Genomic DNA, 43,845 nt, shown 5'->3' on the forward strand with positions numbered 1-43,845 from the left:
TTAGGCGAGGTCGATCGGCAATACGGCCGAGTAATGCACCGCGTCGCCAACCGCCTCCTCCATGATTCCAGTCGTGCCGATGACATTGTGCAGGAAGCCCTGATAAGGCTATGGCGGAAACCGATAATGCTCGACCAACCCGCGCTGTCACTGTGGCCATGGCTGCACACCGTGACCCGCAACCTCGCCTACGACGAGCTCCGATCCGCCCGACAACGCCACGAATTCCCCACCGACAACGACACGGCCCTGAACCGCCACATCGACGATCCTTGTACACGTGTCGTCGACGCGTGGATCATGCAGCGCGCGTTGGCAACTCTCAGTTATCAACAGCGTGAGATCATCGTGCACGCCTATTACCGCCGCGCCACCACTCGAGAAATCGCCACCGACCTCGCCATACCACCAGGTACTGTCAAGTCTCGACTGCACTACGCAATGCGCGCCCTGCGCGACGCCTACACAACTGATTGCTCGCTACCGTGACGACCAGGTGCTCAGCTGGGTCGTCTCGTTGAGCTGAAGCATTCTGGGATTTGTCTCGAGCAGTTGAGGTCTTTGGCTCCGGCGTCCATGCTCGCTTGTCGTCAGGCTTGTCGCCGCTGGGCAGCGCCTCGGCGCCGACGGTTCACGGGCAGGCGCTGCAGGCAGGGCTAGCGCTTGTCGATGACGATGTCGCCGTTGAGGATCGTCATGCTGAGCTGGCGAAGGTTGCTGATGTCCTGGGTGGGATCGGCGGTTAGCACGATCAGGTCGGCGCGTTTGCCGGGTGCGACCGTGCCGAGGTCGGGGCGGGCGCAGTGGCGCGCTGCTTCGCTGGTGCCTGCGGCCAGCGATTGGACGGGTGTCATCCCCGCTGCGACCATCAACTCGGTCTCTTCCAGTGTGTTCGCCCCGAATATGCCTCGGCCGGAGAAGGTGTCGCTGCCCAGGGCGATGCGCACGCCGGCATCGGCGATCTTCTCGAGGTTGCCTCGCGTATCCGGATGGACGGCGTCGTGAATCCACAGTGTCGGTGTGTAGGTGATGTCGTGCTCGAGCATCAGGTCGATGAGCGAGTGATCGGTGAGCGGCTCGACCGTGACACCGTGCTCGAGGCCGTCCGCGCCGGCCTCGATCGCTTCGCGTGCCGCGGCCTGCTGGGTGGTGTGGACGGTCACTCTGAGGCCGCGCTCGTGCCCGGTTTCGATGCCCGCCCGGAGCAGATCGGGCGGCAGTCGGACAAGCTCGACTTCACCCGGAAAGGCGGCATTGCGCCAGACGTAGTTCGGTGCGCTGTGGCATGCGCACGCACCCTCGGACAGGAGCTTGATCGCGTCCACCTTCCGGTCGGCCAGATGATGCACCAGATCACGCATCTGCTGCACGCTGCCGACCTCGCCGGTGAACCGTGCGCGTGCCCAGGGATTGCCGCCGAAGATTGTGGCCGCGGGATGCCCGTCGCGTCCGGTAATGCCACAGCCGGTCGCCAGCAGGCGCGGGCCTCGTAGCGTGCCCGCCGCGATCGCGGTCCGCGTCCGCAGTATTCCCTCGGTCGGGTCGCCCACCGACTTGATGGTGGTGATCCCGTGCTGAAGGAACAACTCGAGCCGTCCGGGAAGCTCGTTCTCCTCGAACGTCTGCATCGATTTCGGATCGGACACCGCGAACACGTCGTAGAAGTGCAGGTGGGTGTCGATCAGGCCCGGCATCACCCAGCCTTCGGCCGCGTCGACCTCCTGTCTGCCCCTCAGCGGGTCCGCCGAGACCGCGGCGATTTCTCCACCATTGACCGCGACGTCGTGTAGCCCGGCATGCGCGGTGTGACCGTCGAAGACATGCGTACGGCGGATGACGAGGTCGTACATTGCGGGATCGCGAGCCTCGGTTCTCGTGATGACGTCGCGTTCGATGGTCATTGCTCTCACTCCCGATCGGGCGGTATCTGATGCGAGTCGGCGCCGAGTATCCGGGCCGCTCCCTCGCCCGGGCTTGGTTCCGTTTCGCAACTAGATTACTTTTTACTACCAGATATGCAAATGTGCCCGAGCCCGTATCCTGAAGGATGTGACCGAGACTCAGCTGCCACTGAACATCTGTTCGTACACCGAGCAGGTCTTCGGCTTGCTCGGCAAGCGCTGGACAGGACTGCTCATCGACCTGCTTCTCCAACGCCCGGCCCGATTCAACGAATTGCACGCCGCGCTACCTGCCCTGTCCAAGCGCATCTTGAGCGAGCGACTCACCGAACTCCAGAGCGCCGGCTTGGTCGAGCGCCACGTGGACCCCGGGCCGCCGATCACCGCGACCTATCGGCTCACCGACCGGGGCCAAGGACTCGCCCCGGCGATGGACGCGCTGCGAGTATGGGCCGGCGCCCCGGTCGACGACGAGGGCCGACCGATCCCACCGGGCACGAGCGCACGCCAGACGACCAACATGTCCTGACCCGGCATGGTCGGCGTACACCGGCACAGGGCAACGCATGCGGTGACACCCAAGACGGCCGCCGGTCCGGGCGCCCGAGGGACATGTCCACGCCACTCCGACGATTTCGCCTCATGCTCAATGAGACGAACCCGTCATTCGCTATCTCGGTGCGTTGAGGCATCGCAGGTCAACGCCAGTGGAGTGCCGCAACTTCGATGAGACAGGACACCTGACCAGGAAATATCAGGGCGCTCGCATGTGGCCAATTGTTGCGGTGGATGCAATTCCGCCTATTTGTTGCTGCGCAGATAAGTGCTGTTCTGTTTCGCCCAGACCAACGAGGCAACCCCCGGCATACCATCGTCGAGCTGAGCCAGCGAAGGAGAGTACTCCCTCGCGGCGACCGCGTGTTCAGCAATCTCGAGGACCTCACTCAACGGGAAGAACAAGTCGATCGATCCCACGGCTGTTGACTCCTTGTCAGTTTGGAGGTTTCGGACACACCAAAGCCCGCACGAGCCAACGATGGGGTGTGGTGAGGAACGGCATCGGCGGTGAACGGACCGGACATCTGTGGCCCGGTGATAGACGAGAGGTACGGCGCCGAGACCGAATGCGTCAGGGCAGCAACCATTTCGAGCCAGCGCGGGTGGACGCTCAGTAACTTTTTAGGTGAATTGGCAGTATGAGCCGTGGTGCCCACTACACGTGACGGTGCTCAGCATTCGGTTGGGGATTGCCGGTGCGTGGAGCAGCAGCGAAGCGGTAAGGTGGTACCGCGAGAGGTGGATCGGTCTTGCACTCGTCAGGAGTCCGTAATGACCGACAATCGGCGTTCTAGGTCGACGCGAAACCGTAGGCAGTCATCACCGGAAGTTGTTGCGCGCTTGCAAAGGTCGCGGCGCAGAGCGTTGGATCGCCGCGCCGCTATGCGCGAACGGAAACGGACTGTCACAGCAGCGGTTCGCGACTTTATCAGCGCATGGCACGCGACCAAGCTCGTGCAGGAACGACGTGAGAAGGACATCGCAGATCTGCGGCAACGTATTGATGCAGTCGCCTCCCAGGCCGAGGGGGAGATTGCTGTCAATTGCTGGGCATGAGGAGGCTCAGGCGGAGGCGGCAGCAGCGATCTCTGCCGAGGGGTACAGCGATGATGAGATCGCCGATGTGCTCGAGACGAGCCCCCGGCGAGTTCGGCAATTGATTGCGCGGCATCGCAAGAGCGAACGTAGTGGTGATGCTTCGTCCGGAAGCGGACTTCAGGAGCAGTCCGGTGAAGTAGCGGAGAAGCCACCGGGTGAGACGGATGTCGTCGATAAAGGCCTCACCGTGCCGCCGGAAATCGCCGGGAATCGTAGCCCGGAGGTGTAGTCGGGCCGCGAAGTCGGGGTGCGACATAGGCAGGCTTGATACCGGCCCAAGCTCACGTGCGCAGTGTTCGCTCTGGCTGTGTTCAGCTACGGACAGCGGGATCAGCCCACAGCGTATCCGCCGATGTGCCACACAATGTTGCGGAACTGGTTGGTCGACAACGGCTGCCGAACGGGAACACGGGAGTCGTATGCTGTCGGCCAGTAGCAGCAGCCACAGCGGTGGCAGTAGAACCCGGTGCGCCATAAGGCATACGCTGCAACGCGGCCCCGAGAGATTCGATTGTTTCGTCTAACTCTGCTGGCGAGCACGGCGAAAGCGCCAATCGCCGGTATAGCCGCGAAAAATAGGAACGCAATACTCATAACGGCATTCACTGCCAGGGATATGGGCGTGTTCTCGACGCCAGGGTGGGTGACTGCATTGTCGATACACGGATAGAGCAGAGCTAACACTGGCATCATTAGAACAGCGCCAAGGACAATGGGGCCGGACGTCGAGGCGAGAGGAGGTGTGTACGCGGTCTGATCGGCGAGTTGTGTGGCTTCGGCCCGTTCGGTAACTGCCGTGCCGAAGGTAGGAACGAGACCTTCTGCGGCGATACCGAACCCGGTGTAGGACGTGACGTCGGAGGAGGTGGACAAACCCGCAGACTGTACGGCGGCAACGTTCTGGACGCCGTCGAGCTGGCTACAGCTCGGACACGATATGTCCTGGTCCATGGTCTGACCTCTGCTGGCTAGCAACCGTAGAGTGGTGTTGTCGGACAAGAGATTCGCCCCTCTCATACAACATCGTGGACAATGATTTGTCGAGCGCGGTGCGGATGATCCAGGTCGTTATCCTTGCACCGAGGCGACGGATCCCTCTCTGAGACAGTCAATTCACGTTCGGAGGAGGAGGGCGGGCAGATCACTCGCTGCGTGAATCTGAGGGGCGTAGTGCCGGTGGAGAAGTGCGGCGAACCACACCGAATGGGGAACGGTTGTGCATCTTGCTAGTCGGAGGGCTCGGTTGTGTTCTGTGGCGTTGCGTTGTCCCGAGAGGTGCTGGCGCTGAGTGGGGCTGGGGCTGGAAGATCGAGCTCCGCTGCTTGCTCGATGATCCTGCTGATCGTGGAGCGACTTCGGGGAGACATACGTGCGATTTCCGTGGGAGTGAGCCCATCCTCGTGATGCCAGGTGAGAATCTGAACGATGTCCTCAGGACTGCGGCGGTGGACTGGGTCGCGACTGCAGAGTGCCATAGCAATCCGGGCCCATCGCCGATCTCGGCTGTGGCTGTACATCGGTTCCGCGGTATTGCCGTCGGACGGTAGCGGCCGCGGTGAGCTGTCGTCACCGAATGCTGAATCGGCGGCTGGTGGTTCATATGCCGGGGCCTGCTGCGCACGAGTGAGCGCGATGAGCGCGACAGTGGCCTGGGTGGCGGAACCCTCGATGATCAGTGGCCATAGCCACGTCTGCTGATAGGGGATACCAGCCAGTTGCGCGAGCGCCCGCAGCGCCGTGAAGGACAGCCAGAATGCCGCAGCTGCAATGAACACGGTCATGGTGATCGCGATTCGGTGTACAGAACGGCTTTGGGATCCTGCCCGTAAGAGGACGGTTACACCGTGCACGGCCGTCAGTAATGCGATCGGGGGAACGACGGCGACCCCGGCCGCGAGCACCGGAACGGCGTGTGCGTGCAGAACTGCGTGCAAAGCGTTCCCGGCGACGCTTACCAGCGCCGACACGGCGAGCACAGCCCAGAAAAACATGTGCGCACGCGGCGGTGCTGCGGGCGCGGCATCCGGGCGGAGAACGCACGCGTGCCCAGCGGCCGAGTCGGTGTGCGCAGACACAGTTTCCTCCTTCCTGGGATTAGGTAGCTGGTGGTGACGTGTGAAGAAGCGGTTCGGATTACCAGACCACAAGGTTGGGGTTCGCCGATCTTCTCAGTGATCCCCCCGAGCCAGAGTGCGCGGCGAGGATGGCGAGAAGGATGCCGTGCCGGAGTTGGACATGATGCTCGCCCACTCGTCGGTGACCTGGCCGTGCACTGGCTCGACTAGGCGGACTGGCCTGGATCGAGAAGTACGCTGGATCCGCAGATCCAGCGCTTGAGTACTGTTCCGGCAGAATGTCGGGGTAGGGCCGACGGCTGCGACGAATCGTGCGCCGTGGGAAGAGCACGACGGTGCGGTGGTGTCGCACGGATTTCATCGTGGCATCGTGTCGAGGCTTCCGAGATCGGCCGACAGGTTCGGCACCGTCCACGGACTGAACACTTCAGCGGTGTATTTGGTCGATCCTTACCGACACGCGCACGCCGGAGCGGACAGTGGCTTTGTCCGCTCCGGCGAATGTGTTGGCCTTATGGTTGCAGCCATTCCGGTGGTGTGTAGTGTTCGGCGCCGGCGAAGCTGCCTGGTGATGGAATCTGGCTCTCCAGCATCTTTATCTGCCTGGCCTCGTATTGGTCGGCCTTGCTATAGGTTGTTGCTGCTTCCACGATCGCGTTTGCAGAGTCGGTGAGGTCACCGCGGACTGCGGTGAGCAGTCCGCCGAGGGTTCGCGCCGCCTCGTTGAATTTCCCAACCGCCCTCGGGAACTGCTTCTGCATGCCGTCGATGTGGGCCCCAGTGCAGATCTCGGCCCCGCCGTCGTACCATTCTGCTGCTCCGGGGAGGATACGATATCCGGTGTAATACAGCTGGACAATACTGACCACGACCGCGTCTTTGGCGTCATGGAGTCCTTTGAACTCCAGCTGACGATACGCCTTAGGTTCGAGGTGTGGGCTCTTGATCCGCGCGAACGGACTGCCGAAGGGGCCGGACGAACCGAGGTCGGTTTCGAGTCCACGATCGATCTGCTCGTCGAGCTCCGCAATATTCATATCGAGCCGGTCCAGCGACAGCCAGGCGTTGTGTACGAGAGAACTCGCCGAATCTCCCGCTGCGGGGGCGACGCCGATGGGCTCCTCATGTGCGGGCGACTTCGATTCGGCGATCAGGCCCCCACTCACCCCGAGGGCGGCCAGGCCCACCTCGATCGCTGAACCTTCGGGTCCGGTCAGCGCTCGGAGCAATTCGACCGCGTCGGCAAGAATCGCGGCGAATCCGCCAATTTCTTTGACCCCTTCTTTTTCCTCACCGGGCAGCGGTCCGGGATCAGTACCGCCGCCGAGGCGCGAGATGAGATCCTTGCAGATCCAGACGACGCACTCCTTGGCTCGTTCGGCTCCGTCGGCGAGCGACTTGGCACCGATTGCCATTTCTCGCGCACACCCGCCATGTATCTCCGCAGCTTTCCTGAACGGGTCAAGGAAATTGTGATAGAAGGAGTCAGCTCCGTCGCCGTGCCACTGACCGAGGTGGATCATTTTCTCCACCTCGTCGACGCCGTCAGCAGCCCGTGCGATTGCGCAGTAGACAGAACTCCCCGACGGAGACTCCCATCGATCCGATTGGCCTGCGAACTGATCGACCAACGGGTCCATGTCGTGCCCGTCCAACGAATAGTATCCGCGGAACCGTGTAATCAAAGTCGACAGATCATTATTGAAAATATTCAGAGCTCGTTGTGCTTGCTGCACTTCACTCGGGTTCGTCGGGTCGTAATTCTCTTGACCTTTGAACGTATTATCGGCTACCTGTCCGAGCCTGGTGAGAAGCGGCTCCAACTCGCCCTGCAGTGACATTCCCATCGCAGATCCTTACATATTCTCTGCAACGGCTGGGCGGGCCCGTTAATCAACCGCTGCTGCCTCTCCGCCGGTCTTGGCCAGCGCCGGTGCCACAGCGACACCGAGAGCCATAGCGGCACCGGTGAAGCGGGCCCCGGGTTTCTGTCGTGATCTTTTTCTTGCTTTTTGCCGTTGGTGCTTGCGGGCGCGGGCTGCCCAAGCCGAACGCTCCTCGCCGGGGCAAAGACTCTGCGGCACCTCGGTTCCGTCGAACCGACAATCGATGCCGATCACGGCGACGCGTTGCATCCCTTACCGACTATGACGCGACTTCGGCTGCGAAAGTTGACGGTTCCTGCCGGTTGTTGTCGATGCGCGCCCTGCGTCAGGAGCGGTGTCGATAGTCCCTGGGGCTGATGCCATACGCCGCCCGAAACAGCCTGCTGAAGTGGGATTTGTCGGTGAAGCCCCAACGGCTCGCGATGATATGCACCGGACAAGCTCCGAAGGCTGGGTCGGTCAGGTCGTGTCGGCACCGCTCGAGTCTGCGCTGCCGGATCCAGCCAGCTATGGTCTTGCCCTGCTGCTGGAACAACCGATCCAGGTGGCGTGTAGAGATATGGTGGGCGGTGGCTACGAGGTCGGGCGAGAGCTCCGGGTCGGCAAGATGCGACCCGGTCGGGTGAGAAAGGCAGGGCCCGCCGCGGAAACTGGGCCATGACCATCTCGCAGTGATCCGACGCCGTCCAACTGTCGAACGGACGGGATGAGTCGTAGAGCATCAGATCGCCCGGGCCGATCTCGACCTCTCGATCTGCCTGGCTGAACCGGTACCGGCCGCTCACCGGGACCGCGAGCTGAAACTGCTCGGGATCGGACTTCCTGATCTGCTTCGTCGTCCGGAACGACCGCAGCTCCGGCAGGCTCATCGTCGTGATCTGTGCGGTGGAGAAGTCCGCCATACGCATCACTGCGACGAAGTCGTCGGACCCGTTACCGACGCACTCGGTCGGTACCAGCGCCTTCGATGTCACCTCGCGCCACTGTGCCAACCGTTCTGCGGCGGGCAAGTCCAAGGTCTGAAAGACAATCTCGAGCATCCGCCCCCCTGCAGTTGACTGATTTACCCAGGGTAGTCAAATGACCTGGGGCGTAAGACATTGCGGGACAAGGTGCTCGATCAGGGGATCGGCGCCGCTGCCGCTTAAAGGACGACCTTGGGTGCGAACGAGGAGTCTGTGTAACGACGCACGCTGATTTCGCCCGCGCTGATCTCGGTGATCACCATCCTCGATCGAGTTCCATTGCAGGAGTTGGGCGTTCGAGCCGTGTTTCTCGTAGCCGACATGCGTGGTCATCTCCGCCTCGCGGCGGTTTCGAGCACCGTGTTGGTCAATGGGTTGAGCAGGCCCAACGCCCCGGACCTTGGCTTGAGCCAGCAACTGCTCGGCCAGATCGGACCGGAATCAACATCCGCCGCTGTTCGGACACACCCACACCCGAACTCCAACGGCCGGAGCGTCACTCAAAATAGCGGCCATATTCCCGTCCCGGTCTCGCTTGCGCGAGAAGATCACGAGCTCCGAGAGGTCACCGGGCCGTACAGTTCAAGCCGGCAATCGCAAGAAGCGTTGCTGGTCAGCAGCGATTTGAGTGTGCCAATAGTGTGCCAAGACAGACCGATACAGGACGGACGCGGCGATATCGCCGGTACGTTAAAGACACTCTGACCTGGATCAAACGGTACCTGGTGGACCATCCAGCACATCGCGGAGTTCCCTGGGGGTCAGGTGGTCGCAGGTTCAAATCCTGTCAGCCCGACAAGAAACCCCTTCCGACCAAGGTCGGAAGGGGTTTCTCTTTCCTGGAGAAGCTCCGCGATTCGAACGATCTCACAAAAATCTCACATTTTCGCCCCCGGTCCGCGCGCCCAGGCCTCCAGCACGGCTCGATTGTCGGGCACGGTCTCGGGCACGTCGATGTAGTAGGTTTTGGCGCCTTCGCGGGTGTTGCCGAGTTGACGGGCGGCGCGTTCGGGGTTGTCGAAGGCGTTGTCGACTCGGTGGCCACGCCTTTGCGGCAGGTGCGTGGGGTGACCCAAGCGAATTCGTCGCTGCGTGCGGCCCGCCAGGTGCGCCCGAAGTTGTTGGGGTTGCGTACCGAGCCGTTTCGGGCCGGGAACAGCAACCGGTGCGGGTTGGGGCGCGCGGTGACTACTGGCTGGCGGTCGCAACAACGTCACGGGTCAGCGCCGACGGACAGGAATTGCCATGCGCGCGTTGCGGCTTGGAGATTGAATCGGATATTCGCATCACGTAAGTCGAAGCCGGTGAGTTCGCGGATGCGGCCGAGGCGATAGCGCAGGGTGCTGCGATGGATGTGTAATACGGCGGCAGAATCGTTATAGTTGCCGCCGCACTCGAGATACTGGGCCAGGGTGTACACGAGGTCCGAATGCCGCGTGGCGTCGTACTCCAGAAGGGGACCGAGCCATTCGCGTATGAAGCGGTCGACCTGACCGTTGGCGTGCGCCGCGTCGACCAGACGATAGAAGCCGAGTTCTTCGAATGCCGTCGCGCCGTCCGGTATTCGCGAATGCAGCCGGATGTGGATGGCGCGGTGGGCATCGGCGAACGAGCGCACGAAGTCACTCGGCTGCTCGCACCGGCCGCTGATTCCGATGGTTATCGGCGTGGCGTCGAGGCGTTCGTGGATCGCGTGGTGGAAGGCGCCTGGATCCGGTCTGCGGTCGGTGATCAGCACGACGGTGCCGCCTTGGCGGCCCTGGATGTACTGCAGGCTCAGGGCCGACGCGGCGCGGCTCGCGGCGTAGGCGATCGAATCGTCGGCGCGGCCTGCGCTGTGCACCACGACGACATAGTGCGTTCCGTGCAGGTCGTGTCCCAACGCTTCTGCGCGGGCGTAGGCGCTGTCGTTGTCGGTGCCGGAGGCGAGATCGTCGATGAGCTCGCGATGTAGCCGCAGTTCGATCTCGGCGAGAGTGCGTTGATGTGCGAGTTCGAGGGCGAGCATGGTGCTGCCGTAGACCAGTGCGAACAGCTGAGCATCGACGACTCGATTGTCCGGGTCGATCAGCGCGACCGTGCCGAGCACATCGCTATGCGGTTTCACCAGCATGATCACCCGATCGTTGAGCCGTAGCGGCGCATTGTGGGTCGCGAGTCGATGCAGCAGTTGATCACGCTGCTCCGGTGCGGCTTTGGGATAGGGTTCCGGTCGGCCGGGGCCGGACCAGGCACGCAGATTTCCGAAGGGATCTTCGACCGCGACCGGCAAATCGGTCAGCTGGGCGAGGGCGTCGGCGATACCCTGTTCGCCCTGTCCGTACGCGGCGGCGCCGGCGAGCACCTCGTGCACCCGCGTTTGCTGTTCGAGGCGTCGCACCGTGGCGGCCAAGTGCTCGTTGATCTCGGTGAGTTCGGTCGCGTGGGCGCAAGCACGTTCGAACATGGTCGCATTGCCCAGCGCTGAACCGGTGAGCTGCGCCAGCACTTCCAGCAGGAATATCTCGTCCGGCCGTGGCTCGCGGTCGGAGCCGACAACGAGTGAGCCGACCGCTCCGGACGAGTTCCGCAGGACGAACGCCCACCCCCATCTCTCGCCGACCAGGTTCACGCTGCCCTGGCCGCCTTGGGCGCTGACCTGCGCGTCCAGGCCGGGCTGTGCAGGCCGTGTCGGCGAGGACCTCGTGAATTCGTCGTCCACCCGGCGATAGCTCGCCAGGGTGCGACACGAGCCGAGGGACGGAACGGCCGCACGGGCCATGCGAAGTATTTCCACTTCGTCGTGCTCGCTCGACAGCGCCGCCGACAGCGCGCACAACCCGTGCAGCGACGCCAGGTGTGCGCGCGCCGGGCCATCGACGATCGGGTGACTCAACAATTGCTGATTCATGCCGTTCTGGCCCATCGTGGTTTTCGGTCGAACCCGGCGCTGCGGCGGCCTCGGCCACGCCCACCCGGATGATTTCGGCCGATCCACTCGCCGCCACGCGCACCGATTCGCTCCGAGTGACGGACATCCAGATGCAGACTGATTCTGTGGACGTTGGCCACCGACAGTACACCGACAGATCCGGCGTTTGCGGCCTGTGACGAATATGCAATCGTTGCTGCATCAAAGCAGCAGATGAAATATCTCGAACACCGCGGACCATTCGGCGGTTCCCGGATTTTTGACCCTGGGTGCGATCGTGACGAACGTTTGCGCGAGCGCCACGCTGAGGCCGCCGGCGATCAGCGGCAGCCGGTGCTCGGTGTCCTCCGAGAGGGCGAGGTCGAGCGGGGGGCGCGCCGCGAGTTGGTCGAGCAGCGGTTGCAGCTCGATCTCCTCATCCAGCTTCTCGAACCGATGGATGCTCTGCTGCAGTCCCGCGGTGATCGGAAGATCCCACGATTCGATCACATCGCGCGAGTTCGCCTTCGCTGACGCCTTGGCGACGACGAACAGGTCGTAGATCTTGTCGTCGATGAATTCGGTGTAACGTTTGAGATCATTGCGGTCGACCTGCAGCCCGGCTGCGGCACGGAAGAAACGCTGAAATTTGACAACGCCCATTACCGGCATTTCGGTCAGCTCCTCTCGAAGTATTCGTGAATATGGCGCACCGCCATCGCACCTTCACCGACGGCGGACGCGACTCGTTTGACCGAGCCACTGCGGACATCGCCCACCGCGAAGACGCCGGGTCTGCTTGTTTCGAGCGGTAGCGGCCGACGGCCGGAATCGCGCTGCTGCTCGGTCGGGTACACCGCGTCCGGGCCCGTACGGACAAAGCCGTGCGCATCGAGCACGACTGTCTCCCCCAACCACCCGGTGTGCGGGATTGCCCCGATGAATACGAACAAGGCGCGCACCGCGAGCTGGTCTCGCTCCCCGGTGCGATTGTTCTCGACCGCTATTGCTTCGAGTTCGCTGACGCCGATGATCTCGCTCACCTCGGTGTTGCGGTGCACCGTCACACGCGGGTGCTGCTCGATCTGCTCGACCAGGTACCGGGACATGCTCTTGCCGAGATCGCCGCCACGGATGAGTAGGTGCACGTGTTCGACGCGACCGGCGAGAAACACCGTGGCCTGTCCGGCGGAGTTACCGCCGCCGACGATGGCTACCGGGTCCACGCCGCACATCGCTGCCTCTTGATGGGTCGCGGCGTAGTACACCCCGGTGCCCTCGAAACGCTCGATTCCGGTCACGTCGAGTCTGCGATAGCGGGCGCCGGTGGCCAGGACGACGGTGCGGCCGAGGATCGCGCCGCCCTCGGCCAGTCGCAGCAGATGGTGTCCGTCGTCGGCTTCCAGCCCGACTACTTGCGCGGACACCAGCAATCGAGCGCCGAACTTTCCAGCCTGGATGACCGCGCGCTCGGCCAGCTCGGTGCCGGAGATCCCCGCCGGAAAGCCCAGATAGTTCTCGATCCGCGAGGACGTGCCTGCCTGCCCGCCGGCCGCGATCGCCTCCAGCACCGAGGTGTCGAGCCCGTCCGATGCGCCGTACACCGAGGCGGCCAGGCCGGCCGGGCCGGCACCCACCACGACGAGGTCGCACACTTCGCGTGCCGTGGTCGGTACCGGTAGGCCGATGAGGTGCCCCAATTCGGCATTCGTCGGATTGCGCAGCACCCGCTCGCCCCGCCAGATGACGACCGGGGTGTCCTCGGGTGCGACACCGAGATCACGCAGGAGTTGTTCGGCCCTCCTGTCGCGCTCGAGGTCGATCCAGGTGTGCGGCAATCGGTTTCGCACCGCGAACTCGCGTAGCCGCCGGGTGTCGGGCGAGTAGCAGGAACCGATGATTCGGAACCCGGAGACGATATCGAGCAGCCGGCAGCGCCGGAGCAGATACGCGCGCAGAATCAGGTCGCTGAGCATCGGGTCGTGTTCGACCAGCGCGCGTATCCGCTGGACCGGGACGACCAGCACCTCGCCGTCTTCGGTCATTTCCGCGCTGTAGAACGCGACCTGGCCTTCCAGCAGGCCCAGCTCGCCGAGGAATCGGCGGGGCCCGTGGATGCGCAGCACCCGGCGTTGCCCGCCATCGTCGTCGACGATGGCGACGGTGCCGGACAGGATCACGAAGAACTCGTCGCTCGGCGCACCGGCGCGAACCAATATCTCTCCGGCGCGCACGACTCGCCGGGCGCCGCCGACGGCGAGCGTCGCCACCTGCGCATCCGACAATCGCGGATATGCGCCGACATCGTCGGGGGTTTCGACGTTCATCAGACGAAGTTCTGGTGGACGTAGCACCAGCGCCAATTCTCGCCGGGTTCCATCGATTGGACGATGGGGTGGCCGGTCCCGGCGGCGTGGGCTCGCGCGTGCCGCATCGGGGACGAGTCGCAGCACCCGACGTGCCCGCAGGTCAGGCACAGCCGCAGATGCAGCCATGGCGTGCCGAGCCGAAGACACTCCTCGCAGCCCTGTGGTGTCCGCGGCGCCACCGGCCGGATCGCAGCGACGTGGGGATCGGTATGGGTGGAGGTCATGCGGTCACCCCCTTATCCGCTCGATTGGACAGGGCCTGGTCCAGCCATCTCCGCAGTTCCGGTATCGGAGCAGCGCCCGCCTGCCGGGCCAGCGCCTCGCCGCGGTCGAGCACGAGCAAGGTCGGCACCGCCCGCACGACCAACCGCTCGGCGGTACGCGGTGCGGCATCGATGTCGACCTTGACCAGCTTCAACCGACCTGCCCGTTCGGTCGCGAGCTGTTCGAGTGCCGGGCTGACCATCAGGCAGGGCCGGCACCAGGTCGCCCACAGGTCGACCAGGACTGGCACCGAAGAGTTTCGGGTCACCTCGGCGAAGTCGTCGTCGTCGGCCGCGACGATCCACGGCAGCGGTCTGTGGCAGTTGCCGCAGCGCGGTGTGCCTTCCGCCGCGGCCGCAACCCGATTGAACTTCCCGCAGTTGGGGCATTTGATCTTCGCGGTTTCCATGGTCGTACCTCGTTTTCATGCCGCGATCGCGGCCGCGGTGTACGCGACCGCGAGATCGGCACCGTCCACGGTGACGGTGACGGCGCCGCCCTGACCGATGTCGCCGCGCATGAGCGCCCGGCCGATCTTCGTCTCGACTTCGTGCGCGATGTAGCGGCGCAACGGCCGCGCACCGTAGACAGGATCGAATCCGTGCTGGGCGATGAGCCTGCGCGCCTGCGGGGTGATATCGAGGCTGATCTGCCGTTCCGCCAGCCGACGTCGGAGTTCTTCGAGTTGTAGCTCGACGATGTGCTCGATCTGCGGCAGCGTCAGCGGCGTGAACAGCACGATGTCATCGACGCGGTTGAGGAACTCGGGGCGGAAGTGCCCCCGTAGCTCGGCGAGCACCCGATCCCGTGCGTCCGGCTTGATTTCGCCGTGGGCGGTGACACCGTCGAGTAGGTGCTGGGAGCCGATATTCGAGGTCATGATCACCACGGTGTTGCGGAAATCGACTTGTCGGCCTTGCGAATCGGTGATCCGACCGTCGTCGAGCACCTGTAACAGGGTATTGAACACGTCGGCATGCGCCTTCTCGATCTCGTCGAACAACACCACCGAGTACGGCTTGCGGCGCACGGCCTCGGTGAGCTGCCCGCCCTCGTCATAACCGACGTAGCCGGGAGGCGCACCGATCAACCTGCTGACCGTATGCCGCTCCTGGTACTCGCTCATGTCCAGGCGCACCATATTGTCTTCGCTGTCGAAAAGCGCCGCGGCCAAGGTCTTCGCGAGTTCGGTCTTGCCGACGCCGGTGGGTCCGAGGAAGATGAACGATCCGATCGGCCTGCGTGGGTCGCGGATGCCCGACCGGGCCCGGATCACCGCGTCCGCGACGAGTTGCACTGCCTCCTCCTGCCCGACCACCCGCTCGTGCAGGATTTCATCGAGCCGTAGCAACTTTTCCCGCTCGCCCTCCTGTAGCCGGGCTACCGGGATTCCGGTCCACGCGGCGACGATTTCGGCGATCTCGTCCTCGGTGACAACCTCGCGCAGCAGCGGCTGCTTACCCTGCTTGGACCGCAATTGTTCCTCTGCCGCTTGCAGATTGCGTTCCAGGTTGGTGATCTCGCCGTAGCGCAACTCGGCCGCGCGGTTGAGGTCGTAATTGCGTTCGGCCTCTTCGGCTTCGTGGCGCAGTCGCTCGAGTTGTCCGCGCAATTCCTGCACCCGCCGGATCGCCTGCCGTTCGGCCTCCCATTGGGCGTGCCTCGAGTCGGCCTCGGCCCGAAGATCGGCGAGTTCTTTTCGAAGCTCCTCGAGGCGAGCCTTGCTGGCCGCGTCGGTCTCCTTGGACAGGGCCGCCTCTTCGATCTCGAGCCGGGTCACCTTTCTGGTGAGTTCGTCGAGTTCGGCTGGCATGGAGTCGATTTCGGTGCGCAGCCGAGCACATGCCTCATCGACCAGGTCGATGGCTTTGTCCGGCAGGAAGCGGTCGGTGATGTAGCGATGCGACAGTGTCGCGGCCGCTACCAGCGCGCCGTCCTGGATCTTCACGCCGTGGAAGACCTCGAGCCGTTCGCGCAGGCCGCGCAGGATGGACACCGCGTCCTCCACGCTGGGCTCGTCCACCAGCACAGTCTGGAATCGACGTTCCAGTGCCGCATCGGATTCGATGTGCTTGCGGTACTCGTCCAGGGTGGTGGCCCCGATCATGTGCAGCTCGCCGCGGGCGAGCATCGGCTTGAGCATATTGCCCGCGTCGAGGGATCCTTCACCGCCGACCGATCCGGCACCGACCACGGTATGCAGCTCGTCGACGAAGAGCAGTATGCGGCCCTCGGCCGCCTTCACCTCCGACAACACGGCTTGCAGACGCTCCTCGAACTCGCCTCGATATTTCGCCCCCGCGACCAGCGAACCCATATCGAGGGAGAAGATCGTTTTGTCGCGCAGGCCTTCCGGCACATCGCCACGGACGATGCGCTGGGCCAGGCCCTCCACGATCGCGGTCTTGCCGACGCCGGGATCGCCGATCAATACCGGATTGTTCTTGGTCTTTCTGCTCAAAATCTGCGTCACCCTGCGGATCTCGGCGTCTCGGCCGATGACCGGGTCCAGCTTTCCCGCGTTTGCTTCGGCGACGAGGTCGCGGCCGTATTTCTCCAGTGCCTCGTAAGCGCCCTCCGGGGTCGCCGAGGTCACTCGCTGATTGCCACGAACCGTGGTGAGCGCCTGCAGGAACGACTCTCTGGTGATGCCCTGACCCGCGAGGATCCGGCCCGCCGCAGTGCCCGTTCCCTCTTCGGCCAGCGCCATTACCAGGTGCTCCACCGAAACGTAGGAGTCCTTGAGCCGCTTGGCTTCTCGTTCGGCCGATTCGAGCAGTGCCGCCAATCGCTGGGTGACCATCACCTGCCCCGGCGCGGCACCCGGACCACTGACCTTGGGCCGGCGGGCCAACTCGCGATCCAGGTCGGCGCGCAACGCGTCGAGATCCGCACCCGCTTGGTCGAGCAGCCGGGGCACCAGCCCGTCGCGCTGGTCGATCAAGGCGAGCAGCAGATGCTCGCCGTCCACCTCGCTGTGCCCCGATCGCGTCGCCACGTTCTGCGCTTCGCTCAAGGCTTCCCGAGATTTCTCCGTCAGCTTGCTGGTGTCCATCGCGACGTCCTCCTTCGACGAGGATCGGCTTCGAGTTCTTCGATTCGCTTCAGCAGATCGAGCACCAACCCGATTGCCGCATAGTTCAATCCGAGCCCGGACCGCAAGCGCTGAATTCGGGCGACAACCGCCACCGCGGACGGCTCGAAGCAAAGTTCGGTACCTTCGCGGGCACAGTCGAGCAGTCCGAGCGCGACCAATCTGCGCACCATGTCCGGATGCAGACCGGACCGCCGCGAAAACTCGTCGAGCCGCAGCCCCGGTCGCCGCACGAGCAGGTATCGCGGTGTGGGCGCACTCATTGCTCTCTCCTCGGATCAAAACTGGATTCGGCGGCCAACTGCTCGAACAACTCCCGTTCCCGCGCGGTCGGTTTCGACGGCACCATGACCTTGACCTCGGCGTACAGGTTGCCGTCGGTCCCGCGAGCGTTGGGCATGCCCGCGCCACGCAATCGCAGCTTGCGCCCGGTCGAGGAGCCAGGCGCCACTTTGACTTTCGCCTCGCCGCTCGGAGTGGGAACCGCGACGGTGGCGCCGAGCACCGCCTCCCACGGGGAGACGGGCAGGTCGACGTAGATGTCGCGGCCGACCAACCGGAAGCGCGGATGCGGCTTGATGCGCACGACCAGATAGAGATCTCCGGCAGGCGCGTCACCACTGCCTCTGCCGCCCTGCCCGGCCAGCCGGATCCGCTGGCCATCGATCACCCCGGCCGGGATATCGACGTCATAGCTGCGCCCGTCGAGGCCGAGCCTGCGCTTGCCGCCGCGGTATGCCTCCTCGACGCTCAGCTCCAGGACCGCCTCCTGATCGGCACCCGGAATCGGTCCGTATCCGCCGCGGCGGCCACCGAAGATATCGCCGAATATGTCGCCGACGTCGACGTTGCCGTCGAAACCGCGACCGAAGTGCACCCGGGTCCCGCCACCGAAACCACCTCTGCCGCCACCGAACCCGCCGGTGGCCGCGCCGACCCGCTCGTCGTAATCCTCCGGCACCCGCCGGAAGTCCGCACCGAAGCGGTCGTAACGACTCCTCGTCGACGGATCGGACAGCACCTCGTACGCCTCGCTGACCTCCTTGAACCGATCCTCCGCCGCCGGATCGGAATTCACATCCGGGTGATATCGCCGCGCCAGCTTGCGATATGCCTGCTGAATCTGGTCCTTGTCGGCGTCACGGGAAACCCCGAGGACCTCGTAGTAGTCGCGCGCCACCGACGCTCACCCCTCGCGTCTGCTGACGATCACGGCCGCCGGACGCAGCTGCCGTCCGTTCTCGCCGTATCCGGGGCGAACCACCTCGACCACGGTCCCCGACGGGAAATCGGGCCGGTCGACCACGCCGACCACCTCGTGCATTTCCGGGGAGAACGGCACCCCCACCTCCGAATGCCTTGGGTAGCCAAGCTGTTCGAGTACCTGCACCGCTTGGTCCCGGATCGCGCGGACGCCCGCGACGAGTGGATCCGCCTCGCCGTTCGCGTGCGCCAGCGCCAGTTCCAAGTTGTCCAGCATCGGTAGCCAGGCGGCCGCCACCTTCGATCGTTCGGCCGCGCGCTCTCGATCGAGATCTCTGGCATAGCGCTTGCGTACATTGTCCAGATCGGCGGCCGTGCGGCGCCAGCGATCTTCCAGCTCAGCTATCTGGGCGTCGGGCTGGTCCTTGCCCGCGCCCGGATCAGGTGCATCGGCAGTCGACTGGTCTGCGGAGGTATCCATCAAATCCCCTCAACTCCGGTCGAACTCGGCGTCTATCACGTCGTCGTCACCGGGTGAGCCCGCGCCCCCGCCCGTACCGGCGGTGCCCGCGTAACTCGATTGTCGGTCGCCACCGGATTGCGCGTTCTGCAACCCGTACTGCAATTGCTGCAGTTCCGACGTGAGCGACTGCACCCGATCCAGTGGCGCTTCTTCTTTGACGGCCTGCCTGGCGTCGGCGATCAGCATCTCAGCGCGTGCCCGCTCGTGCGGCGGCGCGCTGTCACCGAGCTCGGCCAGGCGGCGCTCCACCTGGTACGCGGCCGAATCCAGCGCGTTGCGGGCATCGACGGCCTTGCGCAGTTCCTCGTCTTCGCGGCGGTGCTGCTCGGCCTCGGCGAGCATCCGGTCCACCTCACTCTGGTCCAGATTGGACTGCTCGCTGATCGTGATGCTCTGCTCTTTGCCGGTGTCCTTGTCGCGCGCGGTGACATTGAGGATGCCGTTGGCGTCGATGTCGAAGGTGACCTCGACCTGCGCCTGGCCGCGTGGCGCCGGCCGGATGTCCTCCAGCCGGAACCGGCCGAGCACGCGGTTGTCGGAAGCGCGCTCGCGTTCGCCCTGCAGCACCACCACATCGACAGCGCGCTGGTTGTCCTCCGCGGTGGAGAAGACTTCGCTGCGCCGGGCCGGGATGGTGGTATTGCGCTCGATGATCTTCGTCATCACCCCGCCCTGAGTCTCCACGCCGAGCGACAGCGGCGTGACGTCCAGCAGCAGCACATCGGAGACCTCGCCCTTGAGCACGCCCGCCTGGACCGCCGCGCCGAGCGCGACGACCTCGTCGGGGTTGACGCTCATATTCGGATCCTTGCCGCCGGTCAGCCGGCGCACCAGCGCCTGTACCGCCGGGATGCGGGTGGATCCGCCGACCAGGATCACCTCATCGATGTCGTGGGCGGTGATCTTGGCGTCCTTCATGGCCTGCTCCACCGGGCCGAGGCAGCGCTGCACCAGATCCGCGGTCAAGTCCTCGAACTTCGAGCGCATGATCGTGGTGGTGAGGTGCTTGGGTCCGTTCGCGTCGGCGGTGACGAACGGCAGATTCACCTGCGTCTGGGTCACCGAGGACAGCTCGACCTTGGCCTTCTCCGCTGCCTCGAAAAGTCGTTGCAGCGCTTGCGGATCGGCACGCAGGTCGATGTGCTGTTCGCGCTGGAATTCGTCGGCGAGATAGTCGACGATGCGCCGGTCGAAGTCGTCGCCGCCCAGATGGGAATCACCCGCGGTGGAGCGGACCTCGACCACTCCGTCACCGACGTCGAGCAGGCTGACATCGAAGGTGCCACCGCCGAGATCGAATACGAGCACTGTCTCGTGGGTCTGCTTGTCCAATCCGTACGCCAACGCGGCGGCAGTCGGCTCGTTGATGATGCGCAGGACGTCGAGCCCCGCGATCCGGCCCGCGTCCTTGGTGGCATTGCGCTGTGCGTCGTTGAAGTAGGCGGGCACGGTGATCACCGCTTCTTTGACCCGCTCCCCGAGATATTTGCTCGCGTCATCGACCAGCTTGCGCAACACCAGCGCGCTGATCTCCTCGGGCGCGTACTTCTTGCCTCGCACATCGAATCGGGCAACCCCGCCCTCGCCCTCGACGACGTCGAAGCTCACCGCCTTGGCTTCCTCCGATATTTCGTCGAAGTGGCGGCCGATGAATCGCTTCGCCGAATAGATCGTGCCCTTCGGATTCAAAATCGACTGTCTGCGGGCAAGCTGACCGACAAGCCGCTCACCACTTTCGGTGAACGCAACCACCGATGGTGTGGTGCGCGCGCCCTCGGCATTGGCGATCACCACCGGCTCGCCGCCCTGCCAGCTCGCGATGACAGAATTCGTCGTCCCCAGATCGATTCCTACAGCAGTGGCCATATCAATTCCTTCGGATCGGCGCGACCGGCCGGCCGCCGGATATTCGACACCGGCAATCCTTCCGGTCACATCAAAGGCACGACACGGTCCGGCAAGGTGAAAAACGCGAAACCGATTGGTCCTGCCGGAGCAGGGACGATCACTGTGGATTGCGACGGGGCGGGTGATCGGCACCATCCGTGAACTGGAATAGCCGCCGCTCGGGTGCGGGAGTCTTCTATCATTGGTGCGGTCTGGTGGTCACCCGGCCGGTGTGGCTGGTCGCCAGGTGCGAGCGCGATGGTGGCGCCTCTACCCACCGATTGCCTGTGTGGGGAGGCGGCAGGTTCACGGATTGTTTTTCGGTGGTTCGTTCTCACCCTCGAGGAGTTCGATCATGACCGTCAAGAGCAAACCGTCGCAGGAATGGACGCTCGATAACAGAGGTACCGCGTGGGCATATCTGGTCGAAGGGACCCGGGTGACCGCACCGGTGATCCTGGTCGCCGACCGTGACAAAGACAGCACATCCCTGGAAGCCTTCGCCGACACGGTGAACAGTCCTGACTACCCGTTCGGGTCCATGCTGGCCCGGCGCGGCAAGGACGTCATCCTCGTCGGCTACGAGGCCGATGCGGACTGGAGCACCGCGGTCGGCACGGTCAGATCAGCGGTCATGGAGACCAAACGGCGCTGCCCCGGTGAGCAGCGCGTCGTCCTGGGCGGTTCCGGATGGTCGGCATTGCTGGCGCGGTACGTACTGGCGGATCTGGAATACGGGGGATTGGACCACCGCGTGGGTGTCTACTTCTGTCTCGACAGCACCAAGCCGACTCCGGCCGAACAGGCCGAACTCTTCGATGTCGGCAACATGCCCCTGCTGCCCAGAAGCCTGAAGATCACCACCGACGGCTTTGCCGACCTGGAAGAGCTCACCGCGCACGACGATCCGGGCCTGTCGATGTTCGATGACGCGCTGTATGCATCCGCATCGCCCGCGAATTCCTCGTGGATGACCGAAGAACAGGGCCGGTGGCTGCTGGACCGGCTGCCCTGATATCCGAGGGTGATGCGGGCCGCTGACCACTTGTGCTCACGTCGCATGGCCTCGATCCGGTTGATCACCTCGGTCGGTGTCGCCGTCGGTTGACGGTGCGGGGTTGAGGAACGATCCAGCAGTCCGAGGTCCCCGAGTTCGCGGTAGCGGTTCACCCACTTCGAGGCCGTGGCTCGCGAGATTCCCATCTCGGCGGCAACATGCGCGATCGGTCGCGTGCGACATCGCTCGACAAGCCGTCGGCGTCCCTCCGGCGAGAGAGGGGCATTGCGGTGCGTCATCGACCTGCTCTTACTCTCCGGAGTTGCGTCGGTAGCTCGCGAACCCCAGAGCAAGCGCAAGCGCACCGAGCATTCCGGCGAGGGTGATGGCGGCCGGCGGCATGCCCCACTGGCCGACCGCGAAGCCGGTCGCGACCGTGAGGATGGCGGCAGGCACGTAGGCACTGATGTTCAGTGCGGCGTTGGCTTCTGCCCGGCGGTCGGTGTCGACGTGGTGTGCGATGAGCCGGAGTCCGCCGAGCTGGCCGAGGCCCTGCCCGATGCCGGCGAAGACCGCTGCGGCGACGAAGAGCCACGGGGCCTTTGTCGCGACGGTCAGGGCGACCGCGGCCATCGCGAGGACGGTGCCCGCGGTCCCGAGGGCGAAGAGCCGGTGGGCTGGCAGTCTCGTGAGCGCAAGCTGCGATCCGGTTGCCGCCAGGAACATCACACAAGCCGCTCCGCCCGCCAGCAGTGGCGAGGTGTTCCCGACGACGAGGATCAGCAGGGACGGGCCGAGCGAGAGGACGAACGACGTCGCGGTGAGACCGGGTGCGAAGACCGCAGCGCCGCTCGAGACGTGCCTGCGGTGCAGCTCGGGGACGTTGGGAATTCGCGGCCACGGGAATCCGGCGGCCGGGGTGGACCGCGCCAACGGCAGGCCGACGTACCCGCCGAGCGCGAAGAGCAGCAGCACGACGTAGATGCTGAACACCGGGATGACCGGTGACTGCGTGAGCTGATAGACGACTCCTCCGAGGAGCGGGCCGAGGCCAGCGCCGAAGACCATCGCGATCGAGGCGATCATCGAGGTCAGGTGCCGGCGATGCTCGCCGCCCAGGTCGACGACGGCGGCCATGCCCGCCGAGACGACAACGCCGACCGCGATCCCCACCAAGAATCGCGCGATGAGCAGGACCGCGACGCTTCCGGCGACCATGAACAGAACCGCTGAGGCCAGTGCCACCAGGATCCCCGGCACCACCACAGCCCTGCGGCCGTAGAGATCGGCGGCGCGACCGGCCACCAGCAGGGCCGCGACGAGTCCGACGATGTAGACGGCGAAGATCACCGTCAGCGTCCCGGAGGAGAACCCGATCCTCCCCTGCCAGTGCACGTACAGCGGGGTCGGCGAGTTCGATAGTGCGAAGACGGCGGTCACCGCCCAAGCCGCGCGCGATATCTGCCAGGCGGTAGCGGCCCGGGGTTGGACTGGAGTTGTTTGTGTCGTCATCACCGTCTCCTTGTACGAGTATTTTCGTACAAGGAAGGTAGCAGTACGAGAATTTTCGTACAAATTGGTAGGCTGATCCGTATGGATGCTGTCGACGCTGTTGAGCTGCCGCCCCTCTTGCCAGAGCCCGCCGTGAGCGACCTGCGCCTCGAGGTGGTGATGGCGGCGCTGTCCGAGCCCTTGCGCATGACGATCGCCCGCAAGTTGCTGCTCGAGTCAGATGAGTTCGACCACCCGTGTGGATGGTTCGGGTTCGACCGCCCCAAGTCGAGCCTCACCCACCACTTCAAGGTGCTGCGCGAAGCGGGCGTCATCCATCAGCGGCAATATGGGCTCGAACGGCGCAGCCGACTCAGGGTCGACGACCTGAATGACCGCTTCCCAGGGCTCCTGGACCTGATCGCAGCAACACAATCGCGGTAGCGCCCAACGGACTACGCTCAGGCGAGTCTGCGCCGCCGACGATGCGACCATGAAGCGTCAACAACCCCTTGGCCAGCAACAACTAGGCTGCGTACTCGGCGATTTCGACGGCCGGGTCCGGCCGCATTGCTGCGGGCCAGGGCCATGAGGAACAGATGTCGGGTCCGGGTTTGGCTCGATGGAGCATGCTGTCAGTGCCCGCGGAGTGCTGTGAGCAGCATTTCGAGTGCTACGGCGACGGTGTGCCGCAGTACCGATTCGGGGTCGCCCTCGAACTGTTCGTGCCGTGCACACTGCTCGTCGCCGCTGTCGACTGCCAGCCACACCGACCCCGCCGGCTCACCGTCCTGCGCACCGGGCCCGCCTACGCCCGTCACCGCGACAGCGACGTCCGCGTCGAGCAGAGACCGCACACTCGCGGCCATCGCACGCGCCGAAATCTCCGATACCACAGGAACTTCCGGAACTCCGAGTACCCGCTTCTTGACCTGCTCGCTATAGGCGACCACCGACCCGCGCAACCACTGTGCCGAGTCCGGCGTCGCGCCGAGTGCTGACGCGAGGTTCCCGCAGGTCAACGATTCCGCTACCGCCACCGTGCGCCCAGTTTTTCGCGCGGCCGCGGCCACCGACTTCGCCACCTCGTCGATCTCGGACATCAACTCACCCTATCCCGCGCTCACACGACCGACCCGCGTATCGCGCCGGCGGGCACCTCAGGGTCGCGCCTGTCTCCCGCTGGGAACATGTTGGACATTGCCATTCGCTGAGCGTTGCCGCGGACTTTGCTGCAGCGCGCGGACGCCAGTCGGCCTTGGCACTGGCTGGTGAGCGTCGTCGTGGGCTTGCCGGGTGGGATTGGCTGCGTATGGAAGTGGGATCGGCGGAGGCTGATTGGGGTGTGGTCTGCCGGGTAGAGCGCGGGCGGGCCCGATCGGATCCTCGGTCCGGGCCGACTGGACGTTCGACCGATTTCGACCGTCATCGAAAGGGACACGTTGACCGCGAGTGGGGTGAATGGAATGGCATCGGAGAATCGACAGGCGCGCGCACCGATGCTCGATGCGCTGGCTGAGTACCGGCGATCGGGGCGGTATGGCTTCACTCCTCCCGGCCACCGGCAGGGACGCGGTGCCGACCCACGGGTGCGGGCTGTGCTCGGCGATGCGCTCGGCTGTGATGTGCTGGCCGCGCCGGGGGTGGACGACCGGCTCGCTCGGGGCCATGTCCTCGGTGACGCTGAGGAACTGATGGCCGAGGCTGTCGGCGCGGAGTCGGCCTTCTTCTCGACGTGCGGTAGTTCGCTGTCGGTGAAGGCGGCGATGCTGGCGGTGGCGGGCGGGGACGGCGGCCTGATCCTCGGCCGCGACAGTCACAAATCCGTCATTGCCGGATTGGTGTTCTCCGGTGTGCGGCCCTACTGGGTGTCACCGAAATGGGATGCAGCGCGGCATTTCTCGCATCCGCCATCGCCCGAGGCGGTCCGTGAGGCGTGGGTGCGGCATCCCGAGGCCGCCGGGGCGTTGATCGTCAGCCCCAGCCCGTACGGTACCTGCGCTGATATCGGCGGGATCGCGCGAGTGTGTCACGAACGAGGCAAACCGTTGATCGTTGATGAGGCGTGGGGTGCGCATCTGCCGTTCCATCCGGACCTGCCGCGCTGGGCCATGGACGCGGGCGCGGATGTCTGCGTGGTGAGCGTGCACAAGATGGGTGCCGGGTTCGAGCAGGGCTCGGTCTTTCACGTCCAAGGGGATTTGGTCGATCGGGCTCGCCTGAAGCTGTGCGCTGACCTGCTGATGACGACCAGCCCGAATGTTCTGCTGTATGCCGCGATGGATGGCTGGCGTCGGCAGATGGTCGAGCAGGGGCACGAATTGCTCGGCGCCGCATTGGATATCGCCGACTACGCGCGTAGCGCATTGTCCGCGATCCCTGGGATCACCGTCATGCACAACGAATTGCTCGGCGCGGAGGCCTCACACGAGCTCGATCGGCTCCAGGTGCTGATGGACGTCGCCGCGACCGGCGCGAGCGGCTACCAGGTGGCGGACTGGCTCCGTGACAACCGGCGCCTGGACCTCGGTCACAGCGACCACCGGCGCATTCTGGCCACCCTGTCGATCGCGGATGACAAGACCACCGTGGACACGCTGATCGATGCGGTCACCGCGTGGCGGACACGGCTCACCGGAACCGCTGCTCCCGAGATGAGGTTGCCCGCGCCGCGCGAGCTGGAACTGGAGTCGGTGATGTTGCCGCGCGAGGCGTTCTTCGGTCCCTGCCAGGCGGTGCCGATCGAGCAGGCCCCGGGGCGTATCGCCGCGGAGGAGGTCACCCCGTATCCGCCCGGCATCCCGGTGCTGATTCCCGGTGAACTCATCGACCGAGCGGTCATCGACTATCTGCGCTCGGGCCTGGCAGCGGGCATGAACGTCCCGGATCCGGCCGACCCGCAACTGCACACGTTGCGTGTGGTCGCCCGATGAGCTGGTTGGCAAGCCGAGCGCGTCGATTTCACGGCGACGCGCCGAGGCCGCCCGGCCGGACTCGGCACCGTGACCGCGCGGGCGGGGGATCGGCGGAAACCTTCGCCGGACCGCCCACCGGGTGTCGTGGCGGCTGTCGCGGCGGAATGCGGGTGTAGCGATCAGTACTGCGTTCCGGGTCCGGTTACTGATGTGTTTTGTGTTGTGCCCCAGTGTATTGCGATAGTCGATTCGCGATTCACTGCCCAGCACATTGGCGGAATCACTGTGCGTCGCAACAACTTTCAGGACTGTCATATGAGGTCAGCATGCCCGCCGAGCGTTGGCCGGGCCGCCGTGCCGGTTGTAGTCCTGCGAACGCCCGTGGGCCCGAGGATCGCCCCGTGGGCTCGTGGTCAGCGGGTGTTCATGGGGCCGAGCCGATTTCGGCTTCTCGCGCCGGAATACGGTGCGCCAGTGCACGTGCCAGATCGGCCTCGGCGAGGATGCCTACCAACTTCGTGCCCTCGAGCACCGGGATGCGGGATACCCGGTGTTCGGCCATCGCCTTCAACGCAGTGGTCACGTCGGCATCCGCCTGCACCACATACGGGACGACCCCGACCAGGTCGCCGACGCGCACGGTGAGCGGATCACTCTGCTGTGCAACGACTTTCAACACGATGTCGCGATCTGTCAGCATCCCCATCAGAGTCCCGTTCGCGTCGCAGACCGGCAGAGCGCCATCGTGCGTCGCGGCCAGCTTGCGGGCAGCGTCCACGACCGAGTCGCCGGTATGTGCGCACGCCACGTGAGGTGACATGAGTTCTCGTGCGGTCGTCAAAGTGATGTCCTCCTGCTTTCGTATGGCCATGGGCACGGCACCGGTACTCCGCCGCGCCCGGTAGAGCGGGCTGTCTGGGACCTACCCTGTCTGTTGCAGCGCACACGTCTCTGGCAAAACGTCAGGGCGAGGCGAAACGGTGTGCCCGGGATGCGGTTGCAGCTGTGGTGGGACAAAGGCCGGGGCTCTGTGGCCGCAGCGATCGGTCCGCCGTGCGGCCGTGAGTCCTTGGGCGATATCGAGTGCCTAATGCTTTGGCGGCCAGTCGAGTTCGCGTCATGCTCCCGCGGAGTCGATCAGGCAGGCGCGATCGGCCGGACGTACACCATTCAACGGGGGTTGCTGCCTCGGGCAGCCCTCCGCACGTCCGCGACCTACCCTCGGCTCACGGGACTACACGCTTCGCAAGCGGGCGGTGCCCGGCAATCGGCGGCCTGGGCCTCGGGCGGCCGAATACATACCCGCACAGCTGTCGGTATTTGCGAAATCGGGTAGCCGCAGATCATGGAATTATTGATACTGCTGGCCATCCCGGTACTGGTCGCGGTGGTTCTGTTTCGGCGCAGGAAGGACTACGGGCTGCCGTGACTTCTCGGTCTGTCTTGCTCATCGCTCCGATTTCGGCGCGGCCGCGGTGCTCGAGGAGGTGAGCTGGGGTAGGGAGCGGGTGGCGGGACCTTCCAGGAGTGAGCCATCGGCGGCGAAACGGGAACCGTGCAGTGGGCAGTCCCATGATCGTTCGGCGGGGTTCCAGCGCACGATGCCTGCCAGGTGCGGGCAAACTGCCGAGACGGTGGTGGTCGTGCCATCCACGGTGCTGGTGGCGGCGGGGCACGGCAGATGACGCTCGACCCGACCGGTCCCTTCCCGCGGCGTCGCCGTGTCGGGCGCGGCGCGGGCGGCGCCGAGCCAGCCGGATGAAAACTGCTGAGCGACACCGGCGTTGGCGCGCAGGGCGGCGGGCAGCGATTTCCAGTCGAACAGCCGCCAGGTGGCGAAGGCCTGTGACCAGTCGGGGGTGCGGCCGGTGAGCTGGCCGACGAGCAGGTGCGCGGCGGCGACACCGTTGGTCAGCCCCCACTTGGCGTAGCCGGTGCCCAACAGGATCTCGTCGCGGCCCGGCAGCAGTGAGCCGGCGAAGGGCAGTTCTCCGGTGGGGTGGTAATCCTGCGCGGACCAACTGGTCAGCGGGGTGGCGCCGGGGAACCATTGCGCGGTCCAGGTGATGAGCTCGGCGACGGCCTCGGCGGTGCGGTCCTGGCGACCGACCACGTGGCCATTACCGCCGACCAGCAGGACCTCGCCGTCGGGGTCGGGGATCGAACGTACCGAGCGGGTGGGCTGACCGGCGCTGATGTACATGCCGGACGGGATCGGGTCACTGAGCCGGTACGCGGTCAGATAGGAGCGCTGTGGCACCAGCCGGGCGAAGAAGCCGCCGCGATCCAGAATCGGTGTGCCGGTCGCCAGCACGACCGTGCTCGCGCGGACCACGCCGTGCGCGGTCTCGACGAGCTGCTCATTCCCTGACCCGCTGCTCACTGCACGCACAGGACTGGATTCGTAGATAGGTATGCCGTGGGATTCGACCTCCGCGGCGAGCACGGTCAGCAGCGGCATCGGGTTCACCTGTGACTGATCGCCGAGCCGCACAGCGCCTGCGACCGGGAACGGCGTATCGAGAGTGCCGACGAGTTCCACCGGCAGCCCTGCGGCCCGCAGGACATCGTATTCCCGGCGCACAGCCGCGAGTTCACGATCGGACTGCGCGTAGGTGAACGCGTCGGCATTCTGAATGGCCACATCTCGGCTTTCACAGAACTGCCTGAGCCATTGGTGGGCCTCGTGATTGGCCTGCAGGTACGCGCGCAGCATTCGCTCGGAATGACGGCGGCGGATCTGCTGTGCCCGAACCCCTTGCAGCAGGCTGATTTTGGCGGTGCTCGCACCGGTGGTGCCTGCGCCGATGCGGCCGCTTTCCAGAACCGCGCACTCGACCCCGTGCTCGGCCAGCAGCAATGCGGTGACCAGGCCGGTGAGCCCACCGCCGACAACGAGGACCTCGTACCGCAGGCCGGGAGTGACGTGTAGGCGGACAGGGGTCGGTGTTTCGATCGTCCAGATGGGTGTCATCGTGTGTCTTTCGAATCGTTGCGCTGCCCGGCAGCGCGGCGGCATATGCGGAATTGCGGGCAATGCCCGCTCGGTTCGTCTCGGGTGTCACCGGTTTCGGTGACCGCCTGCGTGCGGGTGTTTCCCGGCTCCTGACGGCCCCAGCCGACGTGGGATTCTGCGCGCATCCGTTCGGCCATGTGCGGGTAGTGCAGTTCGAACGCCGGGCGTTCGGAGCGGATGCGAGGTAGTTCGTAGAAGTTGTGCCGAGGGGGCGGGCTCGATGTGTCCCACTCTTTCCGGAGCGGATCGGGCCCAAGGGCGCGGCGATCTGGCGGGTCGCGACGACCACGGATCCGAAACTGCTCGGGCTCACCCGCCAGCCCGGGGCGCAAACGCTGATCCGGCGAGGTCGCGGTGGGTTCCTAACGGTCGAGTGTGCCGAATATTATTGTTGGACAACGGAATTGAACAATATCTGTCGATCGTCGATCTGGTCATCGCTTACCATCGGTTCAAGGCGGCGAGACACTGCACCCCGCCATGACCTCTGCCCACCACGCGTTCAAGGGACTCGGGTCCGGCCAACGCACCACCGCATCCTGCTCGACCGCTTCTTGCGCCGGCCGCTTATCGTGACCCCCTGAGACACCTGTCGCGGGCATATCGGTCGTCCCTTCCTTGTAATGACGAACACGCTTCACCGGGACACCCGGTTACCGCGGTTTCAAACATGTTTTTCGAGGCGATAGGTGACTGTGATCCGGTGGGCCATCGAGTCCACGTAAGCAGCGATTGCTGCTGCACGGCACCCCGTCGCCAGCCAGGCGAGAATCAGCGTCATCACGTGTTACGTGGGACTTGGCCGCGTCGACTATTCGACCAGCCTCGCGACAGGTCGCCTGCGCCACGTCATGCCCCACCGGCAGGTCGTTTGTTATGCGGTGATCTTGTCCCGCGCGGACCCCGGGCCCCGTGCTGGCCGTTTCGGTGGTGCTGCGCCGGGTAGGCGGACGAGGTCATTGATTCGGACGTTTTGGAGGTGAATGCATTGTCTGAGCACGAGAAGAGCGGTACTCGCGAGGGTCTCGAGGGTGCTGCCGAAGGGGTGAAGGGAAAGGCGAAGGAGGCCGCCGGATCGGTTCTGGGCAACGACGAGCTTCGCAAGGAGGGCCGAAGCCAGCAGGACCGGGCCGATGCTCAGCGTGAGGCCGCCAAGAAGGAGGCCGAGGCCGAGAAGGAGCGCGCTCGGGCGGAAGCCGATGAAAAGCGACAGCGCGCACATCAACAGAACTGACCCTGAACTGCAGTGTGAGCGGATTGCCCGGCAAACAGAACCGGGCAATCCACATGCTTGCCACCGGTTGAGCTGTGGTGCGCGGGGGGTGCTGATCGCGCAGTTGCCCGAACATGAACGCCGAGTATTGGTCCTGCGGTTTTTCGCGGTGATCTCGACTCGAATAGGAGGCTGATCCGATGCATGAGATGAACGAGACCGGGAAGCCCGAGACGAATCGGGCGGAAGATGAGATGGGCGGGCCGGACATAGACCCGATAACTGCGGAATCGATGCAGCAGGACGCGGACTTCGCCGAGGAGCACACCAAACCCACACACGCTGACGAGCATCCCGAAGGCGAAGAACTCGAGTCCGACGAGTCGACCCCGCAAGGTCTCTCCGGCATGGATTCGTGAGTGACCGAATGTTCGACGCCCGTGGTGAACCTGTGTCGGCTGGAGAAGGGCTCGCTCTGGTCCTCGGAGCGGGCGATGGCTTCGGCGACGTGTTCGCGATCCTCGGGAGGTTTGTGCGCGAGCAGCAGTTCGGTGGTCGGTTCGCTCTCGTCGTCCGAGATCTCTCGCCGGGGGACTGTGGCCACCGAATCTATTTCTTTCGCATGGTGGATCGCGCGGTTCGTTTTCTGTACTGACCGCGCCGCGGGGTTCGGCAATACTCGAGTTCTGCGGCTTTCTGACGTTGCGGCGTTCAACCCCAGCGCCGACGCGCAGTGAATGGGGCCGCCCGGAGCATCCGATGACCTCCTCTCTCACCGCCCGGTCCGCACCTGTGTCGCGGTCCAACCGGGGCAATGACACCTACGACGACATCGAGCCTTGGCTCGAGAAGATGGTGGCGCTGCCCTGTGGGGATCCCGAACGCGTTCGGCTGCGCGAACAAATCATCGATCTGTGCCTGCCCTTGGCCGAGCACATCACCCGCCGCTACTCGCGGCGTGGGGAAACCTATGAGGACTTGTATCAGGTGGCCTCACTCGGGGTGGTGCTCGCGGTAGACCGGTTCGACCCGGGGAGAGGCGTCTCGTTTCTGGCCTTCGCCGTCCCCACGGTCATGGGCGAAGTACGCCGCCACTTCCGCGACCGCACCTGGATGGTGCGCGTTCCACGCCCCACCAAGGAGTTGCAGGCCGCCCTCGGTCCGGCCACCGAGCGACTGGCCCACCGACTGCACCGCATGCCCAATGCCTCGGAACTGGCCGCCGAACTAGACGTCGACCGCGTCGAGGTCACCCAAGCACTGCTGGCTGCCAACGCCTACAACGCCGATACCATCGACGGGTCCCCCGACGACACCGGCCGCGAGCCCGGGGCTGCGCAACTGGCCAGGGAACTCGGCGGCGAGGACAACGGGTATCAACTCACCGAGGATGCCCTCGCGATCGCCCCGCTGCTGCGTGAACTCCCGGCCCGTGAACGCGAGGTACTGCATCTGCGGTTCTTCGAGAACCGGACCCAGACTCAAATCGCCGAACAGATCGGCGTATCCCAGATGCAAGTCTCGCGCATCCTCTCCGCAACCCTCACCGCACTGCGTCACCAAGCACTCCGTGACTGAGCCGACGATCGGCGGTGGGGCGCAGCGTAATCGCGCACTTGTTCGGCACCGTCGAATCGCGACTGCGCTGCGTCCTGTACGCGCTCCGGCAAGCCGGCAGAGTCCAGGGCATTGACGGAAATACGCCGACCACGAATTGAGATCGGCACGCCTGGGGCGCCGCGAGGGACTCACCCACGGCGACCGTATCGCGGGTGAAGTCGTTCGCCCCGCGATACGCCGCGATGCCCGGGATGGGTTGCCCAAGAGCCACATTCACCTTTCGGTGGCGCACAGGGCAGCTGTTTCAATGCGGAAACCGTGGGTAAGCGAGCAACGGGCCGTGCCCCGAGAGGTGGGGCGCGGCGGGAGCTGGAAAGGGAGGCGCGGCTTCGTGGATGGGTTGCAGCGGCGCGTGCTGGTCGCGCTCGAGCACGCGCGCGACGGGATGAATGCCGCGGATGCGCGATTGCTCGAACGCCGCCTGGTGGACCTGCGGGCCGAGCTCGATGCCGCGGACTATGGGCCCGCCCTGCGGTCTCGGCTCAATGGCTCATGGTCTGAAGCTCTCACCGCGGTCCGATGGACGTTGGGGCGATACTCTTTCGGTCTGCACTGAGGTCGTATCGCAGCGGATTCGTGCAGTGCCTGGGCCGCCGGAAGCGGTTTCACGCGTCGATGCATGGCGGGGTGCGCGGATCTCGTTGCGGTGGTCACGGTTTGGTAAGTACCTGGTGGGTAATGCCCGGGTAAGCCACGCAGCGGGCGGGTTTGCAGAGAAAGGTTCCGGGGTGCCAGCCAACACGAACGATCCAGCTATCGAGGAAACGCTGTTGCCACTGTCGGGCATGCAGCTGCAGTGGCGGGCCGCGGACCGGTGTTTCCGGGTCCGGTATCCCGGACAAAACGAGGCGAGAACCGAAGCGACGCACGACGAACTGCTGTGGCGGCAGTGGTCCGGCCGCGGCGAGATGGCTGTCGGGGTTTCCGGATCACTCACCGTCGGTTCCCGGTCGCACTGGTGGGTGGTGTGGGGTGAATACACTGGTGAGCCGATCACCGTGGCTTTGGGCGACGGTCGGTCTCCGCGGGTTCTGGTGCTCGGCGGGTTGTGGGTGTGCGAATGGGAGTCCTCCGAACAGGCCGTAGTGGTCAGCACCCCGCGGTCGCGCGCACGCGTGCGGTTCGCACCACCATCGTTCCTGCTGCCCGGCTCGCGCTCGGCGCGAACGAACGCGCCTCGTCGACGGGCCCACGTGGAGACGCCGATCCCGCTGAGTGGACGGGAAGCCGCGCGGCCGACGACGATGCCACCGAACCCAGGCCAGAATCCGCTGGGCAGCGCCGGTCGGCCTCGAGTTGGCCCAGCTGGTACCGCCCCCCGGGCGTAAGCCTCGCCGTTATGATTACCGGCGGTGTGTACTCGGCTAGGAATGTGCTGACGGCATGGTTCTCGAACGACCGCCCAGCGGGATTGCAGCGCATTCGGCGAAGCGCGGTCCATCGGCTGTGTGTCCGGGGCTGTGCCCCGGTGACAGCCGGACAATCGGTTCGGCGTCGGTGCGTGTCGCGAGTTCAGGCGGACGCGGATACTCGGCGGAGCGCGTCCAGGGTGGTCTCGGGTGAAGTGTTGAAGCAGAATCGAATTCCCGGGGCCGCTTCGACTACGGCGTTGATGATGCGCTCGAACAGCACGGTGTGCCCGGGGAGGGCTCGTACCGCGCCGCCGATCATGACGAAGTCGAATCGCTGATCGGCGAGCAGTGTCCGTATTTCGGTTTCGGCTTCGTCGGGCGATGCGCTGATCAGGCATGGAGTGATATCGAATTCGGTGTCCCGCAAGGCATCGTTCGCGGCGGCGATCCGGGCGGTCAATTGTGTCTCGTCCAGATCGGGCAAGCGGCTGTAGTCCATGGCTTGTGGACGTAATCCGACAGTCAGTGCTCTGGGGCGTACGCCTGGTTCGATCACTGTGTCTCTCCTTGATGGAGCGTGGGATCCGCACGTTCGCGTGGGACCATAGGGACCTGGTTCGGCAATTTGCTTTGTAAGCAAAGATAGTTTGGAGGGAAAGGTTATGTCAACGGAGCCTGGTCCATCCCTCGACGACAGCGTTCGCGCCATGGTGCTGCTCATGCCACGGTTGGTCGGGCGCGCGAAACGCCTGCCGGTTCCAGAGGCCTTGCGATCGTTCGACTTGGCGCCACGTCATCTTTCGTTGCTGACTTATGTGCTGTTCGACGGGCCGCTGACGGTGAACGAGCTGGCCGAGCGACTGCAGGTGGCGCCCACGACCGTGAGTCTCATGGTCGCCGATCTCAATCGTCAAGGCGTCGTCGAGCGGCAGACCGACGACAACGATCGGCGGCGAATCCTTGTTACCATCGCCGACTCCCATCGAACGGCGGTAGCGGCCTGGCTGGGTGGTGCTGACCGCGGCTGGCGCGCCGCGTTGGGCCCATTGACGGCCGAGGAGCGTGCCCTGGTCATAGCGACGCTTCGCGCCTACGAAGCAGCCGTCTCCGAACCCTGACAATCCATATCGCCTCATATCGCCTGCACGATCTGCGCCATACTGCTGGATCTCACCGCACCCTGCGTTCAGCTATTCGTCGTCGGCTTCGTTGCGGTCGGCTGCCTCGTCCACGCGGTCGTCGAACCGCTTGTCGCTGTTGCTGATTCGGGATCTCGGTCGGCCGCCGCGCCGATGCGGTCGGTTCTATCGCCGGTTGGATCTGTTGCGGCTCAACCCTGTTGGGATTCGGTTCTAGCTGGTCGCGATCATGTGGGATGGATCACCGGGATGCGGCCGGCGAGCGCTGAACCGTCCCGGGGTGTTTGGGGGCCTTTTGGCTGGACCAGGCGGGTTCCGGGACCACGAAGAATCGTCAGCAGGTGTCATCATGCCTTGCGGGACAGATGTTTTCGCTTGTCAACCCGCTGTCGCGCAAAGTCCGGGCTAAGGTATCGTGTGGATCGGCAACGGGCATCGGCGATCGTGATCGGATCCTCCAAGTCCTCAGCCTTGGACCTGCTGAAAGAGGGGGCGAGAGACAGTGGACCTTCGTGACGTCCCGTGCGGGCCTGGACGTTTGCCTGTTGTCGGACACGGTTGGAGACTGTGGCGCGATCCAGTCCAGTTCATGGTGGATCTGGCCAGCGTCGGGAAGATAGCGCGTGTCGAGATCGGAAATCTCGTTGTCTATGTCATTACCGATTTCGAACTACTGCACAGGGTGTTGGTGGAGAACTCCGACGCCTACGAGCGAGGGCTCCTGTTCGAACGCATCCGGCTCATATTCGGGGAATCGCTGATCGTCGCGGATGGTCGGCAGCACAACGATATTCGTCGTCTGCTTCAACCAGCGTTCCATCGAACAGAGTTGGAAAGCTACGCGCACATCATGAAGCGTAACGCGGATGTGCTGGCGAGTTCGTGGCGGCCAGGCCAGATCGTCGAGGTCCGTTCCGCAATGTTGGAATTGGTGATCGCCAACCTGCTGGGGTCCATGTTCTCGCACGAACCCGATACCGAGGAGATACAACTCATCTCGGGTCTGATCGAGGACATAGGCGCAGGCGCCATAGTGGGCAGTGTGCTGCCGAAGAGGCTGGCGAGCCTGCCATTGCCGGTGAATCGCAAATTCCTCTCGGCAGGAAGGCAGCTGCGGGACTACTGCCGGGAGCTGCTCGTCGCGCGCCGGGGCAGCGGTGACCGCCGGAACGACCTGATCGACATCCTGCTGGATTCGTCAGATGAGGAAAACCGTAGTGACGAGTTCCTGGTAGAGCAGGCCATGACCATCCTCTTCGGTGGGATCGACGCCTCGACCGCCGCACTGACCTGGGCTCTGTACGAGTTGTCACAGCATCCGGAGGTGGCTTCGAAACTGCGGCAAGAGATTTCCGCCGCAGGAGACCTCAGCCCCCGAAGCCTCGACCAGCTCGACTATCTGAACCGGTTCCTGAACGAGGTCACGCGAACCCATTCGGCACTGCTGCAGACGAGACGTAGCGTCACGACGGTCGAACTCGACGGTTTCGCATTTCCCGCTGGCACCAATATCGGCTACAGTATCGCGGCCATCCACCGCAATCCGGACATTTTCGCCGAGCCGAACGTTTTCGACCCCGATAGGTGGTCGACCTCGAACTCCGGGTCGAAATGCAGGAGCTTCGTTCCGTTCAGCATGGGCAAGCAGATGTGTATCGGTAACAATTTCGCGTGGGTGGAACTGCAAACGACTCTCTGCAGTCTGCTGTCGAAGTGGGAGTTCCGGCCCGCCACGAACAAGAAGTTGCCGCGAGTCATGGGTCCGATCCCTGTGCCGGGAAAACTCCCGCTCGAGGTTCGCCCGGTCTCTGGATAATCGTGCGGCCGAGAACAATCGGCGTCGCCGGGCTCGTGGGGTTCGGCTCAGGTTGTGTCTGATTCGGCGAGCGTTCTGCGACGCCTGGACATCAGGCGCATGAGGATCGGTAGAACGGCCGTGATGATGAAGAGGGTGACGGCGACGAGGATGAAGTAGAGCAGAGATCCCGTGCGGCCGAAACGAGGAACGAAGGCGACTTCCTGGCCGGTTGCGGCGACGGCGTTGAGGAACGGGGCGTAGGCCTGCAGGGTGTATCCATGGGGCAGCAGGTTGATGGCGTTCTCTGCGACGTAGACCCAGAACAGGAGAACGGCGACCGCGGCGGACGGAGTGCGAATCAGTGACCCGACCGCGACACCCACTCCGCATGCGGCGAAGGCGTAGGTCGGGACGGTCCAGAGGAACCGGATACCGGCGGAGTCGGTGACGTTCACAGCTCCATAGATGTGGGGAAATTGGTGTGGCAGTGTGACCATGACGACGATCAGTAGAACAGTTGTCGATACCGCTGCGATGGCGCCGTAGTAGATCCACCGGGCCAACGCGACCGTCCATGACCGGGGAAACAGGAAGGCATTGAGATCGCTTGTCTGACCGTGCCATTGGGTGGCGTGGGCGTAGGCGGCGGTGACCATCATGATCGACACGGAAAAGGTGATGACCCAGTACACGGAGTTGGTGGTGGAGACCGTGGCTACGTAACTCTGTCCGGGGAGGGCGGCGAGTCGTTCTGCGACGGCGGCGATTCCGAAGGTGATGACCAGCGGCAGCACGAAGGTGAGGGGGACCGCGGCGGTCCACAGGAAGCTGCGCCCGGTGGTGCGGGTCCATTCGGCGGCGACGCCGCGGCGGATGAGGGTGGCTGGACCGGGACTGTTCATGGGGCCACGCCGGACGTGAGTTGGGTTGGTGGGCCAGCGATTCGCAGGTAGGCGTCTTCGAGGCTGGTCTCCCCGGGCCCCAGGGTGTTCATGATGTGGGCGAACGGCTGGTCGGTCAGAATGCGCTGGTTCCCGAGGATGACGATGTGGTCGGCGTTGCGTTCGACCTCATCGAGCAGGTGCGTGGCAACCAGGACGCAGGTCCCGGCATCGGCGAGACGGCGCAGGAGTTCGCGTATCCAGCGGATGCCCGCGATGTCGAGGCCGTTGAGAGGTTCGTCGAGCAGCAGGGTTCGAGGCTCGCAGAGCAATGCGGCGGCGATGCCGACACGTTGGAGCATCCCGAGCGAATAGTGCGCCAGTCGGCGATCGGCGACCCGGACCAGGTCGACGATCTCGAGGACGTCGCCGACCCGGCCGGTGGGTAGTCCACGAGCGCGCGCGATCCAGCGTAGGTGCCGACGTGCGGTGTGGCGTGGGTCGAAAGCTCGGTAGTTGAGGTGCATTCCGAGAGTTGCCGGTGTGGCGTGATGGGCCCGGATGAGGGTGTCGTCGACCCGGACGGTGCCGGTGGCAGGCGCGATAATGCCGCAGATACACCGCAGCAGCGTGGTTTTGCCGGTGCCGTTCAGGCCGATCAGGTAGGTGAGCGCACCGTCGGCCACGCTCAGTTCCGGGACTTCGAGGACGGTCACGCCCGAGTAGCTCAGGGTGAGTCCACGGATGTCGATCACGATGCTGGGAGCCGGTCAGAAGTCACAGGACATCGCCAGCCCCACGGCCTTGACGCCCTCGCACACGGAGCTGTTGGACAGCTTCCAGACGCCATCGATACGCTTCCACACCACCCGCGCAACCAGATCCGGTCGTCCCGCTGTCTTGCTGCGCAGCATCGCGGTGTGCACATTGCCGTTCTGGGTTTCGGGACCGGTGACCGCGTTCGACCCGAGCGGAGCTCGGAACAGGCCGAGGTTGTAGAGGGTGCGCGCGACCACGACCGCCTTCATGCCGCCTTCCATATTGGCGGCCTTGGCCTCGTCGGAGGCGGGTGTTTCGATCAGGAACACGACCTGGGCGTGGAGATCGTCCAGGGTGGGGACTTCTCTGGTGATGAGGAACTCGCCGGGAGCGGCGGAGGCGACAGGAGCATTGACAACCGAGGCACCGGTCGTGACCGCGGCGACCGTTGCGATCGTCGACACGACACCAGCGACAATTTTGAGGATCTTCATCTTTTCATTCTCTGATCGACTGGGACAGAACCTGATTCACGCTCGAAATGAAGGCGACCGACAAGCTGGCGTGTTCGAGACTACTCCTGTCCATATCGGATGCTCAGGGTTTGCGTCCGATGGCACCGAGCATGACCATTCGAGTGTCCGGCAAGCCGGGGCGTAGCCACTGCTGTACCGGCACCACACCAGGTTCGAACACTTCGAAGCCGGCAAGGAATGTCTCCGTCTGCGCGGTGGACCGAAAGGCGACTTGGGCTGAAGTATTGTTGGTGCCGGTGAGCACCTGGAGTATCTCTGGGTCGGAATCGCTGGAGCCGTGAGCGATCGCCACGTAACTGCCCGGTGCCAGCCGATCGCGGAAGGCGGCGGTGATCTCGGCGGGGTGTTCGTCGTCCATCACGTAATGCAGCACACTGATGAACATGACGGCTACTGGCTCGTCGAGGTCGATCAGGGCGCGGTCGTTCAGCTGATCGAGGATGTCGTGGGGACGACGAACATCTCCGAGCAGTGCTGCGACACCGGGTGATTTGGCGAGCAGCGCATCGCAATGGGCGACTACGACAGGGTCGTAGTCCACATACACCACCCGCGCCGTCGGCTCGATCTCCCGAGCCACCTCATGCACGTTGGGCGAGTTCGGGATACCCGAGCCGAGATCGATGAACTGACGGATACCTGCCTCAGCGGCCATCTCGACCGCGGTGCGCAGGAAACTTCGGGTGAACCAGGCCAAGGTCTTGAGTTCGGGTGCGCGAGAGAGCATTTGATGGGCCATGCCACGGTCGATCGCGCGGTTGTCCTTTCCGCCCAACAGGTAGTCATACACCCGGGCGGAGTTCAGCTGATCCTCGAACGGGTGCGGCGTTCGGTCGTTTTCCAGCGCAGGGCCCTCCATTCCTTCGACCACGGATGTAACCGTAGCTGATTGCCACAGCAGGCGTGTCCCCTCCACAGATCCGCCGATCCGAACCGTCGACGAACCATACACCGACACAACATGATCCAGCACTCGGCGACTGGTCTGCGAGCACCTGACCCCACTGCCGTCGCCGGTCGGGCCTGGATTTCCGCATGGCACCGTCGAAGAGTTCGTCGCCAGCGGTGTTCGTGCCACTGCCGAGGGTTCAGTCGACGCCGATCTTTCAGAACTGATGGTCGGCGTCGGAGTGCAATTCCCGGTTGTTCTGCGGAGGCCGAGAAATCGGCGGACGTTGCCGGGCGCACGGTCGGCTCCGAGACCGCTCGGACCAACGACGACGGACGGGGTAGTCGCTGTGACCACCGACCATTTCACAGGTCGGTTTCAGCCAAGGCGACTGCGTGTGCTACCGCCGACCGCGCCCGGTCGACGGTCGTATAGCGGCCTAGACCACAGGGTGCCGCGACATCCAACGGGCCGCCGTAGGCCGACTCCGCCGCCGCCAGTGCCTGTCGTGCTTGCGCGAGCGGCTGCGCCGGAAGCGCAAGCCCGGCGATAACACGGGTAGTGGCAGGCATTTCGAGGCGTGCCAGGGGCGCGTAGTACCGCGGCCGAACCGGGGCCTGTCTGCCGTCGCCGATGGGCAGGTGGACGAAATCGAGATGTCTTCCCGCAGGCCAGTATCGCGCTATCGCGTTGGCCAGCGCGACGACCGCAGCCGTCGATCTCGGCGCCACGGCGGGCTTGTCGCCGAGGCTCCCGTAGCACAGATGTACTCCGAAACGGGCCTCGTGGGGCGCCCGTGCCACGAGGCGTGCGATCGCTCGACCCACCGCGGTGGCCAGGCGCTGCCGCAGGAACGCGGGCGTCCGCGCGCACAGGAGCGTCTCCGCGGCCAGTTCGAGTTGGAATACGACGTTGTCCCCCAACGTCTCCTGGATTCGGACGATCTCCCTGACAGTGGCGTCGACAATCGGCCGGTAATAGGGGAAGCCTCGCTCACCGCCGCGCGCCGAACCTCGACGCCACACGAGCATCCGTGCCTCGAAAGCGATGAAACCGATGACGAAGGGCGTCGGTATGCCTACCTGCAAGCGAAGTCCGGGATCGGTTCGGCGCATATCGGCCAACGCCTCGAGGGCGCGCCCGGTCTCGACCGCATAGCCGAGCGCGGAGTCGATGTCGGCTTCGGCCAGCGATCGGCCTGTCCGAAGCCGAAAGGTGTTGCGGGAACGTAGCGTCGACCAATCACCGCGGCGCACGGGCTCCAGCGCCGGGATGTTGTCGAGCCGGTCGATGATGGGTCTGATGTACCACTGTGCGCGATAGGGATCCGCTTCACCGCCGGGAACCACGCCGTCCAGGAATTCACCGGCTGTGTCGACGGCGAACGCCATTGCCTTGTCTGGACTGTCCAACTGTGCGGGCAAGCTGCCCACGAAGTGAATTCTACGCTTGGGCTGCACAGCGTCAGTGTCGCATATGGCTGTCCCGAGCGGACCGTCCAAGGGGCATCCAGGTATTCGATGACGTTGTGCGGCACGGCAAATTCGAATCGCCCGGCCTGGTCAGCAGGGCCCGATAACCTTCGTCTGCGTCGTGGCCGCCAACCCCTGGAACCCCGGTGAACCCCGGAAACGATTCACCCAAAAGTCGGGAAACCTGTTCGGCCCCAACACAAACCACTGACCATGCCCCACACCCAGCCCCCGCGCTCACACACCCCAGATCGCCTACCCGCCGATCTCGGCCAGACCCGACACCGGATCCCAACTCCGTTCGAGATCGAACCGGTAGACACTCCGGCAGCCAGCACTCACGTACGACTTCCCTCCGATAGGTCGACCGACCTAACCACACCAGAAGCCTTGTGCAACAACAGAAAAGCAGTTATAGAAGATCGGCCGCTTCGCGATCCATTACACCGAGCTGGTCGATCTCACATGCCAGTAGTCCGGAACAGCGAGAGTAGCGCGGAGATCAAGCTGAGGCCCTCCCGGTCAACCCGAGGGCGCGGGCAGACCGCTCCCTCATCACGATCTTCCGGATCTTGCCGGTGACTGTCATCGGGAACTCGTCGACGACCATCACGTAGCGGGGGATCTTGTAGTGCGCCAGCTTGCCGGTCGCGAACGAGCGCACCGCCTCGGCGTCCAACGGATGCGCACCGGTGCGCATCTTGATCCAGGCGCAGAGCTCCTCACCGTACTTCTTGTCGGGTACGCCGATCACCTGAACGTCCTCGATGTCAGGGTGGGTGTGCAGGAACTCCTCGATCTCCCGCGGATAGATGTTCTCTCCTCCGCGGATCACCATGTCCTTGATCCGGCCCACGATGTTGCAGTAGCCGTCTTCACGCATCACGGCGAGGTCGCCGGTATGCATCCAGCCGTCGGCATCGATCGCCTCCGCGGTCTTGTGTGGCTCGTCCCAGTAGCCGAGCATCACCGAGTAACCCCGGGTGCAGAACTCTCCGGCTTGTCCGCGCTCAGCGATCTGGCCGGTCAGAGTATCGATGATCTTGATCTCCAGGTGGGGGTGCACCCGCCCGATGGTGGCTGTGCGCCGGTCCAGGTCGTCATCGGCCCGGGTTTGCGTCGAGACCGGCGAAGTCTCGGTCATCCCGTACGCGATCGACACCTCGCTCATGTGCATATCGCTGATGCAGCGCTTCATCACCTCGATCGGACACGGCGCCCCCGCCATGATTCCCGTGCGCAAAGACGTCAGATCGTACGAGGCGAAGTCCGGGTGGTTCTGCATCGCGATGAACATCGTCGGCACGCCGTAGACGCCCGTGCAACGCTCGTTCTGGATGGTCTCCAGGGTGATCGCCGGGTCGAAACCCGGTGACGGGATCACCATGGTCGTGCCGTGGCTGGTGCAGCCGAGGTTGCCCATCACCATGCCGAAGCAATGGTAGAACGACACCGGAATACAGAGCCGGTCTTCCTCGGTGAAATTGATCAGCTCGGTGGTGAAGTACCCGTTGTTGAGAATGTTGCGATGGCTCAACGTCGCGCCCTTGGGATTCCCGGTGGTGCCCGAGGTGTACTGAATGTTGATGGGGTCCAACGGGTCCAAGGCCGACATCTTCTCTGCGACGGTGTCTCGCGGGAGGGAATCGCCGTGCGCGAGCAGGTCGGTCCAGTCATCGGTATCGAGGTAGACGACCCGCTTCAGGGTCGGGCAATTCTCACGGGTCTGCTCGATCATGCCGCGATAGTCGGAGGTCTTGAAGCTGGTGGCCGCTACGAGCAGGGACAATCCGCTGTGGTTGACCGCGAAGCTGAACTCGTTAGCGCGGTATGCAGGGTTCACGTTCACCAGAATCGCGCCGATCTTGGCGGTGGCGTACTGGGTGAGAGTCCACTCCGCACAGTTCGGCGACCAGATTCCGACCCGGTCGCCCTTGGTGATGCCGGCGGCCACCAGTCCGCGTGCGGTCCGGTTGACGTCAGCGTCGAACTCGGCCCAGGTCCATCGCCGGCCACTCGCGACCTCTACCAGAGCCTCACGATCGGGATGTGCGGACACGGTGCGTTCCAGGTTCGCGCCGATTGTCTCGTGAAGAAGACCGGGATACTCCTCGCCGCGTACGTATGACTCCATGTTCACTGTCTCCAGTTCCGGGCCGGGTCGTCCTGCACCCCGACTTTCGTTGCCTCGGTACGTCATCGGCTCGATACGCACGCCGATGGCCCTGGAACGCTATCAGCGTGGGCCCTACTGTCCGATGCGTTCCGATTACTGGCCGGTGAAAAAGACGAACACGAACTTCGAGCCTCGCCTCCATCTGCTCGACCTGTGGAATGTGCCGGGATCCGGGCAGGACATGCGCGGTGCCGCCGGGGATCCGGGCGACGTACTCATTCACGTAGGACGGCGGGACGATCCGATCATCCTCGCTCCAGACCACCAGGACTGCGGCGGTCTTCGACGCGCCCTCCGCCAAGGCGCATGTGGCCGATAACGCACGCCTCGCCCCGCTGGGCAGCAGGCACGAAATACGTTGCGGTGCAACTTCGAACGCAGGTTGAGGCACGAACGTGGGCAGGCTGTCCAGAGCGTCGACCAGGAGCCTGTTGAGGCTGTACGAGCGGCCAGCTCTGGTGATGTGGGGCGATGGTCGAGTGGGGGCGTCGGTCGTTACGAATCGCGGTGCTCGCGTAGCTGATCGCGTTCGGCGGTGAGTGCGGCGTTGGTGTCGCGTAGCGCGGTGTTCGCATCTTCGAGTTCGAGGATGCGGGCGATCGCGACGAGATTGATTCCCTGCCCGGTGAGGGCGGCGATGCGCGCCAGTCGTGCGAGGTCGTCGTCGCTGTAGCGGCGGGTGCCCCCTGCGCTGCGGGCCGGTGTGACCAGGCCGTGCTCTTCGTACAGGCGCAGCGAATGCGCCCCCATTCCGGCCAGTTCGGCGGCCACCGAGATCCCGTACACCGCTTGGGCTGGTCCGGGCCGATGGCCGGAGCCGAGTCCGGGCGGGTGGTTGTGTCGATCGGGCGGCATCATGTTCCTCTCTTGCTGTTTCC

General features: G+C 64.5%; 41 protein-coding genes and 3 pseudogenes. 13 read left to right on the forward strand and 31 right to left on the reverse strand.

All coding sequences use genetic code 11. From position 1 onward, the window contains the following. Positions 1-489: sigma-70 family RNA polymerase sigma factor (locus tag NM2_RS41065; RefSeq protein ID WP_067681637.1), on the forward strand; the 489-nt coding region annotated here is incomplete at its 5' end. Between the two features lie 167 nt (positions 490-656). Here the strand turns inward: NM2_RS41065 and NM2_RS41070 are convergent. Beyond that, positions 657-1,901: an amidohydrolase family protein gene (locus NM2_RS41070; protein WP_084532068.1), complete on the reverse strand. Its 1,245-nt coding sequence runs from the start codon at positions 1,899-1,901 to the stop codon at positions 657-659. Positions 1,902-2,049: 148 nt separating this feature from the next. Here NM2_RS41070 and NM2_RS41075 point away from each other — a divergent pair, with 148 nt between their 5' ends. Next, positions 2,050-2,430 carry a winged helix-turn-helix transcriptional regulator gene (locus NM2_RS41075; protein ID WP_067681539.1) on the forward strand — a complete coding sequence of 127 codons (381 nt, stop codon included), beginning with the start codon at positions 2,050-2,052 and terminating at the stop codon, positions 2,428-2,430. A gap of 272 nt (positions 2,431-2,702) precedes the next feature. Here NM2_RS41075 and NM2_RS49805 read toward each other — a convergent pair whose 3' ends face one another. Then, positions 2,703-2,876 (reverse strand): hypothetical protein, encoded by a 174-nt coding sequence (locus NM2_RS49805; RefSeq protein WP_157121722.1) that lies wholly within the window; start codon positions 2,874-2,876, stop codon positions 2,703-2,705. 616 nt (positions 2,877-3,492) lie between these two features. On the opposite strand from NM2_RS49805, the gene NM2_RS49810 reads away from it, so the two are divergent. Next, on the forward strand, positions 3,493-3,786 hold the full coding sequence (locus NM2_RS49810) for a hypothetical protein (RefSeq protein ID WP_157121724.1): 294 nt from the start codon (positions 3,493-3,495) through the stop codon (positions 3,784-3,786). Between the two features lie 997 nt (positions 3,787-4,783). Here NM2_RS49810 and NM2_RS41085 read toward each other — a convergent pair. The 15 genes and pseudogenes from NM2_RS41085 to dnaK all read right to left on the reverse strand — a co-directional run bounded on the left by NM2_RS41085 (position 4,784) and on the right by dnaK (position 20,692). Continuing rightward, positions 4,784-5,548, reverse strand: a complete 765-nt coding sequence (locus NM2_RS41085; protein WP_067681545.1) for a DUF2637 domain-containing protein — start codon at positions 5,546-5,548, stop codon at positions 4,784-4,786. Between the two features lie 596 nt (positions 5,549-6,144). Then, complete coding sequence (locus NM2_RS41090) at positions 6,145-7,479, reverse strand: hypothetical protein (protein WP_157121726.1); 1,335 nt, start codon at positions 7,477-7,479, stop codon at positions 6,145-6,147. Positions 7,480-7,748: 269 nt separating this feature from the next. Beyond that, the gene (locus tag NM2_RS53540) at positions 7,749-8,558 is read right to left on the reverse strand and encodes a cupin domain-containing protein (protein ID WP_157121728.1); all 810 of its coding nucleotides are present in this window, start codon (positions 8,556-8,558) and stop codon (positions 7,749-7,751) included. A 110-nt stretch (positions 8,559-8,668) separates the two neighbouring features. Further along, a pseudogene (locus NM2_RS53545) lies at positions 8,669-8,912 on the reverse strand (transposase); the annotation flags it as partial. 449 nt (positions 8,913-9,361) lie between these two features. Beyond that, positions 9,362-9,559, reverse strand: a complete 198-nt coding sequence (locus NM2_RS41095) for a hypothetical protein (protein ID WP_067681551.1) — start codon at positions 9,557-9,559, stop codon at positions 9,362-9,364. Positions 9,560-9,696: 137 nt separating this feature from the next. Further along, positions 9,697-11,388, reverse strand: a complete 1,692-nt coding sequence (locus tag NM2_RS41100) for a PucR family transcriptional regulator (protein ID WP_218026095.1) — start codon at positions 11,386-11,388, stop codon at positions 9,697-9,699. Positions 11,389-11,595: 207 nt separating this feature from the next. Further along, positions 11,596-12,036 (reverse strand): DUF1931 family protein, encoded by a 441-nt coding sequence (locus NM2_RS41105; RefSeq protein WP_174575743.1) that lies wholly within the window; start codon positions 12,034-12,036, stop codon positions 11,596-11,598. Between the two features lie 14 nt (positions 12,037-12,050). Beyond that, positions 12,051-13,700 (reverse strand): FAD-dependent oxidoreductase, encoded by a 1,650-nt coding sequence (locus tag NM2_RS41110; protein ID WP_157121729.1) that lies wholly within the window; start codon positions 13,698-13,700, stop codon positions 12,051-12,053. Further along, positions 13,700-13,966, reverse strand: a complete 267-nt coding sequence (locus tag NM2_RS41115; protein WP_067681557.1) for a UBP-type zinc finger domain-containing protein — start codon at positions 13,964-13,966, stop codon at positions 13,700-13,702. Before NM2_RS41115 ends, NM2_RS41110 begins: the two co-directional genes overlap by 1 nt. Continuing rightward, positions 13,963-14,415 (reverse strand): thioredoxin family protein, encoded by a 453-nt coding sequence (locus NM2_RS41120; protein ID WP_067681560.1) that lies wholly within the window; start codon positions 14,413-14,415, stop codon positions 13,963-13,965. The genes NM2_RS41115 and NM2_RS41120 overlap by 4 nt, the downstream gene beginning before the upstream one ends. Positions 14,416-14,430: 15 nt before the next feature. Continuing rightward, positions 14,431-17,061, reverse strand: coding sequence for an ATP-dependent chaperone ClpB (clpB, locus tag NM2_RS41125; protein WP_067681563.1), 2,631 nt, complete (start codon positions 17,059-17,061; stop codon positions 14,431-14,433). Beyond that, on the reverse strand, positions 17,043-17,363 hold the full coding sequence (locus NM2_RS41130) for a chaperone modulator CbpM (protein ID WP_067681566.1): 321 nt from the start codon (positions 17,361-17,363) through the stop codon (positions 17,043-17,045). The genes clpB and NM2_RS41130 overlap by 19 nt, the downstream gene beginning before the upstream one ends. Next, entirely contained in the window at positions 17,360-18,280 is a 921-nt protein-coding gene (locus NM2_RS41135) for a DnaJ C-terminal domain-containing protein (RefSeq protein WP_067681569.1), read from the reverse strand. Before NM2_RS41135 ends, NM2_RS41130 begins: the two co-directional genes overlap by 4 nt. A gap of 6 nt (positions 18,281-18,286) precedes the next feature. Next, positions 18,287-18,784, reverse strand: coding sequence for a nucleotide exchange factor GrpE (locus NM2_RS41140; RefSeq protein ID WP_067681572.1), 498 nt, complete (start codon positions 18,782-18,784; stop codon positions 18,287-18,289). Between the two features lie 9 nt (positions 18,785-18,793). Further along, a complete protein-coding gene (gene dnaK / locus NM2_RS41145) occupies positions 18,794-20,692 on the reverse strand; it encodes a molecular chaperone DnaK (RefSeq protein ID WP_067681575.1) in 1,899 nt (632 codons plus the stop codon). Between the two features lie 376 nt (positions 20,693-21,068). Here dnaK and NM2_RS50495 point away from each other — a divergent pair, with 376 nt between their 5' ends. Further along, positions 21,069-21,728 (forward strand): hypothetical protein, encoded by a 660-nt coding sequence (locus NM2_RS50495; RefSeq protein WP_067681578.1) that lies wholly within the window; start codon positions 21,069-21,071, stop codon positions 21,726-21,728. A gap of 11 nt (positions 21,729-21,739) precedes the next feature. Here NM2_RS50495 and NM2_RS48320 read toward each other — a convergent pair. Then, a pseudogene (locus tag NM2_RS48320) lies at positions 21,740-22,009 on the reverse strand (helix-turn-helix domain-containing protein); the annotation flags it as partial. Positions 22,010-22,019: 10 nt separating this feature from the next. Continuing rightward, positions 22,020-23,222 carry an MFS transporter gene (locus NM2_RS41155; protein ID WP_067681581.1) on the reverse strand — a complete coding sequence of 401 codons (1,203 nt, stop codon included), beginning with the start codon at positions 23,220-23,222 and terminating at the stop codon, positions 22,020-22,022. A gap of 81 nt (positions 23,223-23,303) precedes the next feature. Between NM2_RS41155 and NM2_RS41160 the strand changes: the two genes are divergently transcribed. Then, entirely contained in the window at positions 23,304-23,645 is a 342-nt protein-coding gene (locus NM2_RS41160) for an ArsR/SmtB family transcription factor (RefSeq protein WP_067681584.1), read from the forward strand. A 191-nt stretch (positions 23,646-23,836) separates the two neighbouring features. On the opposite strand, the gene NM2_RS41165 is transcribed toward NM2_RS41160, so the two are convergent. Beyond that, positions 23,837-24,304 (reverse strand): CinA family protein, encoded by a 468-nt coding sequence (locus NM2_RS41165; RefSeq protein ID WP_067681586.1) that lies wholly within the window; start codon positions 24,302-24,304, stop codon positions 23,837-23,839. 363 nt (positions 24,305-24,667) lie between these two features. Here NM2_RS41165 and NM2_RS41170 point away from each other — a divergent pair, with 363 nt between their 5' ends. Further along, positions 24,668-26,134, forward strand: coding sequence for an aminotransferase class I/II-fold pyridoxal phosphate-dependent enzyme (locus NM2_RS41170; protein ID WP_067681589.1), 1,467 nt, complete (start codon positions 24,668-24,670; stop codon positions 26,132-26,134). Between the two features lie 406 nt (positions 26,135-26,540). Here the strand turns inward: NM2_RS41170 and NM2_RS41175 are convergent, their stop codons facing one another. The 3 genes and pseudogenes from NM2_RS41175 to NM2_RS52225 form a co-directional block, all read right to left on the reverse strand. Continuing rightward, positions 26,541-26,987, reverse strand: coding sequence for a CBS domain-containing protein (locus NM2_RS41175; RefSeq protein WP_218026096.1), 447 nt, complete (start codon positions 26,985-26,987; stop codon positions 26,541-26,543). 576 nt (positions 26,988-27,563) lie between these two features. After that, entirely contained in the window at positions 27,564-29,090 is a 1,527-nt protein-coding gene (locus NM2_RS41180) for an FAD-dependent oxidoreductase (RefSeq protein ID WP_067681592.1), read from the reverse strand. Then, a pseudogene (locus tag NM2_RS52225) lies at positions 29,087-29,365 on the reverse strand (hypothetical protein); the annotation flags it as partial. The gene NM2_RS41180 and the pseudogene NM2_RS52225, both read right to left, overlap by 4 nt. Positions 29,366-30,120: 755 nt before the next feature. Here NM2_RS52225 and mbp1 point away from each other — a divergent pair. From mbp1 to NM2_RS41210, 5 genes are all read left to right on the forward strand, one after another. Continuing rightward, entirely contained in the window at positions 30,121-30,366 is a 246-nt protein-coding gene (gene mbp1 / locus NM2_RS41190; RefSeq protein ID WP_067681648.1) for a microaggregate-binding protein 1, read from the forward strand. A 179-nt stretch (positions 30,367-30,545) separates the two neighbouring features. Beyond that, positions 30,546-30,764, forward strand: coding sequence for a hypothetical protein (locus NM2_RS41195; protein WP_067681598.1), 219 nt, complete (start codon positions 30,546-30,548; stop codon positions 30,762-30,764). Positions 30,765-30,772: 8 nt separating this feature from the next. Next, on the forward strand, positions 30,773-31,000 hold the full coding sequence (locus NM2_RS53550) for a hypothetical protein (protein WP_157121732.1): 228 nt from the start codon (positions 30,773-30,775) through the stop codon (positions 30,998-31,000). A 104-nt stretch (positions 31,001-31,104) separates the two neighbouring features. After that, entirely contained in the window at positions 31,105-31,923 is an 819-nt protein-coding gene (locus NM2_RS41205) for a SigB/SigF/SigG family RNA polymerase sigma factor (protein ID WP_067681603.1), read from the forward strand. Between the two features lie 373 nt (positions 31,924-32,296). After that, positions 32,297-32,521 (forward strand): hypothetical protein, encoded by a 225-nt coding sequence (locus NM2_RS41210; protein WP_157121734.1) that lies wholly within the window; start codon positions 32,297-32,299, stop codon positions 32,519-32,521. 956 nt (positions 32,522-33,477) lie between these two features. On the opposite strand, the gene NM2_RS41220 is transcribed toward NM2_RS41210, so the two are convergent. Then, entirely contained in the window at positions 33,478-33,873 is a 396-nt protein-coding gene (locus NM2_RS41220; protein ID WP_067681613.1) for a hypothetical protein, read from the reverse strand. A 151-nt stretch (positions 33,874-34,024) separates the two neighbouring features. Between NM2_RS41220 and NM2_RS41225 the strand changes: the two genes are divergently transcribed. Both NM2_RS41225 and NM2_RS41230 read left to right on the forward strand, forming a co-directional pair. After that, on the forward strand, positions 34,025-34,435 hold the full coding sequence (locus NM2_RS41225; protein ID WP_245718482.1) for a MarR family winged helix-turn-helix transcriptional regulator: 411 nt from the start codon (positions 34,025-34,027) through the stop codon (positions 34,433-34,435). A 523-nt stretch (positions 34,436-34,958) separates the two neighbouring features. Next, positions 34,959-36,272: a cytochrome P450 gene (locus NM2_RS41230; RefSeq protein WP_084532071.1), complete on the forward strand. Its 1,314-nt coding sequence runs from the start codon at positions 34,959-34,961 to the stop codon at positions 36,270-36,272. Positions 36,273-36,319: 47 nt separating this feature from the next. On the opposite strand, the gene NM2_RS41235 is transcribed toward NM2_RS41230, so the two are convergent. From NM2_RS41235 to NM2_RS41270, 7 genes are all read right to left on the reverse strand, one after another. Beyond that, positions 36,320-37,156, reverse strand: coding sequence for a hypothetical protein (locus NM2_RS41235; protein WP_067681622.1), 837 nt, complete (start codon positions 37,154-37,156; stop codon positions 36,320-36,322). After that, positions 37,153-37,890: an ABC transporter ATP-binding protein gene (locus NM2_RS41240; protein ID WP_067681625.1), complete on the reverse strand. Its 738-nt coding sequence runs from the start codon at positions 37,888-37,890 to the stop codon at positions 37,153-37,155. Before NM2_RS41240 ends, NM2_RS41235 begins: the two co-directional genes overlap by 4 nt. Before the next feature lie 15 nt (positions 37,891-37,905). Continuing rightward, positions 37,906-38,388, reverse strand: a complete 483-nt coding sequence (locus NM2_RS41245; RefSeq protein ID WP_067681628.1) for an MTB12 C-terminal domain-containing protein — start codon at positions 38,386-38,388, stop codon at positions 37,906-37,908. A gap of 103 nt (positions 38,389-38,491) precedes the next feature. Then, positions 38,492-39,388 carry an SAM-dependent methyltransferase gene (locus tag NM2_RS41250; protein WP_245718483.1) on the reverse strand — a complete coding sequence of 299 codons (897 nt, stop codon included), beginning with the start codon at positions 39,386-39,388 and terminating at the stop codon, positions 38,492-38,494. Between the two features lie 296 nt (positions 39,389-39,684). Further along, on the reverse strand, positions 39,685-40,752 hold the full coding sequence (locus NM2_RS41255) for a hypothetical protein (RefSeq protein ID WP_157121736.1): 1,068 nt from the start codon (positions 40,750-40,752) through the stop codon (positions 39,685-39,687). Positions 40,753-41,293: 541 nt separating this feature from the next. Beyond that, positions 41,294-42,925 carry an AMP-binding protein gene (locus NM2_RS41260; RefSeq protein ID WP_067681657.1) on the reverse strand — a complete coding sequence of 544 codons (1,632 nt, stop codon included), beginning with the start codon at positions 42,923-42,925 and terminating at the stop codon, positions 41,294-41,296. A 537-nt stretch (positions 42,926-43,462) separates the two neighbouring features. Next, complete coding sequence (locus NM2_RS41270) at positions 43,463-43,822, reverse strand: MerR family transcriptional regulator (RefSeq protein ID WP_157121738.1); 360 nt, start codon at positions 43,820-43,822, stop codon at positions 43,463-43,465. Positions 43,823-43,845: the final 23 nt, after the last annotated feature.

This window comes from Nocardia miyunensis NBRC 108239 (assembly GCF_001613065.1).
GTDB lineage: Bacteria > Actinomycetota > Actinomycetes > Mycobacteriales > Mycobacteriaceae > Nocardia > Nocardia miyunensis.

What these genes read in the sequence shown, in the direction of transcription:
- NM2_RS41070 (WP_084532068.1), bottom strand. Translation starts at nt 1,901, where the DNA reads ATGACCATCGAACGCGACGTCATCACGAGAACCGAGGCTCGCGATCCC.
- NM2_RS41085 (WP_067681545.1), bottom strand. Translation starts at nt 5,548, where the DNA reads ATGTTTTTCTGGGCTGTGCTCGCCGTGTCGGCGCTGGTAAGCGTCGCC.
- NM2_RS41090 (WP_157121726.1), bottom strand. Translation starts at nt 7,479, where the DNA reads ATGGGAATGTCACTGCAGGGCGAGTTGGAGCCGCTTCTCACCAGGCTC.
- NM2_RS53540 (WP_157121728.1), bottom strand. Translation starts at nt 8,558, where the DNA reads ATGCTCGAGATTGTCTTTCAGACCTTGGACTTGCCCGCCGCAGAACGG.
- NM2_RS41100 (WP_218026095.1), bottom strand. Translation starts at nt 11,388, where the DNA reads ATGGGCCAGAACGGCATGAATCAGCAATTGTTGAGTCACCCGATCGTC.
- NM2_RS41105 (WP_174575743.1), bottom strand. Translation starts at nt 12,036, where the DNA reads ATGGGCGTTGTCAAATTTCAGCGTTTCTTCCGTGCCGCAGCCGGGCTG.
- NM2_RS41110 (WP_157121729.1), bottom strand. Translation starts at nt 13,700, where the DNA reads ATGAACGTCGAAACCCCCGACGATGTCGGCGCATATCCGCGATTGTCG.
- NM2_RS41115 (WP_067681557.1), bottom strand. Translation starts at nt 13,966, where the DNA reads ATGACCTCCACCCATACCGATCCCCACGTCGCTGCGATCCGGCCGGTG.
- NM2_RS41120 (WP_067681560.1), bottom strand. Translation starts at nt 14,415, where the DNA reads ATGGAAACCGCGAAGATCAAATGCCCCAACTGCGGGAAGTTCAATCGG.
- clpB (WP_067681563.1), bottom strand. Translation starts at nt 17,061, where the DNA reads ATGGACACCAGCAAGCTGACGGAGAAATCTCGGGAAGCCTTGAGCGAA.
- NM2_RS41130 (WP_067681566.1), bottom strand. Translation starts at nt 17,363, where the DNA reads ATGAGTGCGCCCACACCGCGATACCTGCTCGTGCGGCGACCGGGGCTG.
- NM2_RS41140 (WP_067681572.1), bottom strand. Translation starts at nt 18,784, where the DNA reads ATGGATACCTCCGCAGACCAGTCGACTGCCGATGCACCTGATCCGGGC.
- dnaK (WP_067681575.1), bottom strand. Translation starts at nt 20,692, where the DNA reads ATGGCCACTGCTGTAGGAATCGATCTGGGGACGACGAATTCTGTCATC.
- NM2_RS50495 (WP_067681578.1), top strand. Translation starts at nt 21,069, where the DNA reads ATGACCGTCAAGAGCAAACCGTCGCAGGAATGGACGCTCGATAACAGA.
- NM2_RS41155 (WP_067681581.1), bottom strand. Translation starts at nt 23,222, where the DNA reads ATGACGACACAAACAACTCCAGTCCAACCCCGGGCCGCTACCGCCTGG.
- NM2_RS41160 (WP_067681584.1), top strand. Translation starts at nt 23,304, where the DNA reads ATGGATGCTGTCGACGCTGTTGAGCTGCCGCCCCTCTTGCCAGAGCCC.
- NM2_RS41165 (WP_067681586.1), bottom strand. Translation starts at nt 24,304, where the DNA reads ATGTCCGAGATCGACGAGGTGGCGAAGTCGGTGGCCGCGGCCGCGCGA.
- NM2_RS41170 (WP_067681589.1), top strand. Translation starts at nt 24,668, where the DNA reads ATGGCATCGGAGAATCGACAGGCGCGCGCACCGATGCTCGATGCGCTG.
- NM2_RS41175 (WP_218026096.1), bottom strand. Translation starts at nt 26,987, where the DNA reads ATGGCCATACGAAAGCAGGAGGACATCACTTTGACGACCGCACGAGAA.
- NM2_RS41180 (WP_067681592.1), bottom strand. Translation starts at nt 29,090, where the DNA reads ATGACACCCATCTGGACGATCGAAACACCGACCCCTGTCCGCCTACAC.
- NM2_RS41195 (WP_067681598.1), top strand. Translation starts at nt 30,546, where the DNA reads ATGCATGAGATGAACGAGACCGGGAAGCCCGAGACGAATCGGGCGGAA.
- NM2_RS53550 (WP_157121732.1), top strand. Translation starts at nt 30,773, where the DNA reads ATGTTCGACGCCCGTGGTGAACCTGTGTCGGCTGGAGAAGGGCTCGCT.
- NM2_RS41205 (WP_067681603.1), top strand. Translation starts at nt 31,105, where the DNA reads ATGACCTCCTCTCTCACCGCCCGGTCCGCACCTGTGTCGCGGTCCAAC.
- NM2_RS41225 (WP_245718482.1), top strand. Translation starts at nt 34,025, where the DNA reads ATGGTGCTGCTCATGCCACGGTTGGTCGGGCGCGCGAAACGCCTGCCG.
- NM2_RS41235 (WP_067681622.1), bottom strand. Translation starts at nt 37,156, where the DNA reads ATGAACAGTCCCGGTCCAGCCACCCTCATCCGCCGCGGCGTCGCCGCC.
- NM2_RS41245 (WP_067681628.1), bottom strand. Translation starts at nt 38,388, where the DNA reads ATGAAGATCCTCAAAATTGTCGCTGGTGTCGTGTCGACGATCGCAACG.
- NM2_RS41260 (WP_067681657.1), bottom strand. Translation starts at nt 42,925, where the DNA reads ATGGAGTCATACGTACGCGGCGAGGAGTATCCCGGTCTTCTTCACGAG.
- NM2_RS41270 (WP_157121738.1), bottom strand. Translation starts at nt 43,822, where the DNA reads ATGCCGCCCGATCGACACAACCACCCGCCCGGACTCGGCTCCGGCCAT.